Below are 54,711 nucleotides of genomic sequence, written 5' to 3'. Positions count from 1 at the left end.
CCTCGCGGCGCCGGGGGTCTGCGGCGGGCAGGTAGGCGGAGGGCTCGTAGGCGTCGAAGGGTTCCAGCCGGATGCCGAGTGCCAGCGCCACCTGCTGCACCTCGGCAGCCAGCGCATGCATCAACGGCCGGTGGCCGTCGATGAGTTCGGCCATCGGGGCGTCCGCCAGCGCGGTGGCGGTGAGCATCGCGCCGAAGGCCAGCTTGGCCCAGAGGAAACCCTCGACGTTCTCGCTCTGCCGGGCCGGGCCCCAGGCCTGGAGGTCCGCGACCAGCCTGCCGACCCGGTCGCTGGGCCGGCGGTCCAGCTCACCCAGGACGAGCGCGCCGCTGCCGCCGTCCCGGACCACGCCGGGCCGTTCGACGTCCGCGAACAGGTCGACGAAGGCCGCAACCGTGCGGTGGGCACCGATGCGTTCGGCGATGAGCGGTTCGTTGAGGCCGTTCTGCACGGAGACGACGAAGCCGTCCTCAGCCAGCCGGGGCGCGATCCAGTCCAGCGCTCCGCCGGTGGCCTGCGCCTTGACGCAGAGCAGAACGCGGTGCAGGGGGCCGGGCGCCTCCGGTGGGGTGAAGGCCGCTATCCGGGCGGTGTGCTCGCCGTCCGGGGTGATCAGGGTCAGGCCGTGCTCGCGAAGCGCCGTCACATGCTCGGCGTCGGCGTCCACGATCCGGACCGGAATACCGGCCGCGGCCAGGTGGTAGGCGAGGGTTCCGCCGATCGCCCCGCCGCCGACGACGGTGTAGGTCGATTCCTCGGTGCCGTGGTCACTCATCGCGCCGCTGTCCCCTCGCTCTGTTCGGTCGTCCGGCCCGCCTGGATCTCGGAGGGGCCGCGCCAATGGGTGGGCAGTGCGGTGGTGCCCGCCGAGGACCCGCCGTCCACCCGCAGCACCGCACCGGTGGTCCACAGCGACTCGGGTCCCGCCAGCCAGCGCACCGCGGCGGCGATCTCGCCCGGCTCCCCCGCCCGCCCCAGCGGGTTGACCGAGACGGCGGCGGCGTACTCCGGGGAGATCGGGTTGACCGCGCTGTCGACGGTGACGAACCCCGGTGAGACCGCGTTCACCCGGATTCCGTACGGGCCGTACTCGATCGCGCAGCCACGGGTGAGCATCTCCAGCGCCGCCTTGGACGCGCAGTAGTGCGCGGCACCCGGCCGGGCCCGCAGTGCGGCACCCGAGCTGATGTTGACCACGGCGCCCGGGCGGCCCGCGGCGATCCGCAGATCCGCGAAGGCGGTACTGGTCAGCATGGCGGCCCGGACGTTGATGTCCATCACCCGGTCCCACAGCGCCGCGGTCATCTCCGGCAGCGGGGTGGCCGGGTAGATGCCCGCCGCATTGACCAGCACATCGGGCTCGCCGGCCGACTCGGCCGCGCGCGCCACCAGCCCGGCCGCCGCCTCGGCGTCCGACAGGTCGGCGGCCAGCGGTCCGACCGGTACGCCGTGCCGTTGCCGCAACTCCTCGGCCAGGGCGCCGAGTTCCTCCTCGCGGAGGTCGGCCGCGGTGATCGTGCAGCCCTCGGCGGCGAAGGCCGCGCAGATCGCGGCGCCGATCCCGCCGGCCGCTCCGGTGACCAGGACGTGCCGCGGCCTCCCCAGTGGTTCGGTCCTGCTGGTCGTGCTCACTCGATCTCCTTGCCTTTGGTCTCGGGCATGGTGGCGTAGACGAGGACGCCGACCAGGGCCGCGGCGGAGAGGTAGATCCAGACCAGTCCGCGGGCGCCGTGGGCGCTCATCCAGGTGGTGATGTACGGGGCGGTGCCGCCGAACACGGCCACCGCCAGTGCGTAGGGCAGGGCGATGCCGGTGGTGCGCACCTCCGGGGGGAACTGCTCGGCCATGATCACCGCGCAGTTGGCCGAGTAGCCGACCAGCAGCACCACGCCGATCAGCTCCACCGCGAGCAGCGACCAGAAGCCGCCCTGGACCAGGTGGAACAGCGGCCAGGCGAGGACCAGGAACCCGCCGGCGAAGGCGAGCATGGTCGGCTTGCGGCCGATCCGGTCGGAGAGCATCCCGCCGAAGGGGAGCAGCACCAGGAAGACCACCAGCGAGATGCTGTTGGCCAGCAGTGCCCGGCTCAGTGGCATCCCCGTGGTGACGTGGACGTAGTTGGGCATGTAGCTGACCCACAGGTAGTAGATCAGGGTGCCCGCCACCGTCACTCCGGCCACCCGCAGGGCCGCCCGGGGGTGCTCGACGAGCATCGTGCGCAGCGGGTGGGGCCGTTCGGGCCGTCCGCCGCCGGCCCGCTGGAAGGACTCGGTCTCCTCCACCGAGGTCCGCAGCCACAGGCCGATCAGACCGAGCAGCCCGGCCAGGGCGAAGGCCAGCCGCCAGCCCCAGGTCTGCAGAGCGTGGTCGTCGAGGGTGCTGGTGAGGATGGTGCCGGTCACAGAGGCGATCAGGGTGCCCGCGCCGACCGAGACCTGCTGCCAGGAGCCGGCCAGGGCGCGCCGGGCCGGGGCCGCGGACTCCACCAGGAAGGCCGAGGAGGTGCCGAACTCGCCGCCCGCCGAGAAGCCCTGCACCAGCCGGGCCAGTACCAGCACGATCGGGGCCGCGACCCCGATGGTGGAGTAGCCGGGGCAGACCGCGATCACCAGGGCGGCGCCGGCCATCAGCGAGATGGTCAGCGTCATCCCCTTCTTGCGGCCGTGCCGGTCGCCGTAGACGCCGAGCACGGCTCCGCCGACCGGTCGCATCACGAAGCCGACGGCGAAGACCGCGAGGGTGGACAGCAGGGCCGCCTCGGGGGCGTGGGAGGGGAAGAACTGTCCGCCGAAGACCGAGGCGAAGGTGGAGTACACCGCCCAGTCCACCCACTCCACGGTGTTGCCGACAGCCCCGGCCCAGATCGCCCGGCGGCGGACCGCGGCGTCGGTCCGCGCGGTGCCTGCGGTGCCTTGCGCGCCTTCCGCCCCTGCCCTGCCTTCCACGCTTGCCGTTTCTGCCGTGGCGCCCGCGGGGTCGGCGGCACCGGGTACGGACGCCGGTCGCGGGGGGCCGGACTCGGCCGGGCGCTGTCTCATCGGTCTCTTCCTTCCGCTGTGCGGGCCGCCTCGGAGGCCGCCGCCGTGCCGAGCCGAGCCTCCTCGGCCACGTACGCGGCCAGTTGCGCGTGGGTGGCGTACCAGACGTCGGAGTGCCCGGCGATGTGGGAGAGCAGTTCCTCCAGGACCACCAGCCGGGAGCGGTGGCCGATGATGTGCGGATGCATGGTCAGCTGGAAGACGCCGCCCTCGCGATACGCCTGGTCGAACTCGTCGCGCCAGATGTCCAGTACGGCACGGGGCGGGGTGTAGGGGCGGAGGCCGGCGTAGCGCTCCATCATGAAGTAGGGCGCGTCGTCCCGGATCCACTCCACCGGGATCTCCACCAGGCCGGTGGGACGGCCGTCGGCGAGGAGTTCGTAGGGGTCGTCGTCGGCCATCAGCGACGAGTCGTAGAGGAGGCCCATCTCGGCCGAGATGGCCAGCGTGTGGTCGGAGAAGTCCCAGGAGGGGGTGCGGATGCCGACCGGCCGGACGCCGGTGACCCGCTCCAGGGTGTCCGCGCTGCGCAGCTGCAACTCGCGTTCGTCGGCCGGGCCGAGCAGCATGTTCCGCTCGTGGATCCAGCCGTGGATGCCCACCTCGTGGCCCTCCTCCACGTAGCCGCGGGCCTCTTCCGGGTGCAGCAGTGCCGACACCGCCGGCATGTAGAAACTGGCCGGGACGCCGAACCGGCGCAGCAGCCGCACGATCTTGGGCGCGGCGACCCGGGAGCCGTACTCGCCCTGCGAGAGCTTGCCCGGGCGGGTCTCACCGTCCCGCAGCGCGGGGGTCTCGTGGTCGGAGTCGAAGGACAGGGCGACCGCGACCCGTGCCCCGCCCGGCCAGCTCGAAGGCCGCAGTGGGCGGCCGGCGCGGACCCGTTCCACCTGGCCCCGCCAGGTGGCTTCGCTCCACTGCCAGGGTTCTTCGCCGTTCTCGTCTGCCATCAGTGCTCTTCCCTTCCTCTGCTGTTCTTCCGCTGTGGCGAGGGGACGCGGGATCGGTCTGGAGTCACCCCTCGCAGATCTCCATCTCCCCCACGAGTCGCTCGCCGGACTCCAGCCGGTCGGACCCCAGATGCCCGATGACGCCCAGGGTGAGCGCCAGGCCCAGACTGCAGGCCGCGGTGGTGGAGGGCAGGCCGCCGGGAGCAGTCCCGGGGATCCTGAGCACCAGCTCCGCGTCCTTGGCGAGGGAGGGCGTCCCGTCGTCGGTGATCAGAAGGATCGGCACCCCGCGGGCGGCCACCATCCGGCCGATCTCACCCGTGCTGCGGGTGTAGCGGCGGAAGGTCAGCGCCACCAGCAGGTCGTTCGGGCTCAGGTCGAGCAGCGGCTGGTAGTCGTGGAGCACCGTGGAGGTCAGCCTCCGCACGCCCGGCCGCGCCCGCGCCAGCGAGTACGCCATGTGCGCGGCCACCGGCTCGGAGGCCAGGCCGCCGAGCAGCCACACCGTCCCCGCCTCCGCGATCATCCGGGCGGCCGCGTCCAGCACGTCGTCCGGCAGCTCCCGCAGCTTCTCCAGGTTGCGCAGCTCACGGTCCCACACCCGGGCGTACCGGCCGCCGCCCTGAGCGCCGGCGCCGGCGGCGCCCGCCGGCGGAGCCAGCACCGCGCGCAGGTCGGCGCGGACGGCGTCCTGCAGGCGCGGGTAGCCGTCGAAGCCGAGCCGCTGGGCGAAGCGGGTCACGCTCGCCGCACTGACCCCCAGCCGCCCGGCGATCTCCGCGGCCCGCAGGAACGGCACCTCCTCCAGGCAGTCGAGCAGGTAGTTGGCGATGAGCCGATCGGTCCTGGACAGCTCGGACCCGCACGCCTCCACGCGCTCAGCGAGCATGGCCACTCCCGAAAGATGTGAAAGATCGCTTCCGAATGCGGTCACACTACAAGTCATCTTGCAGTCGGGGAAGGGTTGATTCCAGATACCGGCCACCGGGACGGCGCCGGCGCGTTCTGGGCGAGGCCGGCGAGCAGCAGGTCGATCATCTGGCGCGCCCGGTAGTCGGGGAAGGTCTCCACTCCGATGCACAGGTTGCCGATGGCGAGGATGAAGTCGTAGGCCCGTACGCCGGAGCGTGTGCATCCGGCGGAGGCGGAGTCTTCGAGGAGCCGGTCGAGCACCGGAAGGAGGCGTGCGACGAACTCGTTGTGCAGGGCCTCGAATCCGGCGTGGTCCGAGTGGAGCGCCTCGGCGAGGCCGTGCTTGGTGACCAGGAAGTCGGCGAACCGGTGCACCCACCGCCGCAGGACCTCGTAGGGCGTGTCGACCCCCGCGGGTTCGTCGGCGGCGGCGAGCTCGTCGACCTGGTGCCGGAAGACCGCGACCACCAGGTCCGCCCGGGTGGGGAAGTGACGGTAGACGGTGCCCATGCCGAGGCCCGCTTCGGCGGCGATCTCCCGCACCGGAGCGTCGACCCCGCTACGGACGAACACGGCCGCGGCCGCGTCCAGAAGCCTGCGCTCGTTTCGGCGGACGTCGGATCGCTTGCGGGCCGCGGCAGCCGGCGGCGTGTCGGCCGTGGACACCATGGGCACCTCCCGCTTGTAAATCGGAGCACGGTTCCGTATCGTGAATCGGAGCGGTGCTCCGTATTCCGATGATGCCAGACACCGCACGGCACGGCCCACTGGGCCTGCGAGAGAAAGGCACCCACTCATGAGCGACTTCACGTCCGCCGCCGGCGGCAACGACTCCCCCACCCCGGTCGTCTCCGTCAGGCCGGTCACCCTGGCAGCCCCCGACCGCAGCCAGGACCTGCAGGTACGGGTCACCGCGCCGACGACCGGCCAGGACCTGCCCGTCGTCCTCTTCTCCCACGGCATGACCCTGACCATGGACGACTACGCGCCGCTGGTCGACCACTGGGCCGCCCACGGGTTCGTCGTCGTCCAGCCCACCCATCTCGACTCGCTGGGCCTGCCCCCCGACGACCCGCGCACCCCTCTCGTCTGGCGTATCCGCACCGACGACCTGACCGGCATCCTGGACCAGCTCGACACCGTCGAGGCCGGCGTTCCCGGGCTGGCCGGTCGCGTCGACCACGACCGCATCGCGGTCGCCGGCCATTCCTGGGGCGCACAGACCGCCAGCACTCTCGCGGGCGCCCGAGTGGTCGACACTGACGGCACGCCCGGTGAGACCATGACCGACTCCCGGGTGAAGGCGGCGGTACTGCTCTGCCTGCCCGGTACCGGTGGCGCGGACCTGAGCCCGCTCGCCGCCCAGTACTTCCCGTTCATGAGCCCCGACTTCACCGAACTGAAGACGCCCAGCCTCATGGTCGCCGGCGACCATGACCAGTCTCCGCTGACGGTGCGGGGTCCGGACTGGTTCACCGACGGCTACCGCCTCAGCCCCGGTGCCACCGATCTCCTCACCCTCTTCGGCGCGGAACACGGGCTCGGCGGCATCCAGGGAGCCAACGACACCCGCACCACCGACGAAAGCCCCGAGCGAGTGGCGGCCGTCCAGCAGGCCACCCTGGCCTACCTCCGCACCGCCCTCGGCATCGACGAGGACGCGTGGCCTGCGACCCGCCGGGCTCTGGCCGCTTCCGCCGACCCGCTGGCACGCATCGACTCGAAGTGAGCGGACCCAGTGCGCCCTACCCGGCCGGGGGCGCACGCCGGATTGCCCGCTCCTCGGATTGCCCGCTCCTTCACCGCCCCCTCTCCGCCAAGTCCACCGCCGTCGTCCGAACCGAGGAACCACCGATGCCCAGGACCCACCCACCGATCGACCCCGAACTCGCCGAGGTGCTGACGGTCGTCCACCAACATCTGCCTCCGACCATCACCGCCGAGGACATCGAGGGGCTGCGGGCGAATCCCGTGTTCGCGGTCCCGGACGAGGCCCTGACGCGCGACGGGACCGTCCAGCTGGAGAACCTGTCCGCCCCCGGCCCCTCGGGTGCCCCGGAGATCTCGCTGCTCGTTCTCAGGCCGGTGGGCCTGGCGGTGGGCGCCCCCGTCTTCTACCACATCCACGGCGGCGGCATGATCATCGGCAACAGCCGCGGCGTCGGCAGCGTGCTGGACTGGGCCGTCGACAACGGCGCCATCGTGGTGTCGGTGGAGTACCGCCTGGCGCCCGAGCACCCCGACCCGGCGCCGATCGAGGACTGCTACGAGGGTCTGCTGTGGACCCACAGACTCGCCGCGGAGATCGGCGGCGACCCGGACCGCATCATCGTCACCGGGACGAGTGCCGGCGGCGGGCTCGCGGCCGGCGTGGCGCTCCTCGCCCGCGACCGCGGCGGCCCCCCGCTCCTGGGCCAGGTGCTCATGTGCCCGATGCTCGACGACCGACTGATCACGCCCAGCAGCCGGGAACTCGACGGCGAGGGCATCTGGGACGCCACCAGCAACATGACCGGCTGGAACGCGCTGCTGGGCGAGCGGAGAGGCGGCAGTGACGTCAGCGTCTACGCGGCGCCCGCGAGGGCGACCGACCTGAGCGGCCTGCCCCCCGCCTTCGTCGACGTCGGCTCGGTCGAGACCTTCCGCGACGAGGACATCGACTACGCCGCTCGGCTGCTGCAGGCCGGCGTGCAGACCGAGTTGCACGTCTGGCCGGGGGGCTTCCACGGTTTCGACGGCATGGCGCCCCAGGCGTCGCTTTCGCGGATCGCGTCGGAGACCCGGGCCGCCTGGGTCCGGCGGCTCCTGACCGCCGGCTGACGTCCAGCAGCGGAGCGGCGTCACACCAACGAGCGATCACCAGGCCGAGGGAACGTCAGCTCCCCTCTCCCGCCCCTAGGCGTCGGCGCCGAGTACGCCCTTCAGCTCGTCTACGGCCTCGTCGACGAGCTGGGGCAGTTCCCGGTCCGGGCACTCGCCCCAGTACTCGAACGCGACCCTGAACGCGGCGAGCATCGCCTCCGCGGTGACGCGCGCGACGCGTTCCTCGGTCCCGCGTGCGCTCAGCGCGCCGGCGACGGTCTCGGCGACCGAGGCGAACGCCATCAGTTCACGCTCGCGCAGCTCAGGGGTGGCGTTGAACAGTCTCCGTCGATCCTGTGCCTCCTCCCGGCGCATCTGCAGGGCGGCAGCCGCGATGTTCATCCCCGAGGCGGCGGCCTTGGCCGGGGGCCAGGCGGCCGGGGCCGCCGTGACGGCCTTCGCGACGCGTTCCTTGAGCTCGTCCATGCCGACGAACAGCACATCGCGCTTGTCCAGGAAGTGGCGGAAGAAGGTGCGGGTGGTCAGGCCGGCATGCCGGGTGATCTGCGCCACGGTGGTCTGGTCGAACCCCTGCTCAAGGTAGAGCTCGATGGCGGCCCGCTCCAGCCGACCGCGGGTGTCCGGCTCCCAACGTCCCATCTGCGACTCCTCACCTCCGCCGCCGTCCGCCGCCCCATCCCTCAGGGTGCGCCGACGCCGCTACGACACTCGATGTCACATTCTAGGGGCGGCCGGACCTTTTCCCTAACCGGTGGCCGGCCCGGCGAGGCCGGCGAGGAGGCTGGTCGCCCGACACCTCAGCGTTCAGGCGGCTTTCTCGCGGATGAGATGACATCAAGTGTCATCGCGGCTAGAGTGATGACATCAGATGTCGTCGCACCGGCTCGCCGGTGCCTGCGGCTGCCCACGGACTCGGTACGGCCATGGCCTGCCAGTCAGTCGGAAAGGGAGTCTCCCCATGCGTGTTTTCGTGACCGGCGCGACCGGATTCATCGGTACCCCCCTCGTGCAGGACCTGTTGGCCAACGGGCACGAGGTACTCGGCATGGCTCATACGGACGAGGGCGCCGCGAAGCTGGCGGCGGCGGGCGCCGCGGTGCACCGCGGCAGCCTGGCGGACCCCGACAGCCTGCGGAAGGGCGCGGCCCAGGCAGACGGCGTGATCCACCTGGCCTATCTCCACAGCATGGGGAACATGCCGTTCGGCACCAGGCTGGGGATCCTGCTGGGCGGCAGCCCGCGCGGGATCACCGGCCGGTTCGGCGCAGCGGGGGCGGGGGCGGACCGCAAGGCGATCGACACCTTCGGATCCGTCCTCGCGGCCACCGGCGGACCCCTGGTCGTGGCGTTCCCGACGTTGACCCTCGCCGCCGGCTCCCTCGTCACCGAGCGCGAGGCGCCGGACCCGACCTCACCCGGCGCGGCCCGCATCGGCTCGGAGACGGCGGCACTGGCCCTGGCCGCGCGGGGAGTGCGGGCGTCGGTCGTGCGGATTCCGCCGACGGTGCACGGCGACGGGGACAAGGCCATGGTTCCGCGGCTGATCACCGCGGCCCGCAAGAAGAACGTGGCCGGCTATGTGGGCCAGGGTGCGAACCGCTGGCCCGCCGCGCACAAGGAGGACGTGGCGCGACTGTTCCGGCTGGCGCTGGAGGAGGGCGCGGCCGGGTCGAGGTATCACGCGGTGGCGGAGGAGGGCGTGCCGATGCGCTCGATCGCGGAGGTCATCGCCAAGCGCCTGAACGTGCCGACCCGGTCGCTGACGAAGGAGGAATCGGCCGGCCACTTCGGCTGGCTCGCGGCCTTCGCGGCCCGGGACAACCACGTCTCGAGCGAGCTGACACGCAAGGAACTGGGCTGGCGCCCGGCCGGCCCCGACCTGCTCACCGACCTGGACCGGCCCGAGTACTTCACCGAGCGCTGAACCGCGATCGGCGGCCTGCGGCCCACGCCACCCCGCCGCCAGGAGCCTCGACAGGCGAAACCGAGAGGAAGCGTGCACCGAATGACAGAACCGGCGACCGCCACGAGCACGGACGGCCCGTTCCGTGTGGACGTGGTCGGAGACATCACCATCGAGTGGGACCTGGGAATCACGGCTGACGACGGAAACGTGCTGCGCGCCGATGTCTTCCGCCCCACCGAGCCCGGGAACCACCCCGTCGTGCTCACCTACGGCCCCTACGGGAAAGGCAGGCCGTTCCGGGAGTACCAGGCCGAGTCGTACCGGGCGATGGTCGCCATGCATCCGGAGATCACCGAGGGCACGGACGGCGAGTACCAGGTGTTCGAACTCGTCGATCCAGGCAAGTGGGTGCCCGACGGCTACGCCCTGGTCCGCGTCGACTCCCGGGGCGCGGGCCGCTCGCCCGGCCTGCTCGACCCGCTCTCCGAGCGCGAGATCCGCGACCTGTACGACTGCATCGAATGGGCGGGCGACCAGCCGTGGAGCAACGGCAAGGTGGGCCTCAACGGCATCTCGTACTTCTCGATGAACGCCTGGCGGGTCGCCGCCCTCCGACCGCCGCACCTGGCCGCGGTCGTCGTCTGGGAGGGCGCCGCCGACTGGTACCGCGACGTCACCCACCACGGCGGCATCCATTCGGTATTCGAGAACTCCTGGTACGGCGCGATCAGCGGGGGCGCACAGCACGGCCTGGGCGAGCGGGCGGGGCGCGACCCCTGGACCGGACGGCCGGTCTGCGGTGACGAGACCCTCGACGCGCGAGAGCTCGCCGCGAACCGGGTGGATCTGCCGGCCGTGGACAGGAGCCATCCCCTGATCGACGACCACCACCGTGGACGCACCGCCGATCTGTCGCAGATCCGCGTGCCGCTGCTCTCCGCGGGCAACTGGGGAGGCCTCGGCCTCCACCTGCGCGGCAACACGCGCGGCTTCGAGCTCGCCGGGTCCGAGGAGAAGTGGCTCACGATGCACGACGAGACGCATTTCTCGCTCTTCTACGCCGACTACGGCGTGGAGCTGCAGAAGCGCTTCCTCGGTCACTTCCTCAAGGGCGAGGACAACGGCTGGGAAGAGCAGCCCCGCGTGCACCTGCGGACCCGTCACGCCGACGGGCAGGTCGGCGAGCGCACGTCGAGCGGCTGGCCACTGCCCGAGACGCGCTGGACCCGGCTCCACCTCGACGCCGCCGACGGCACGATGGCCACCACCCCTGCCTCAAGCAGCTCCCACGTCTCCTACACCGGTACTGAGGGCCGCACAGGATTCAGCTATGTGCTCCCCCACGACATCGAGCTCGCCGGACCAGTGGGGGCGAAGCTGTTCGTCGAGCCCTCCACCACCGACACCGACCTGTTCCTCGTACTGCGGGCGTTCAGGCCGGACGGCACCGAGATCACGTACGCCGGTGCCAACGACCCGCACGTGCCGATCAGCCAGGGGTGGCTGCGTGCCTCGCACCGCGTGCTCGACCCGGAGCAGTCGCGGCCGTTCCTGCCTGTGCACCCGCACGACCGGGTCGAACCACTGGAACCGGGCGCGGTGTACGAGGTGGACGTCGAGATCCTGCCGACCAGCCTGAACCTGCCGGCCGGCTACCGGCTCACCCTCGACGTGCAGGCGCATGACTACGTCTCTCCCTCCGCCCTCGCACAGGCCCGGGAACACCCCGGCCCGCGGGCGGCGTTCACCGGCTCCGGCCCCTTCCTCCACAACGACCCGGCCGACAGGCCCGAGGAGATCTACGCCGGCACCGTCACCCTCCACACCGGACCGGAGTGCCCCTCCCACGTGATCCTCCCGGTCATCCCCGCCTGACCCGCGCAGACCGGCGCGGATCAGGCGACTTGGAAGGAACGCTTGGAGAGTCCGAACCGGTAGCCCTCGATCCGAGTCCGTACGGGTGCCTCGGCGTCGGTCGCGGCCCCGAGGGTGACGAACATCGGGGTGTAGTGCTCAACGGTGGGATGGGCGAAGTGCACTGCGGGGGCGAGAGCGCGGTAGTCGGCCAGGGTGTCGATGTCGCCTCGGGCGAGGGCGCCGGCCGCCCAGGCGTCGAACTCGGCCGACCAGGACGGCACGACGTTGTGCACGAACTGGTCCCGAGTGAGGAAGGGAACCCCGTGGGTCATATAACCCGACCCGATCACGAGCACGCCTTCCTCGCGCAGGGGCCGCAGGCGACGGCCGATGTCCATCAGCCGGGCCGGGTCGTGGGTGGGCGAGGACATCTGCAGGACCGGTACGTCGCCGTAGGGGTACATGGTCTTCAACGGCACCCAGGCGCCGTGGTCCAGGCCGCGGCTGGTGTGCTGGTGGACCGGTTCGCCGTCCGGCATCAGGGCCGCGACCCGGGCGGCCAGCGCGCCGGCGTCCGGCGTCTCGTAGGTCATCCGGAAGTACCGCTCGGCGAAGCCCCCGAAGTCGTAGACCAATGGCGTCCTCGGACCCGACGCCGACAGGGTGAGCGGAGCGGATTCCCAGTGGGCGCTGACGATCAGGATCGCCGTCGGCTTGGGCAGCGCCAGCGACCAGCCGATCAGCTCGCTCATCCATAGCGCGTCCTCGAACAGCGCCGGGGAGCCATGGCTGAGGTAGAGGGCGGGCATCGGGCCATCGGCCGGCGTCCAACGACGCTGATCGCGACTGGCGGGAGCCTCCTCGCTCATGAACCGGTGGTAGACGGCCGCGGAATCGGCAGCAGCATTCATTACGGGACCTCGATACGGGGTTCGGGGAGGTGGACTTCGGTGCCGAGGAGGCGTGGGCGAAGCGTTCACGGTGCGGGGGAAGCGGCGGGTCCGGCGGCGGGACGCAGGACGAAGTCGGAGGTGAGGGTGCGGTAGGGCCGGTCGAGGCCGCGGGCGTGGTGGTCGTCGTGACGGGTGGCCGCCTTGACCGCGCCGGCCGGGACGGGGCCTTCGATGGTGCTGGTGACCAGCGGGTCGCCGTCGAAGTAGATCTGGGTGGTCAGGGGCAGGCACCCGTCGGCGGAGACGATGGCGTGGATGTGCAGCGGGCGCAGGCCTTGCAGCCGGAGCGCCGGGTCAGCGTGGCCAGCGGGCGCCGCGAACCCCTGGAAGCGGTCGGGGTGGCGGCGCACGGCGGCGGCGATCGCGTCGTTCGTGGGCCCCTGCAGGGCGACCGCCTCCGCTGTGTCCAGGTTCTGCAGCCCCGGCGTGGTGAGTGAGGGACAGCACGGACACGTCGATCCCGGCGTCGTCCATCGCGGCTGTGCGTTCGCTGTCGAGGTCCAGCAGTGCCGGCGTGATCTCACTGGCGACGGCCCATTTCGTCATCGGCTCGGCGAGCCGGGGGTCGTGCCGCCTCCACGCGGCGATCACGTCGGCGGTGACGAAGTGCTCTTCGAGCCCGTAGAGCCGCATCAGGGCTCAGCTCCGGACGGACTTGAGCGCGCCGGCCCAGGACTCCAGCTGGCCGAACAGGACGGAAGCCTGGTCCTCGTAGACCGGGGAGGGCCTGAACACCGAGAAGTCCTCGAAGTCGGTGAGCAAGGAGAAGGAGAGCTGCTGGCGGACGTGGGCCAGTTGCAGCTCGCTCGAGATCGCCCGCAGGTGCTCGATCGCCCGCGTACCGCCGAGCGAGCCGTACGACACGAAGGCGGCGGCCTTGTTGTTCCACTCCGAGTAGAGGTAGTCGATGGCGTTCTTCAGCACCCCCGAGGTCGAGTGGTTGTACTCCGGGGTGACGAAGATGTACCCGTCGAACTCCTTGATCCGGGCGGACCAGGCCCTCGTGTGCTCGCCCTCGTAGGCGCCCCGGCTCGCCGGCACGGCCTCGTCCAGATGCGGCAGCGGGTGGTCGAGCAGGTCGACCAGCTCGTACTCGGCGTCGGCGCGCTCCTTGGCCCTGGTCAGCACCCAGTTCGCCACCGCTTCGCCGTTACGCCCGGGGCGGGTGCTGCCGAGGATGACGGCTATCTTCAGGCTGCTCATGGACGGTCCTTCCGATCGGGACGGAGCCTCGCTCGAATCCTCACTTGAATCTTCAAGTCCGAACGTAGTCGGCTTCACATGAAAGTTCAAGTGATGATGGACGGGTAGACTTCCCGCATGTCTGCCGCCGGAAAGTCCGAGGTGCGCGAGCCGCGCTGGCTCGACGGCGACCAGCTGGCGGCCTGGCGCGGGTTCATGAGACTCCTCCAACAGCTGCCGGCGGCGCTGGAATCGCAGCTCCAGCAGGACGCGAAGCTCAGCTTCATCGAGTACCACGTGCTGGCGCACCTGTCCGACCAGCCCGGGCGCCGCATGAGAATGAGCGAACTCGCGGTCCTGGCCAACACGGAGCTGTCCCGCCTGTCCCACATGGTCGGCCGGCTGGAGAAGCGCGGGTTCCTGCGCCGCGAGCCCGACCCGCACAACGGGCGCTATACGCAAGCCATCCTGACCGAAGCCGGCTACGCCTACCTGGCGGGCGCGGCACCAGGACATGTGGCCCGGGTGCGCGAGGTGTTCGTCGACGTCCTCACCCCGGACGAACTGCGGACGCTGCACCGGATCTCCGACAAGGTGCTCGCCCGCATCGAGGACCCGCAGGGTTGAACCACGGGCGGCTGCGCTCGCTCCGCTGCGGTACCGGTGGCCCCCTGCTCAGCCCCTCAGCTGCTCATCTGCTCAGCGGCGATACGCAGTCGTTGCGATATCTACGAACGAGCGGATCAACGGGTTGTCGTCGCCCTCGTTCCAGGCGGCCACCACCCGGCTCGGGGGCATGTCGGTCAGCGGCACCGCGACCAGTTGCGCGGGCAACCACGCGGGCAGCTCATGTCCGAGCGGGGCCAGCCCGACCGTGCCGTTCCACAGCACGGCCTGGAGGCATTCCTGGACGACGCGCACCATCGGCCCCTCGCGCGGCTCGCCGCCGTTCCAGTACGCCTGCCAGATCGGGTCGGTCCCGCGCGGGAACTGGAACCAGCGGCGGTCGGCCAGGTCTGCCAGCCGCAGCCGGTCGCGACCAGCGAGCGGATCGTCGCCGCGCAGGATCACGCCCACCGGATCGGTCCGCAGCTCACGCACCGTCAGGGCGGTCTCGTCGAAGGGCGCCCGAGTGAGCGCGACGTCGACCTCGCCGGCGCGCAGCCCGCAGGTCGGGTCGGTCAGATCCGTGTCGCGGACCCGGATCTCGATGCCGGGATGCCGGCGGCGATAGGCGGCGGCCAGCCTGCTCGCCCCCGCGTCGCCGCTGTCCCCCAGGACGCCGACCGTGAGCCCCGCGGCCCCGGCCGCCGCGGACACCCGCGCACGGAGCCGGTCCGCCCGGCCGAGGAGGGCCCTCGCCTCCTCGAGAAGCACCGCGCCCACCGGGGTGAGCGTGACGCCGACCGACGAGCGGACGAAGAGCAGGGCGCCGACCTCGGCCTCCAGCCGCTTGATCGCCCGGCTCAGCGGCGGCTGGCTGATATGCAGCCGGGTGGCGGCCCGGCCGAAGTGGAGTTCCTCGGCCACCGCCACGAAGTAGCGCAGGGTGCGCAATTCAGGCTCCACTCTGCAAGGATACCCACTGGGTATCGAACTCGCGGAAAGAGTCTTGGACACTCGCCGGCCCCTGGCGGTGCACTTGGGGCATGACCGACGAACCGAACCCCGATGAACCGAACAGCGACGCACCGCAGGCCGACCCCGCCGTATCGGTGGTCGGTCCCGACGGCGGCGAGTCGATCGTCCTGGGCAGCACCCGGATGCGCATCCTGGAAGACGGGACCCGTACCGGGCACCGCATCGGCATGGCCGAGTCCGTCCTGGCCCCGCACACCCCGGGACCGCCGCAGCACCGCCACGCCCGGCACGACGAGGGCTTCTACATCGTCTCCGGAACGGTGCGGTTCACCGTCGGGGAAGCGGACTACGACGCCACCCCCGGCACCCTCGTGATGGTTCCGCCCGGCGTCCCGCACACCTTCGCCAACCGGACCGACCGGCCCGCCGTGATGCTCAGTACCTTCACCCCGGACCTGTACGTCCAGTACTTCCGAGACCTGCGGGACGTGATGGCCGACGGCCGGCCGCCGACGCCTGAGCAGAGCCTCGCGGTGATGAGGCGCTACGCGACCGAGCCCGCGGGATCGCCGAAAGCAGCGGAGTCATGAGCCTCGCCTACGGGACCATCGCCGCACTGCTCGCCCTCTTCTACCTCTACGCGGGCGCGATGAAGGCGGTCCGCAGCCGAGACCGGCTCCGCCCGATGATGGCCTGGGTCGACCGGGTACCGCTGCCCGCCGTCAGAGCGCTGGGCGCGGTCGAGATGCTCGGCGCGGCCGGACTCGTCCTGCCGCCCCTGACCGGCATCGTCCCCCGCCTCGCCACGGCCGCGGCGATCGGGCTCCTGCTGCTGCAGGTCGGCGCGATCGCCGTGCACCTCACCGGCGCGGACCGCCGGATCGCACTCAACCTCGGGCTGCTGGCCGCTGCCGCCCTCCTCGTCTGGCCGGCCACCCCTTGGCCGTGAGCGGGCACCGCGCCCGGACCCGTCCGCGAGGGCGGGCAGAGCGGCTTCGGCCGCTTGGGCGTCCCGGCGGGAGGCGGACACGTAGGTGACCAGCAGCACGAGCAGCAGCGCCGAAGCGGCGCTGGTCGCGGCGGTCCCGAAGCCCAGTCCGCCGTTCGCGTGCGACCTGCTGAGATAGTCGGCGAAGGTGGCCCCGAGGGGGCGGGTGACGATATAGGCGGACCAGAACCCGGTGATCGCGTTCAGCCCGAGGTACCGCCAGGCGACCGCGGGGATCAGGATGAGGACGCCGAAGAGGACGCCCGAGGGCAGGTATCCCAGATGCAGCACCGCGGGCATGAAGTCGCCCAGCGCGGTGCCCAGGGCGAAGGTCGCGAAGACGGTCCCCCAGTAGTACCGCTCACGACGCCGGGTGGTGATGCTGTGGATCGACAGCGTTCCCTCGCTGCGCTGCCATCGCCACAGGACCAGCGCGAGCACGGCCGCCCACAGTGCGACCGTCCCGGTGTACGGGATCCCGAGCAGGACGTGCAGCGCGTCGGCGGCGCCGGTGCCGAATACCGCGATCGCCATGGCCAGAAACCAGTAGGCCGCGGCCACATAGCGGCGGGCGCGGAACTGGACGGCCAGGGCGGCGAGGATCAGGAGCACCTCGACCACCGCTCCGAGGGCCATGTCGACTCCGGTCAGCAGGTAGTCCGAGGTCACCTCGCCCATGAAGGTCGTGACGAGCTTGAGCACCCAGAACAGGGCGGTGATCTCCGGAACCTTGGCCGCGATCGGTGGATACGCGGTCCGCTCACGTACGGGCAGAGCCATTCGGCCTCCTTCGAAGTCGGGTCCCGGCCAGGATGCCGGGACCCGACTTACCAGGTACTTTCAGCGCTCTGTGGCCGCCTGCCCGTCAGATGTCTTCCAGGCGGCGCGAGTTCGTCCGCGGGCCGAGGGCCGCGACAGCGATCGCCAGGACCACCAGCAGTGCAGCGCAGGTGGCATAGAGCGCGGTGGCACCGAGCGCACCGAGGAGGCTGAGCGCCGCGAACGGCAGGACGGCGGAGACCAGGCGGGAGACGGCGTAGCCGTTGCCCAGGGCCGTGTTGCGCACGGCGGTCGGGAACAGTTCCGCCTCGTAGGCCCGGGACACCGTGGAGTGCAGCACACTGAACACCGACATCAGCCCGCCCGCGGCGAGGACCAGTGGCGTCGCCGTGGCCATCCCGAAGGCGCAGCCGGCCGCGGCCGTCAGCAGGGTGGAGAGGATGGTCAGGGTGCGGCGCTGGATGAGCTCGCTCAGCGGAAGGAGCAGCAGGGTGCCCAGCGGGTAGCCGAGGGCGGTCAGCGCCGTGTAGCCGAGGGAGTGGACCACACCGAACCCCTTGGCCATGAGCACGAGTGGGGCGATGGACGCGAATCCGTAGAACCCGATCGGGTCGAGCAGCTGCATGATGAAGAGGAGCAGGGTCCGGCGGATCAGCGGCGGGGACAGCAGACGCGGGATCTCGGGCCGCTCTGTGGGCTGCTCTGCGGACTGCCGTCCGCCGGGGTGGTCCCCCGAGCCCGGACGGGCCGCCGCCGCCTCGGCGCTCGCGGGCGCCGGCCGTTCTCCGGCCTGGATCGCGTACTGCTCCTCGATCCGCGCCACCCCGTCCAACGCCTCGGCGGTTCGGCCGCGTTCGGCGAGCCAGCGTGGGGACTCCGGGAGCCGGCGGCAGAGCCTCCAGACGAGAACCGCGCCCAACGCGTTCAGCAGCGTGATCCACCGCCAGCTGGACAGGCCCGCGAGGCTGTGCGGCAGGAGCGCGGCCAGGACGCCAGCGATCGGCACCGCCAGCATGCCGAGGGCGTAGCTGCGCACCATCAGCCGGCCGCGCCGGGCGGCCGGCATGAGTTCGGCCAGATAGGTGTCCACCAAGGTGAGTTCGGCCCCCAGGCCGGCCCCGACCAGGAGCCGTAGCACGATCAACGCCGTGGCGGACGGCGCCGCCGCGCAGGCCAGGGCCGGTACGGCGTAGCCGATCAGGTTGACCCGGAACATCCAGCGCCTGCCGAACCGGTCCGCGTAGCGGGACAGCAGCAGGGCGCCGAGCATCTCTCCGGCGAAGGGCGCGCCGATGATCAGCGACTTGTCCAGGGTGGTGGCCGTCCAGGGCGCCGGCAGCAGCGGCATCAGCACCGTGCCCAGCGCCACCTCGAAGAAGTTGAAGAAGGATGCCAGCCCGACCACCCCGATGACGCGGCGGTGCCAGCGCCCCACCGGAAGGGCGTCCAGTCGGAGGGACACCAGCCGCACCGCGGCGGACGGGATCGGCCCGGAACCCGGTGCGGGCAGGGCTGCGGAAGCTTCCTCGGTCACGCGAGCCACCTCGTGGCCTTCCTGTGCGGTTGCGGGTCGGTCGGGGCCCGGTCAGTGCCCGGTCGGGGCCGGGCCGAGGCCCGGTCAGTGCCAGGTCAGAGCCCGGTCAGTGCCGGACGCGGCGCAGCGCGAGCAGTGCGTCGACACTGAACTCGGCCGAGCGCGACCAGGCGACGAGTTCCTCCTCGTCCGCGCGGATCAGCTCGGCCTTGTCGAGGATGCCGGGCAAGGCCGCATCGGGGATGTGGAGGACCCCGTGCTCGTCGCCGTGGACGAGGTCGCCCGGCCGGACGGTGAGCCCCGCCACCGTGGCCTCGCCTCCCACCTCGATGAGGCGCATATGGGCGCGGGCCACACACAGCCCCCGGGCGTACACCGGATAGGGCAGGCCGCGCAGTTCGCCGATGTCGCGGACCCGGCCGTCGGTGACCACTCCGCCGACCCCCAGCGCCGCCAGCAGACTGCCGTTGACCTCGCCCAGGAACGCCCCGGCGCCCGGCGGCTCGTCGCAGTCCTGCAGGACCACGACCACCGGCCCCTCGCTCTCCGTGATCGCCCGGTGCAGCCGGGAGACCGGCACGCCGTCCTCCCCCGCCTCCCTGGCCGCCATCCGGGCCGTGACCACCCGGCCCACCATCGGGGGCGCCGCAGCCGCACCGGGCGCCGGGGCCGACGGGCCCCCGGGCCCGGTGATCCGGTGTATCGAGCCATCGGTGTGTCCGGTGCCGGGGTCGCGCAGGCGCAGGCTGTCCAGGGCGTTGCTGAGCGCCGGGGTGTCCCAGGCGGCCAGTGCCCCGATCCGGTCGGTGCTCACACTCGTCACGGTGACGTCTCCCTCCGATGGTTCCGATACTTCCGGTCCTTCCGGTCCCTCTGGTCCTTCCGGGCTCGGGGTCATGCGGGCCCCCGATCGATGTCGACCACCAGGTTGAGGTGGTCGTCGACGGTGACGGTGCAGTCCGGCCCGACGTTGCAGGCCGAGTCGCGCTCCTCGAAGACGGCCGGGCCGCGGAGCACCGTCCCCGGGGTGAGCGCATAGCGGTCGTAGACCTCCGCCCGGACCTCGCCATGCCCGGGGCAGTGGATGCTCCGCCAACGGCGTCGGGGCTCCGCGGCCGGCGGCCGGTGGGCGAGCCGCGGGGCCGCCCCGGGCAGCCGGGCGGACAGCCGCCAGTTGACGACCTCGGGCACCGCATCGCGCACGGTTCGGCCGAACGTCCGCCGGTAGACGTCGCCGAAGGCCTCGGCCGTGCGGTCGGCCCGATCGGTTCCCGCTCCCCACACCCCTGCGGACAGCGGCACCTCGATCTCGAAGCCCTGCCCCGCGTACCGCATGTCGGCCGACCTGGAGAAGACGATCCCGTGCCCGCACTCCGCCTCTTGGCCCTCGCGCCCCAGCAGCCTGCGGGCCCGAGCCTCCATCTCCGCGTACAGCGCGGCCACCCGCCCCCAGTCGGCCCGGTCCAGGGAGGTCGGATACCCCCGCACCTCGTCGACGGTCGGGGCGGCCACCAAGAATCCGAAGGCCGAGATCACTCCGGCGCCCATCGGCACGATGACCCGGTTCACTTTGAGCAGCCGCGCCAGCGCGTAGGCGTGCACCGGCCCGGCGCCGCCGAAGGCCATCAGGGCGTATCCGCGCGGGTCCTGACCCTTCTCCGCGAGGTGCATCCGGGTCGCCGCCGCCATGTTCTCGGCCACCAGTTCCTGGATGCCGAGCGCCGCCGTGTGGGAGTCGACGCCGAGGGCCTCCGCGAGTTCCCCCACGGCCCGCCGCACAGCGGGCAGCGAGAGTTCGAGCTCACCGCCGAGGAAGTAGTCCGGGTTCAGGTAGCCGAGGAGGAGGTCGGAGTCGGTGACGGTGGGCTGCCGGCCGCCTCGGCCGTAGGCCACCGGCCCAGGCACCGAACCGGCACTGCGCGGGCCGACCCGGAGCAGGCCGAGGTCGTCGACGGCGGCGATCGACCCGCCGCCCGAACCGATCTCGATCATGTCGACCACGGTCAGCTTGAGCGGGAGCCCGGACCCCGGCTTGAACCTGTCCAGCCGGCCGGCCTCGAACTCGCGCTTGACATCCGGGCGGCCGTCCTCGATCAGGCACATCTTGGCCGTGGTGCCGCCCATGTCGAAGGAGATCACCTTCGGCTCGCCGGCGGCGCGGGCCAGAAAGCCCGCGGCGATGGCGCCCGCGGCAGGACCGGATTCCAGCAGCCGGACCGGGAAGGCCTTCGCCTCGTCCACCGTGGTGACCCCGCCGCCGGAGAGGATGACGGAGAGCCGCCCGGTGAAGCCGATGCCGGCCAGTTCACCCTCCAGACCGTCGAGGTACGCGTACACGCCGGGCTGGACATAGGCGTTGGCGCAGGCGGTGCTGGTGCGCTGGTACTCCCGGATCTCCGGCGCGACCTCGCAGGACAGGGTGATGAGCAGCTCGGGGAACGCCTCCTGGACCAACTCCCGCGCCCGCAGCTCGTGCGCGGGGTCGGCGTAGGAGTGGAGGAAGGCGATGGCGAGCGACTCGATGCCGTGGTCCAGCACCAGCGCCCGGGCGGCCTTGACGACGGCCTCCTCGTCCAGGGGCGCGTGCTCGGTCCCGTCCGCGGTCATCCGCCCGCCCACGCCGTACCGCAGATGCCGGGGCACCAGCACGGGGGCGGGCCGCGCGTGGAGGTCCTCGACGTCGTAGCGGATCTCGCGGCCCATCTCCAGGGTGTCCCGGAACCCCTCGGTGGTGAGCAGTCCGACCCTGGCGCCGGTGCGCTCCAGCAGGGTGTTGGTGATCAACGTGGTCCCGTGTACGAGGGAGCCGACCCGGCCGATCGGGGTGCCGGTCTCCTCCAGGATGCGCCGCAGGCCCTCGATGACGGCCCGGCTCGGCTGCTCGGGGGTGGTGAGCCGCTTGCCCGTCCAGGTCAGCGCCCGGGTCTCGTCGTGGAGGACGAGGTCGGTGAACGTACCGCCGATGTCCACGCCGACCCTGGTCGGCTTGGCCGTCTCGGCCGTCTCCATCATGTCTTCCATCTCTCAGGCACCGGCCCTTACCCGCGTGACGGTCTCCGCCCCGTAGTCCTCGACGGCGGCGGAGCGGGACACGAGGCCGGCGCGGAGGTCGGCGGCGATGGCCGCCGGTTCGCGTCCTGCCGGGGGGCCGTATCCGCCGCCTCCGGCGAAGCGGATGACCATCGTGCCGCCGGGCGGCAGCACGGTGGCGGACTTGAGGGGGACGGCGGCGCTCCCCTCGCCTCCCGCGCCCGGGCGGATCTCGACGGCTGCCGGCAGACCCGGGCGTCCGCCCCGCATGCCCTGGGCGGGATGTTCTTCCCGATCCCCCAGCAGCACCGCGCGTACGGGCCAGGATGTCGGGTTGTGGACCTCGATGACCTGGCCCAGCCCTCCGCGCATGGTGCCCGCGCCCCCGGAGTCCGGGCGGTACTCCTTCCGTGTGAAGAGCAGCGGCGAGCCAGCCTCCAGCGCCTCGATGCCGCCACCGCCGGAGTTGGTGGGGAAGGCGGTCGCGGACAGGCCGTCCGCGTGCGCCGAGGCCCCCATTCCGGCGCTGGCGAACAGCACAAGCCCGAACTCCTCGCCGCGTTCGTCGCGGCCGGAGAGCTGGACGCGCAGAGCGGGCGCGCCCCCGCTGTCCGCGATCACCCGCTCCGGCAGCACTCCGGCGAGCGCCTGGTAGACGGCACAGCAGAGCAGATGGCCCGTCAGATGGCGGGCGAGTACGGGAGCGGGGAAGACCGGGTTGAGGATCGACCCCTCGGGAGCGGTCACCCGGACGCACCGGTACGAGCCGGAGTTGCTTCGGGTGAAGGGGTCCAGGACGATCTTCAGCGGATGGACGGTGTAGGCGGTGGTGTAGTTCAGCGTGGAGTTGACGGCATGTCGGACCTGCGGAGAGCTGCCGCCGTAGTCCACGGTGATCTCCTCGCCTCGGACGGTGACGGCGCACTCGATGCGCGTCGGCCGGCCCGGCACCCCGTCCGCCTCCACCCTCGACCGGTAGACGCCGTCGGGAACCGCCGCCACGGCCCGCCGCATGGCCACCTCGGCCCGCCGGTGGACGGCTCGCGACAGCGCCGACAGGTCGTCCTGCCCGGTGTCCCGGAGGAACTCGACGGTGCGCCGCCGGCAGACCTCGTTGGCCGCGATCTGCGCCTCCAGATCGCCCCACACCTGGCCGGCCAGCCGTACGTTGCCCAGCAGCAGCCGCACGACCTCCTCATTGCGGACGCCCGCGCGGAACAGGTGGAGCGGTGGGATCAGCAGGCCCTCGGCCATCAGATCGGTGGCGCCCATGGTGTGGCTGCCGCCGATGTCGGGCAGGTGGGCGGCGGTTCCGGTGAAGCCGACCAGCCGGTTCCGGTGGAAGACCGGAGACACCATCGCGACATCGGGCAGATGGCCGGTGGCCAGCCAGGGGTCGTTGGTGATCACCCGGTCCCCCTCCCGCCAGGTGTCGGCCGGGAAGCGTTCGAGCAGCCGCCGGGTGAGGGTGCCCATCAGTGCCGCGAACGCGGGGATGCCGGCGCGGCATTCGGCGATCGTCTCGCCGGAGGCGTTCATCACCACCACCGTGTAGTCGTTGGACTCCCGGATGATGGTGGAGAAGGCGGTGCGCAGAAGCGTGGTCGCGGCCTCGTCGGCGATCGCGGCGAGGCGGCTCCACCAGATCTCCAACCTGATGGGGTCCATCGCGCCGGTCTGTTCGGCCTGGTCGGTCTGTTCGGTCTGTTCCGTCGGTTCGGTCGGATCGGTCGTCATTGATCGTTCCCGTTCGTTCGCGGGCGGTGTGCCTCGGGGTGGGCCTCAGGCCCGTCCCACGGGCGGCACGGGCATTCCGGCGAGCGGCACATGGTGCTGGCCGGCGTGGATGTCCCGGTCGTGGAGGCTGCCCTGGGCCAGTCTGCGCGGGAAGGACACCTTCACCACCCGTAGCTCCGGGATGCGGAACACCCGGACCGACTCCCGCGGCACCCGGTAGAGCCCGGCGATCAGGTCCTCGTCGATCAGCCGGTCGGCGGCCCGGTAGGCCTCGGCGTCGGGCAAGAACGCCTCCACGGTCATCCAGAAGGGGCCGGCGTTCTTCGAGCGCACCTCCAGCGCCAGCTCGTCCAGCGTCGGCTTCGCCGTCTGCGTGGTCTCAGCGGCCCCAGTGGTCTCAGCCACGGCTCGGCTCCTCGATCTCGATTCGGAACAGTGCGGTCGGTGAGTCCGTCTCGACGACATGGTTGAGGACGAACTCGTACACGGCGCCGCGGTCCACATGGGCGGGCGAGGTGGCGAAGGCGAAACTCGGCAGGTAGCCCATCCCCGGCAGCGGGAGATGCAGCAGAAGCGGGTTGGCGAGCTGGGAGATCGCCGTGGCGGTCTCCTGGTCGAAGGCGTTGACCAGGAGCATCGCGCCGACTTCGGTGGGGGGCCCGGAGCTCGGTTCCAGGTCGCCGAGGACCGCGTTGTGGCCGTACAGCCGCAGATCCATGGCCCACGAGCCCGGGGCCGGCTCCAGCACGCTCTCGACCCGGTCGGCCAGGGTCTTCTCCAGGCACTGGGCCCACTCGTCGATGGAGGCCAGGATGCGGGGGTCGCGGATGCCGACGAAGGAGAGGGTCTGATAGCCGGCGACCGCCGCGCCCTCCAACTTGACCGTGTACTGGTTTGCGGGTTCGAAGCGCGAGCCCTCCACCCGTACGGCCCGGCCGTCGAGGGCGGTGTAGTGCGCGTCCGCCACCGCGATGGTCCCGGCGGGCTCCCGCATCAGGTAGGGGTCCGCGGTCTCGTACAGCATGTGCGCAGCCACCGAGGTCGGTGTGCAGGCCGTATCGGGGTCCAGCGGCTCGATGGTGAACCCGGTCGCGTCGATGCGCGCGAACACCCCGCCGGAGCGCGGATCGGTGGTGCACTGCCCACCGCACTCGACGATCTTCGCGGCGTGCCAGACGGGCCCCGGCGGCATGCCCTTCATCAGCGGGACCACCGCGGAGGCCGCGGTGTCGGTGGCCCGGCCGGCCAGCACCACCTGCGCACCTGCCCGCAGGGCCTGCTCGATGGGCTCGTGGCCCATCATCCCCACAATGCGGGCGCAGTCGGTGAGCGTCGCCGGATCCAGCGCACCACTGGGCGGCAGCGGGCGGATGCGGCCGGCCGCCAGCGCCGGCAGCAGTCGCTCCGCCCGCTGTTCACTGAAGATCTTCGCCACGGTCAGCCGCAGGCCGTCCTCGGCGCAGACCGACTCGACGAGGTCCGCTACCCACCGCACCCCGGAGTCGCTGCCGCTCGTCCCGCAGGAGCCGATGATCAGCGGGATACCGGCCTCCGCGGCCGCCGCCAACAGGATCCGCAGGTCCCTGCGGACAGCGCGCGCCGAGGTCTTGGCGGTCCCCGTGCCGAGGTAGTGGGGCCCGGAGTCGGTCGACCCCCCGTCGACGGCGATCACATCGGCGCCGAGCGCGATGCCGCGGGCGATGGTCTCGGGCGGGAATCCGGCGCCCAGCATCCCACTGGGCACCAGGACCCCGACTCCGGCGGCCGGATCTACTGTGTCGGCTGTGTCGGCTGTGTCGGGCATGAACTCTCCTAGCTCGTGCGCAACTCGGATTGGTGCGCGCGGCGCACCCTCCGGTTTCCCGCAGGCTATTCGCTATAGCAAAACTGGTCAAGGCATCTGGGCAGTGCTCTCTTCAGGCCGCGACTTCGGGGTCTGTTGGTCATGGACGGTCCAGATCGAACGGCCCGATGTAACATGCCATAGCGGATTGCATCCGATGCTCCCCAGACGCCGCCTTCCGCCCCACCGCACGCCCACCGAGGAGTCCGACCCCGATGACCGCACCGGATCTGACGCCGGCCCAGCGCTCGCGATCACTCGCCGAACAGGCCTACCGGACCATCCGGGAGGGCATCGCGACCGGCAAGTTCAAGCCCGGCCAGCGGGTCACCGAGCGGGATCTGGCGGCCCGGCTGGACGTGAGCCCGACCCCCGTCCGCGAGGCCCTCCGGCGGCTCGAGCAGGAGAGCCTGATCGAACGGGTCTCCATCCGCACGCTCCGGGTCGTCGACCACTCCCCCGAGACACTCCGCGAACTCATGCTGACCGGCGCGGCGCTCCGCGCGCTGGAGGCCAGGTTCGCCACCGAGAAGATCAGCGACGCGGCGCTGGACCGGATGGAAGCGCTGGTCGACCGGCTCGGCGACGAGCGCGACGACAGCACGGAGCAGCTCCGTATCGCCCGCGAGTTCGACGCCGAGATCGAACAGGCCGCCGACAACCGCACCCTTCGCAACCTCGTCCAGACCCTCGCGATCATCGGCACCGAGCGGCGGACCCGATCGGTGGAGACCATGCGGCAGCACCCGGACCTCGCCCGGCGCCGCCTGCAGGGCCACCGCGCCATCCTGGTGGCTCTCCGCAGTCGCGACCCCGATCTGGTCGAGGAGGTGTTCCGTCGGCACGCCACGGCAGGCGTCGACCTGGTCCTCGGCGAACTCGACTGATCCGGTTCGGCCGTAGCCGAGTCACGGACCCCGACGCGGCGCCCCGGGCCCGGCCCCGGGGGTCCCGCCGTCGACACCCGCGCGGGGCAGGACCACCACCACCCGGGCTCCGCCGGCGGGGCTGGTGGTGATCGCGATCCGACCGTGGTGGGCGATCGCGATCTCGCGAGCGATCGCCAGGCCCAGGCCGGTGGTTCCGCTGCCCCGCTCCCGGCTGCCCTCCAGGCGCACGAACCGGTCGAAGACCCGCTCCCGCTCGGCGACCGGGATCCCGGCGCCGTCGTCGTCGACCTCCACCCGGACGGTCCGCTCCAGAACCGCGGCGCCCACCGCCACGCGGTGCCGGGCGTGGCGCAGCGCGTTGTCGACGAGGTTGCGGAACAGCCGTTCCAGGTGATCGCCGTTCCCCGGCACGACCGCCTCCGCCGGGACGTCCACCCGGACCTCGCACCGCGCGGCCGGAGCGCCGGCCAGGATTTCGTCGATCACCTCGGCCAGGCTCACCGGGTGCCGCCGCTCGGCGAGCAGCCGCTCGTCGGCCTTCGCCAGCAGCAGCAGATCCCGGATCAGCTCCTCCAGCCGGGCCGACTGCCGTACCGCGCTGCCCGCCAGGTCCGGCCACGGGGCCCGCTCCGGATGGGCCAGCCCGACCTCCAGCGTGGTGCGGACCGCGGCCAGCGGGCTGCGCAGCTCGTGCGAGGCGTCGGCGACGAAGCGGCGCTGCCGGCGGGCCGATTCGTCCAGGCGGGCGAGCATTCCGTTCATGGTCTGGGCGAGGTGCCCGACCTCGTCGGCGGTCCCGGGCTCCGGCACCCGCTGGGAGAGGTCCGCCGAGGTGATGTCGGTGACCGCCTGCCGGATCTCCTCGACCGGCCGCAGGGCGCGCCCGACCACCAGCCACACCGTCCCGGCCGCCAGCGCGAGGATCAGCGGCAGCCCGATCAGCAGGTAGTGGGCGAACTCCTCGTCGACCTCGTGCAGGAGGCCGGTCGGAGTGCCGGCGACGATGGTGACCTTCCGGCCGCCCACGACGGTCCGCTCCGCCACCACCCGCACATCGCGGGGGATCGCGCGGTCGGCCGCCGGCTGCCGGACCGGGACCTCCGCACCCGGGGGCAGAACGTAGACGGCGGGCAGGCCGGTCAGCGTACGGGTGGCGGCGAGCACCTCGCCGTCCGCGCCGAGCACCTGGGCCTCGGCGTTGGGATCGAGACTCGACTGCGGCAGCGGGCCGGACCAGGTGCCGTTCCCCGCGCCCGCGGCCTGCGCGATCTGGACCGCGTAGGTGCGCAGTTCGCCGTCGAGCGTCCGCTTCACCCCGGTCATCTGCAGCTGGTACAGCAGCAGGACCCCGAGGACCACGGCCGCCGTCAGGGCCAGGCTCGCCAGCACGGTGACCCGGGTACGCAGGGTGCGCGGGCGCCGGCCGAAGCGGGGGCGGAGGCGGGGGCGGAGGCGACCGCGAGGGCGAGTCGGCGCCTCGGATCGGCGCGGTTCGACGGCGGTCACGGGGCTGCCTCCCCGGAATCCTCGATCAGGTAGCCGGCGCCCCGGACGGTGGCGATGACAGACGGCCCACCGGCTCGGTCGATCTTGCGGCGGAGCCGGTGGATGCTCACCTCGACCACCGTGTATCCCCCCTCGTAGGCCGGATCCCAGCAGTGGTCGAGCAGCTCGGCCTTGGACACCACCCGCCCCTTGCGGCGCATCAGATACTCCAGGACGGCGATCTCACGGCTGGTCAGGTCCAGTACCGCGCCCTCCCGGAGGACGGTGCGGGCAGCAGGATCCAGGCGCAGCCCGCCGGCCGTCAGCGCGGCCGGCCGCTCCCCCAGTCCGCGCCGGGTGAGCGCCCGGAGGTGGGCGAGGAGGACCGGGTAGGAGAACGGCTTCGTCAGATAGTCGTCGGCGCCGACGTCCAGCCCCTCGGCGTGGTCGAGGTCCTCGTCCATCGCGGTCAGCATCAGGATCGGCGTCCAGACCAGCTGTTCACGCAGCCGCCGGCACACCTGGTAGCCGTCGAGGCCGGGCAGCATCACGTCCAGAACGATCACGTCGTACTCGAGCTCCCTCGCCTTCCAGAAGCCCTCCGCTCCGTCCCGGGCCACGTCCACGACGTAACCCTCGGCTTCCAGGCCCCAGGTCAGCGCGGCGACCATGGCCTCTTCGTCCTCCACCACCAACACGCGCATGACTCAAGCATCCTCTATTTGCTATGGCATCCGCTGCCGTCCTCGATGGTAGCGGCCCCCGGCTTACGGCCGGCTTTCACCCGCGGCCGAAAGCGCGGCGTAAGGAACCGACCCGCAGGCTGCGGTCCTGAGGCGGAAAGTCGTCGATCAAGGGGTAGAGCCATGCGATGCGGAGAATCCGAGGCACCGCCGACAGCCGGAGGCCGCAGCCGCCCCGACCGTCTCCGGAGCGGGCACGCCCATTCGGGGGTCGCCGGAAACGCCCGGTTGACGGCCGTCGGCGGACTGGCACTCCTCCTGCTCTTCGGCGCCCAACTGGTCACCGTGGTGCTCGGGGTCACGCAGGTGCTCACCGCGCATGTGGTGATCGGCCTCCTCCTCACCCCGGTCGTGGCCCTGAAGATGGGCAGCACCGGCTGGCGCGCCGTCAAGTACTACCGGGGGGACCGCGCCTACCGGGAACGCGGCGCACCGCGGATGTACTACCGGATCCTCGGCCCGGTGCTCACCGCCCTGACGGCACTGCTGCTCATCAGCGGCCTGCTGGCCTTCCTCGGCCCGCCCGCCGTGGCGGGGGCGGCACTGCTGACGCACAAGGCGTCCTTCTACCTCTGGCTGGCCGCGCTGCTGCTCCATGTGGTGCCGCACTATCTGGAGGCCGTACGGCTGGCGGCCGCGGACCTGCTGGCCAGGCGGGGAAGCCGCGTCCTGGGAACCTCCGCCCGGCGCTATGCGCTGCTCTCGGTCCTGGCGGCCGGAGCCGTGCTCGCCCTGCTCCTCTCGGGGCACGCAGCCGAGTACGTCAGGAGCTGAGCTCCGGAGCCGTGGGCGCCGAGCCGTGGACGACCGAGGCACCGGGCGAGCAACGCTGACGCCACATACCTCTCGGACCAGTTGTGGTCTAGGGGGTGTTCCGGCGCAGGTCGCCCTGGTCGTCGAGGTCGTTCAGCACTGCGGGCAGGCCCTTGGTGAGCATCTTGGCGCGGACGGCCCCGAGGAACCTGGCCATGAAGTAGCCGCCGGCCCCGGTGAAGCCGGTGTGGTCGTAGGTGAAGCGCGTTCCGCTCCCGTGCGCCGCGAGTCGGTAGGCGACCTCGGTCACCTCGCCACCGCTTTCGTCCTGCCACGAGTAGCGCAGCAGTGCGGGCTCGGATACCTCCAACACCTCGCACAGCACGACGCCGCTCCAGCCGGGCTTGGGTTTCGCGATGAACTTGAAGGTGGTTCCGACCGTGGTGGCGAAGCCCTCCGGCCGGGCGCCGGCACCGGTGGCGGTCCACAGCGGGATCAGCTCCGGATCGGTGACCGCTCGCCAGACCTTCTGCGGGGGATGCGGATAGTCGCGGACGATGTGGATGGCGCTCATGGAAGGCTCCCTTCGCCTGCGCAGGCATCGAGGCCTGCCCGGATTTTCTGCGACTGTAAATTTATAGTAGCAGAAATTATCGGCGAGCTGTCCTATGCTTCGGTGATGACCATCCGCACCGTGGATTGGACGGCCCTGCGGCCGCGCGACGAGGAACCCGCCGCCGAAGGGCTGCGGGAGCGCAAGAAGCGGCTCCTTCGGCGCCGGCTGTCCGACACGGCCACCGAGATGTTCATGGAACGGGGCTTCGACGCCGTACGGGTCGCCGAGATCGCGGAGGCCTGCGGGGTGTCGGAGAAGACGGTGTTCAACTACTTCCCGACCAAGGAGTCGCTCATCCTCGATCTGGGCGAGGCCACGGTGGACTCCCTGCGCACCACCCTGGCCGACCCGGACCTGTCCCCCGTCGACGCCGCGTTGAGGATCCTCTCCAGCGAGCTGGACAACCTCACGTCATGGCTGAGCTCTCAGAACGACCCTGCCGAGGCCAAGGCCATGCTGCTGCGCTTCGGCAGGCTGATCCGATCCACCCCGTCCCTACGGGCGTATCACCACGACACGGCCGACAGGCAAGTCGCCGCAGCCGCCGAAGTCCTGGCCCAGCGCACCGGGTTGAGCCCGGACGACCCGGAAGTGCAGATCGCCGCGACCTCCCTGCTCGCACTATGGCCCATCCAGTTCCGGGCGCTGAGCAAGCATGTGAACCTCACCCGGACCTTCGAGGAGCTGCGCGACGCGGTCAGGGCCGACGTCCGACGTGCCGCCCGACTCATCGACGTCGGACTCAACTCACTGCCCACCCGGCCGAAGCAGCCCGAGCGGCCCGAGCAACCCGAGCAAACGGAGCAGGCAGAGCAGCAGCAGCCGCCCGGCCCCGGAGCGCGCTAAGCGCCGATCCCCCTAGCTCGCGGCAGGGCGTCGGCGGAACCCCTCACCCGGGCCCGTCGCCGGCGGCCGCCAGCAGGGGCACCACCACGTCGCTGATGGGGGTCGGGATGCCGTGGGCCCGGCCGCGTCGTGCGACGACTCCGTTGCGGATGTCCCATTCGAGCGGCCGGCCGGCCTCCCGGTCGGCGAGGATGGAGGTGCCCATGTCGGCCGGGTAGGCGCGGAAGTCGTCCAGGATCTCCTGCGGCACCTCGTCGCCCAGCTCCGCTCCTTCGGCTCGGGCGACCGCGAGGCACTCCCGCAGGTAGGCCTGGGACAACCGGCCGATGTCGGCGCGGCCGAACATCCCGGCTCGACGGCCGCTGAGGACCATCAACCCGGCCACCGCGTTCCGCAGCAGCTTCCGCCACGCCAAGGTCGCGAAGTCCGCGGCCAACTCGACCGAGCACCGGGTGTCGCGCAGCGCCCCGTGCACCACCTGGGCCGCGGGCACGTCGGGCAGCGTCAGTCGGGCCTTCTCGCGCAGCCACACGGAGCCTCCGGGCTGCACCTGCGCCGGGAACCACACGACGGAGGGCAGCACGGGGCAGCCGGGGACGTGGGGCGCGACGGTCGCCTCCTGTTCGACGCCGTTCTGCAGCACGCAGACGACGGTCCCCGGGTGGCACAACGCCGTCAACCAGAGTGCCGCCGCGTCCAGTTGGGTGGACTTGACGGCGAGGAAGACGAGGTCGACCGCCCCTTCTCCGATCCGGCCCGGATCGGTCCGCACCGGTCCCGGCACCACGACCAGGCCGTCGGCATCGCGCAACTCCAGGCGCTCGCGAGGCGTGCGGCCGCACAGCAACGGGGTGCGGCCGGCCTCATGCAGCGCCGCCGCGACGGTGGTGCCGATCGCCCCCGGGCCCACGACTGCGACGGTGGGGTTCATGGACGTCGTCATCCCCTCTCTATCCCCTCTCCGGACAAGTCGGTCTGCAGGCGAAGGACACGTTACTCTGTTACTCATGACTCGCGGCAGAGGTAACGCCGTTTCGCACGGTGACGACGGTGACGGCCCGCTCACGAGGTGGCTCGGGACCATCCAGGCTCGCAGCGGCGGCCTCGCGGCGAGCGAGGCGAAGGTGGTGCAGCTCCTCCTTTCGGATCCCCTGTTCGTCGGCACCAGCACCACCGCCCAGGTAGCCGCACGCGCCGGGGTGTCCGCCCCGAGCGTGGTCCGCGCCGCCCGGGCGATCGGGTTCAACGGCTTCACCGAGCTCAAGCTCGAGATCGCCCGGGCCCGGGGGACCACCGAGTTCTTCGCTCCCTCCGAAGTACTCACCGAGAACGCTCCGACGGCCGCAGTGCTCGAGACGTCCGTGCGCACCGGGATCGACGCACTGGCCGCACTCGGCGGCGCCCTGGACCTCGCCGCCCTGGACGAGGCGGTGAGTACGGTGCAGAGCGCGGATCAGGTGCTCCTCGTCGGCGCGGGGACGTCCGCATCGGTCGCCGCCGACGCCGTGTTCCGCCTCCGCGCCCTGGGCGCCAGAGCTTCCGCGATCCCGGACCACGAGTCGGCGATGATCGCGATGCGGCTCCTGGGACCGCGCGATGTGGTCATCGCCGTCAGCTCGACCGGACGCACCTCGTCGACGCTCGGTGTCGCCGACGCCGCCTCCTCGGCCGGCGCGACGCTGATCGCGATCACCAATCAGTACGACACGCCGCTCGCGGTCCTCGCCGACATCGCCCTCGTCGTCGGTGGCGCGCCGTTGCCGACGCAGATGGCCGCAGCGGGAAGCCGGCTCGCCCACCTCGTCGTCATCGACGCGCTGGCGGCCGCCCTCGCCCTCCGGGACCCGGAACGCAGCCGCCGGGCCGAGCAGGCCGGCATCGACCTCCCCGACATCTCCTGATGCCGCCGCACACGATCGCCCTCGTCCTCGTCGCCGCGGGCGCCCACGCGGTCTGGAACACGGCGTCGAAGTACAAAGGGGGCGACACCGTCGTCTTCGTGTGGGCCTACACATGCGCGGCGACACTGCTGTGCCTCCCGGTCGGCATCCTCCCCGTGGTGACCGGCACCCAGCCGATCGGCTGGCGGCTCGCGGCCGCCTCGGCCGTCTCAGCCGTGCTGCACATCGTGTACTCCCTGACCTTGCAGACCGGCTACGACCGCTTCGACCTCGGCGTCGTCTACCCCGTCGCCCGCGGGACCGGGCCGGTGGTGACGATGCTGTGCGCGGTCCTCCTCCCCGGAGAACGGCCGACCGGGACGGCCGTCCTCGGCGCCCTGGTCGTGGTCGCCGGCATCGTCGTCGTCGCCGGCAACCCCTTCCGAAACGGTCAGCGCCGCCCCCTTCGCGGCGTGCTCTGGGGCGCCGCGACCGGCGCCACCATCGCCGCGTACACCCTCTGGGACAGCCACTCGGTCACCTCACTGCGCCTGGCCCCGGCGACCTACTTCACCGGCACATACCTGCTGCAGAGCCTGATGCTGACCCCGCGGGCTCTGCATCGGCGGGATCACGTCCGGAGCGTCACGCGGACGAACGCGGGGCCGATCCTGACCATCGCCGTGTTCTCCCCGCTGGCCTACGTCCTCGTCCTCACCGCCATGCAGACGGCATCCGTCGCCCTCGTCGCGCCTCTGCGCGAGTCGTCCATCGTCGTCGGATCCCTCCTCGCCTGGTGGCTCTTCGACGAAGCCCACCTGGCGCGCCGCATCGTGGGCGCCGCGATCGTCCTCGCCGGCATAGCCGCGATCAGCCTCTGACTCGTCCGGCGGGCCCGGGCCGCGCCATGCGGCCCACCCGCGTCCCCAGCCGGTAGCAGACGACCGGCGGCTCCTCCACTCCGCGAAGAGCCCGGCTCAGCCGTCCGAGCGCGGATTCACCCGATGAGTCAGGCCGCCCTGCTCCGGGGTGCGGAGTCGACCGCACCCCCCTTAGCTGGCGAGCGTATGGGGAGTCCCCCGTGGCGCCGAGGCCCTCCCGGATGCCCGTCCCCGCTTTCCCTCGCAAAGGAGCACTTGGACATGCCGTACTGCACCACGCGTGACGGGGTCGAGATCTTCTACAAGGACTGGGGCCAGGGCCGCCCGGTCGTCTTCATCCACGGCTGGCCGCTCAACGGCGACGCCTGGCAGGACCAACTCAAGGCGGTCGCCGACGCCGGCTACCGCGGCATCGCCCACGACCGCCGCGGCCACGGCCGGTCCACCCCGGTCTACGACGGCTACGACTGGGACACCTTCGCCGACGACCTTAACGACCTGATCACCGGCCTCGACCTGCGCGAGGTCACCCTCGTCGCGCACTCCATGGGCGGCGGCGAACTCTCCCGGTACATCGGCCGGCACGGGACCGAGCGGATCCGCTCCGCCGTGCTCCTCTCCGCCATCCCGCCGCTGATGCTCCAGGGCCCGAACAACCCCGAGGGGGTGCCGCAGAGCGTCTTCGACGACATCAAGGCGGGGATCCTCAAGGAGCGCTCGCAGTTCTGGAAGGACACCTCGGTCGGCTTCTTCAGCGCCAACCGGGACGGCAGCAAGGTCACCGAGGGCAACAAGGACGCCTTCTGGTACATGGCCATGCAGGAGACCATCCAGGGCGGCGTCGCCTGCGTGGACGCCTTCGCGGCCACCGACTTCACCGAGGACCTCAAGAAGTTCGACGTCCCGACGCTGATCGTGCACGGCGACGACGACCAGGTGGTGCCGATCGACGCGACCGGCCGCAAGTCCGCCCAGATCATCCCCGACGCCACCCTCAAGGTCTACGAGGGCGGCTCGCACGGCATCGCCCTGGTGCCGGGCGACAAGGAGAAGTTCAACAAGGACCTGCTGGAGTTCCTCTCCCGGTGACGCTCGCGTAGCGACCGCTTCGACGGCGGCCGGGGGGTGGAGAACCGTCTCCACCCCCCGCCCCCGCATCCCCACCCGGTACCGGCCCGGGGGCCGATGGCAGGCTTCGGCGTCCCGGCGAGGGTGGGGGCATGACAGCGAACATCGTGATCATGCAGTTGGCGATCCTGGCCGTGGTCCTGGAGTCGGACCTGGGCCGCCGCAAGATCGGCTGGTTCCGGGTGGGGCGGCCGGTCCTCGGCGTCGTCCTGATCGTGCCGTTCTTCTTCACCTCGCTGCCCACCGGCGGCGACGACCTCCTCCTCCAGGGCGCCGGCGCGGTGGCCGGGGCGGCCCTCGGTCTGTTCTCGGTCTGCCCGCTGCTGGTGGCCGTCGACTACCAGCCGGACTGGCGACGCCGCTGGCCGCGCACCTCGGCCGGCGCCGGCAGGCCTGCGGCTGTCAGCCGCTCGGGGGCCGGTTACGCGGCGGTATGGATCCTGGTGACCGGTGCCCGGCTCGGCTTCGCCTACGGCGCCCAGCACGTCTTCCCGGTGGGCCTGGGCCTGTTCCTGACCAGTCACCATCTGAGCGGCACCGCTCTGACGAACGGATTCATCTTCCTTTCCGTGGCCATGAGCCTCTTCCGCAGTCTGGGGCTGTGGGTGCGCGGCCGGGCGCGTCTGGCGCAGGCCGGGCCGGCCGTTGGCGCGGTGCAGCGCGCGGCAGGGGTGGCACGGTGATCCTGGTAACGCTGCTCGGCCTGATCGCCCGCGCCATTCGCGCCGGCCGCGCCGGCCGCCCCGACCGCGCAGCTCGCGCCGACCGCGCGCCTCGCGCCGGCCGCGCGTCGAGGTTGCCCGCTTCGGGTCGGCCGTCCTGGGATAATCGGCGCCGATGAGCATCAGCACACGGTTCAGCCCGGCGGCGGACCACCCCGGCATCGGCCTCAGCGGCATGATCCCCGACCCGCGGGCGCGCGCCGCCGCCATGCTCCTGGGCCTGGGCGTCTCGCTCTGGGTCAACGTCGCCGCGCTGCCCGCCGACCCCGGACTGGCGGCACCCGTCGCTCTGGCCGTCGCCACGCTGGCCTGGCTCGCCCTGATCGCCGGGGCCCGAGGGGCGGGCGCGGCCGCGGTCGTCGCGGCGATGTGCGCGGCCGGGGCGGTGGTCGCCGTCACCGACACCAACGGGCTGATCTTCACCGGGGTCGCGGCGAGCACCGCCGCCGTCGCATTCGAACCCGTCGCCGCCCTGGTGCTGGCCACCGCAGGGCCCGTCGCCTACTGCCTCGCCGCCGTCCCCCACGGGCCCTTTCCCGGGCGCCTCCTGGCCACCGCCGCCGTCGCCCTCGCCGGACTGGTAGCCGGTGCCAGCCGACGCGAGATCGACCAGCGGGCCCGGCACAGCACACTGGTCGCCACCGAACGTCGCCGCACCGCCCTCGCCCGGGCCGAGGCGGAGCTCGCCGACGAGCGGAACCGCCTCGGCCGCGAACTCCACGACGTACTCGCCCACACCCTCGGCGCCCTGTCGATCCAGCTCACCGCGATCGACACCCTCGCACGCACCGACGCACCACGCGAGAAGCTCCTCACCCAGATCGAGCTCGGCCACGAACTGGTCGGCACGGGCCTGGACGAGGCCCGCCAGGCGGTCCGGGCCCTGCGCGGCGAGGACCGGCCACTGACCGCACGGCTTGAGCGGCTCTGCGCACTCCATCAGGCAGAACTCAGCCTGGACGGCGACCGGCGGGATCTCGACGCCGACTCCGCCCTCGCGCTCTACCGCCTCGTCCAGGAAGGACTGACCAACGCCGCCAGGCACGCGCCGGGCGCGCCGACGGGGGTGCGCATCCACTTCGGTGCCGGGGACGTGACCGCAACGGTCGACAACGCCCGGCCCTCCCGGGGGCCGAGTCCGCTATCGAGCCCGAGCCCGAGCCCGGTTCCGGACCCGCCCGAGACGCCGGGTGCGAGCGGAGGCGGGTACGGGCTCCAGGGCATGCGGGAACGCATCGAGCAGGCGGGCGGCGAACTCCGGGCCGGGCCGGGGCTCGACGGCGGCTGGCAGATCACCGCGCGCATCCCTTACCGAGGCGACAGGCTGGCCGCCCACCGCGGCGAGGGGAGCAACGGGCGCAACGCGAGCGACGGGAGCGACGGATGAGCCGCACACCGATCTCGGTGATCATCGCCGACGACCACCGCGTGGTCCGCGAGGGCCTGGCCACCATCCTCAGCGCGGTCGACACCGTGGAGGTCGCCGGGCTCGCCGCGGACGGCGCGCAGGCCGTCGGCCTCGCCGTGGAGCATGGGGCGGACGTGGTCCTGATGGACCTTCACATGCCAGGCACCGACGGCGTCGAGGCCACCCGCCGGCTGAAGGAGGAGCGTCCGGCCACCGCCGTCGTGGTGCTCACCACCTACACCGACGACGACTCCATCCTCGCCGCGCTCGAGGCCGGCGCCACCGGATACCTGACCAAGAACGCCTCGGCCGCGGACATCCGCCGCGCCATCGAGGCCGCCGTCTCCGGCCACACCATGCTCGACCCGCTCGCCGCCGCCCGCCTGATCCACGCCGGCCGCCGCAACGATCCGGGCCGTTCCGGGAAGGACGCCCACCTCCCCGACGGCCTCACCGAACGCGAGGCCCAGGTACTCGGCCTGATCGCGCAGGGCCTGTCCAACGCCGAGATCGCCGCCAGGCTCTACCTGAGCCGCTCCACCGTGAAGACCCACATCAACCAGATCTTCGCCAAAACCGGCAGCCGCGACCGCCCGCAGGCCATCGTCTACGCCCACCGGCACGGGATCCCCGCCGAGGAGGACCCGCCCGGCCACGACCGGTGAGTCGGTGGCGACGACGGGCGGTCCCGGCCTCCGTCGGCCGGCGACCCGATCGGTGGGGAGCAGGTCGCCGGCCGGCGGGTCTCGATCGCGGTCGAGTGCGCAGTCCGTACGCGGTCGGTACGCGGTCGGCACGCGGTCAGTACGCGAGTTCCCCGATGCCGCCGTCCACCCGCAGGACGGTGCCGGCCGTGTAGGCGGATTCGTCGGAGGCGAGGTAGACGGCCGCCTTGGCCAGTTCGGTGGGCGTGCCGATGCGGTGGAGGGGGACGGTCCGTCGCAGTTCCTCGTAGACGGCGGCCTGCCGTTCCGGGCCGAGCGGGGCGAAGACGTCCGTACGGGTCGGGCCCGGGCTCAGCCCGTTGACCCGCACGCCCCGGTCCTTGAGCTCGTAGGTCAGCCCCCGGGAGAAGGACAGCAGCCCCGCCTTCGCCGCTCCGTAGACGGCCGCGTTCTGATGCCCCACGAAGGCCGAGACCGAGCCGACGAGGATGACCGAGGCCTGCTGCGAGAACAGTCCCAGCAGCGCCTTGACCAGGAAGAACGGGGCCTTGAGGTTGGTGGCGACCAGCCGGTCGAAGGCCTCCTCGGTCCATTCCTCGATGGGGAGATGGGTGACGTCGGCGGCATTGGTCATCAGGACGTCCAGCCGCGGCCACTCCTTCTCCAGTCGCGCCGCCAGTGCGGCCTGTGCGGGCACGTCGGCGGCATCGCTGACGAGGGTCAGCACCTGGCCGCCGAGACGGCGGGCGGCCTCCTCCAGCCGCTCCGGCGAGCGCCCGGTGATGGCCACGGTGGCTCCCTCGGAGAGGAACTCGCGGGCGGTCTGGAAACCGATCCCGCTCGTCCCCCCAGTGATCAGTGCGTGCTTTCCTGCAAGGCGTCCCATCGGACTCGCCCTCCTCTTTCCTCGTGTTCTCCGGCCCTGATCTCAGATCGCGGTCCGGCCCCCGTCCGCGGCCACCACCGCACCGGTCATATAGCTCGCCGCATCGCCGGCGAGGAAGGCGATCACCCGGGCCACCTCTCCCGGGTCGCCGGCCCGCTTGAGCGCCGTCGTCAGGCCCATGCCGCCGACGTCCGGGCCCATGGCCGCAACCACCTTGGCCGTGGTCATCGGGCCGGGCGCCACCGCGTTGACCCGCACCCCCGCCGCGGCGAACTCGGCCGCCCAGGTCCGGGTCAGGGACTCCACGGCGGCCTTGGTCGCGCCGTACACGGCCATCGCCGGCATCCCCAGTGCGGCGGCGGTCGAGCTGACGTTGACGATGCTGCCGCCACCGTTCGCGGCCATCCTCGGCGCCAGCCGACCAGTGAGGACGAACGGCGCGCGCACATTGACCGCGAAGGCCGCTTCGTAGTCGTCCGTGCCCTGGTCGGCCGTCGCACTGAACGGAACCACGCCCGCGTTGTTGACCAGGATGTCCACCGTGCCGGCCTCCTCGGCCAGGTGCTCCACCGCCCGCACCTCGGCCAGGTCGGCGGCGACGAAGCGCACGCCGCCCGCCGGGCCCGCCGCCTCGGCCGCGCTCCGCACGTCCTCCACGACCCCGGCGCCGCGGTGCGGGTCGGTGCCGGTGAGGATCACCTCGGCGCCGCCGGCGGCGAGCAGCCTGGCCGTCGCATGCCCCAGCCCGCCCTTCGCGCCCGACCCGGTGACCAGCGCGGTCTTCCCCTTGAAGTCCATAGCGTTCTGCCTCTCCTCCGCAGGCGCACTGTCGTGCGCCCGGGCCTGCCCGCCACTTCTGTGCGAGCGTTCAAGAAGTACCTCGGTCGTCACCGTACGGTCTTTTGTGCGGGCAGTCAAAAAGTCGTACCGTGGCGCCATGGCACGTACCGGGCGCCCCCGCGAATTCGACAAGGCACAGGCCCTGGAGCGCGCGCTCCTCCTCTTCTGGTCCCGGGGCTACGGCGCGACCTCCGTCCAGGACCTGGTCGAGTCGCTGCACCTGGAACGGGGCAGCCTCTACGGCGCCTTCGGCGACAAACGGGCCTTCTACCTGGCCGCGGTCCGGCTGTACTGGGAGACCTACGAGAGCCGGCTCGTGGCCGCGCTGGAGACCGGGCCGGTGCTCCCGGCGCTCCGCGAGGTGCTCGCCACCCCGACCCGGGCCGAGGAGCACGCCTCCGACCTGGGCATTCCGCAGGGGTGCATGATCGGGAACACCACCGCGGAGCTCGTCCCGCAGGACGCCGACGCCGCCGAGGTCGTCGCCCACGCCCACGCCCGCTTCACGGAGATCATCGCCGATGCCCTTCGGCGTGCGCAGGAGAGCGGCGAGGTCACCACGACCGCCACCCCCGAGGCCCAGGCCCAACTGCTCCTCTTCACCGTCCAGGGCCTCTCCCTGGTCTCCCGGGCGGGCCTCGACACGACCGCCGCGCTGGCCGCCATCGACGCCCTCCTCACCGGGCTGCGCGCCTGAGCTGCGACCGGCCGACCACGGCGGCGGCCGGCTGACGACCCCGGCGTCCCCTCACCGGCAGGCGAAGTGAAGGCGGAGCACCAGACCGGTTTCCGAGGCTCGCGTCTCGACCAGGTCGCACAACTGGTGGATGAGCCAGAGCCCACGGCTCGCGCACACACTGCCGGGCTGCGGACGCCGCCGTCCGGCGAGGGGACCGGCCGGCCGGCTGGTGTCCCGGGTCTCGGCGATCACGGCGTCGGGGGTGGCCCACAGTCGGAGGGTGCCATGGCCCCCCGGCTGGATCAGGGAGTTGGCGGCGGCCTCGTTCACAGCCAGCAGCACGTCCTCCCGTCGCCGCCCGGAGAGGACGGTGCCGCGCAGGAACGCCTCGGTCAGGCCGCGGACCTGCCCCAGGTCGCCCGAACGATAGGCCAGGGTGAGGAGATCGGCCGAGGACGGTACCGGCTCCGGTTCCGGGAGCGGCAGATCGCAGTCGGCACACACCCGCGCGGGCAGGGCGTACTCCGCGCACGGTTCCAGCCGACCACCGCTCCGAAGGGTCGGGTGAGTGCGGCGGGCGTCGGCCAGTACCGCAGCCGGCAGGCCCTGGGCGTCGTAGGGACACAGGATGGTCGCGGAGCGCCCGGCGAAGGCGAGGTTGATCAGCGCCTCGTGTTTGGTGGCCTCCAGCAGCTCGGCCGAGGTGCGCTCGCGCCAGATCGGCTCTCCGACGATGCGGGCCGGTCCCTCGGGGCGGCGGTCGGCGAAGTCCTGGAGCGCGGCGAGGATGCGGCCCGGATTGCGGCCCACCCGGGTCATGTCATGCCACTCGACCTCGTCGGCCAGCTCACCCAGGTCCGCGCGCAGCACCTCGCCGTTGCCCGGCGGCACGGCCACCATCACCGGCTCGTCGGCCAGTACGGCTTCCCGGACGAAGCCGCCCACCTCCGCGAGGTAGTCCTCCGTGGTCGAGTAGAAGACGCCGGGGTGGACGAACTCGGGTTCCGTCGTCCTCGAGGTGGCGGGGGCGCTCACGGCCTCTCTCCTTCGGTCACCGGTCACGCGGCCCGGGGGCAGGGGGCCGCCTCTACACAGCGCCCCACGCGCGCGGACGGCCATCGCCGGCGGAGCGGAACGGAGTCATCCGACGCCCGCGCGGGGCGTCGGCCCTCCCCCGCTCCGATACCCGTTCGAGCTGAATCGCCGTCACCACGCGTCACGGAGCCACTCTTCGCCGCCTCCCCCGGAAACGGCCTCCCCATGCGCCTGAGGACCCATCCGATGTCTCTCCCCCACCACAAGGCGGGCGAGAAGCCGCCTGGGCGTCCGGGGCAGGTCGCATGGCATCATGCGTCCATGAGCGGCGATCCGGAGGTGAGTGCCCTGGCGATCAACGTCACGATCCCGGAGGCGCTCCGCTGGACGGACACCCGGCGCGGTGAAGAGTTCGCGCTGACCACACTCAACGTCAGGCTGCTCCCGGACGGCCGCCTCGCCGCGAAGGCCTACGGTCGGCCCGTGGGCGGTGGACGGGGCGCGTACGTCTCGTTCCCCGTTCCCGACCGGCCCGAACTGGCCGCCCTGGTCGCCGAGGCCGCCGGCCGCGCCGGGGCGCTGTGGTCCGCCCACCGCGGCCTCGGCTGAGCCCGGCCGGGCGGCGGGCGGGCACCCGCGGGTGACCACCCCCGTGGAGCGGACGGGCCGTCAGCGGCCGAAGCGGTCCGGGTCCGCCCTGGACCAGTCCTCGGCCCAGCCGGACGGCATTCCGTCCTCGTCCGCCTTCAGGAGTTGACCGGGCGTCAGCCAGGGGTGGAGCTCCTCGTAGGTGCGCACGGTGTGGGGGTCCACCCGGTGAAGGAGCATGTGCGGCCGCAGCTCGGCGGGCTCGCTCACCCCCATCGAGGCCATGATCTGGAGGGCGCTCTTGACCGTCGCCTCCTGGAAGCGCCGGACGCGCTCGGACTTGTCGGCGACGTCCAGCGCCGCGGCCCGGCGCGGGTCCTGGGTGGCCACGCCCACCGGGCAGCGGTTGGTGTGGCATGACTGCGCCTGGATGCACCCCACCGCGAACATCATCGCGCGGGCGGCGTTGGTGTAGTCCGCGCCCATCAGCAGCCGCTTGACCAGGTCGCTGCCGGTGGCCACCTTGCCGCTGGCCCCGACCCGGATCCGGTCCCGCAGGCCGGTGCCCACCAGCGCGTTGTGGACCGTCATCAGGCCCTCGGTGAGCGGCAGCCCGAGGTTGTCGGCGAACTCCAGGGGCGCGGCGCCGGTGCCGCCCTCGGCGCCGTCCACGATGACGAAGTCCGGGGTCACGTCTTCCGCGAGCATCGCCTTGCACACCGCCAGGAACTCGCGCCGCGAGCCCACGCACAGCTTGAAGCCGACCGGCTTGCCGCCGGCCAGTTCGCGCATCCGGGCCAGGAACCGCACCAGCTCGCGCGGGTTCGAGTAGACGCGGTGGTACGGGGGCGAGACGACCGTCTGCCCCTGCGGCACGCCGCGCACCCGCGCGATCTCTTCGTTGACCTTGGTCCCGGGCAGCACCCCGCCGATACCCGGCTTCGCGCCCTGACTGATCTTCAGGGACACGCACTTGACCTGGTCGTGGGCGGCCTTGCGGGCGAACTCCTCGGCGTCGAAACCGCCGTCCGGCGTGCGGCAGCCGAAGTACCCGGTGCCGATCTCCCACACCAGGTCTCCACCGGGACGCAGGTGGTACTCGGACAGGCCCCCCTCGCCGGTGTCGTGCGCGAAGCCGCCGCGGGCCGCCCCGGTGTTCAGCGCCAGGACGGCGTTGCCCGAGAGCGAGCCGAAGCTCATCGCCGAGACGTTCAGCAGCGCCATGTCGTAGGGGCGGGTGCAGTCCGGGCCGCCGATCCGCACCCGCGGCGGGTCCTCGGGCACCGGGCGGGGCGCCATCGAGGGCACCAGGTACTCGCTGCCCGGCTGCACCAGGTCCCGCTCGGTGCCGAACGGCTCCTCGGCGTCGGTCCCCTTGGCCCGCTCGTAGACGATGCTGCGGGTGTCGCGGTCGAACGGGCGGCCGTCGTAGTTCCGCTCGATGAAGTACTGCTGAAGTTCCGGCCGGATCGCCTCCAGCAGGAACCGCAGGTGCCCGAGTACGGGGTAGTTCCGCAGCACCGAGTGCCGCCGCTGGGCCACGTCCCAGCACACGAGGAGCAGGAGCAGCAGCGCGGGCCCGGCGCCGAACCACCACCACGGGGACACCAGCACCGCGCACACGATCCCCGCCGCCGCGAGCACCGCCGTCAGCGTGATCATCGACAATCTCAACACGAGACGATTCTGACCGGAGATCCCGCATCCATGCCTGGCGAACCGGCCGGAATTCGCCGCGCATACGTGCAGACGTTCGGGGCAGCAGACCGCCGAGGAGGTTATGACGACATGGGACCTTTGCTTCTGGTACTCCTGCTGGCTCTGATTCTGGGGGGAGTGGGATTCGCCGTTCATCTTCTGTGGTGGGTGGCCCTGATCGTGCTGGTGGTCTGGGTCGTGGGCTTTTTCGCCCGCGGCTCCGGCGGCGGACGATGGTACAGGTGGTAGCCGGGCAGAAAGCACAGGAAGAACGAGAGTGAAATGCCTCCGCGGAGGCCGGGGAATTTCCCGGCCTCCGCGGAGGCATTTGCGTTTCCGGCCGCGCTCGCCCAAGCCGTGGAGCGCCCGGCCGGCGGGTCACTCCCGCGTGAGCCAGCGGTCGAACCAGGCGCGGGTGCGGTGGAGGGCGTCCAGTTGGTGGGCGCGTTCACGCAGGCCGTGCCCCTCGCGGGGATAGACCACGAGTTCGTGCTCGGCGCCGTGGTGGCGCAGGGCGCGGTGGAGGTGGAGGGCCTGGCTGAGGGGGACGTTGGTGTCCTCCTCGCCGTGGAGGATCAGCAGCGGAGTGCGGAAGTGGGAGGCATAGGAGATGGGGCTGTGGTGGTCGTGGAGGTGGGGGCCGGGGCCGTTCCAGCCGGTGCTCCCGCCCAGGGCCGCGTCGAGCAGGCCCCACTCGCCGGTGCCGGCCTGCATCCCCCAGTCGCTGATGCCGGCGCCCATGATCGCGGCCCGGAAGCGGTCGGTGCGGCAGGCCGCCCAGGCGGCCAGGAACCCGCCGTGGCTCCAGCCGGAGATGCCGAGCCGCGCGGGGTCGGCGATGCCCTGCCCGATCAGCAGGTCGATCCCGGTGAGGATGTCGCTCCACTCCTCCCCGCCCACGGCGCCGGCCGCCGCGGCGGCGAAGGCTTGGCCGTGTCCGCAGCCGCCACGGGGGTTGGGCAGGAAGACGGCGTAGCCGGCACTGGCCAGCCACTGGCCGCAGTCGACCACGGTGAGCGCGAAGTCGTCGGCGGAGCGGTAGTAGGGGCCGCCGTGCGCCAGGGTGATCAGCGGGAAGGGGCCCTGGTCGCGGGTGCGATCGACCGGGAGGATGAGCAGGCCGTCCAGGGAGAGGCCGTCGCGGGCTCGGTAGGCGAGGCGCTCCTGGGTGCCCCAGGGGATGGCGCGCAGATGGGGGTTGACGTCGCTGAGACGGCGCCAGGGCCCCTCGACCGGACCGACGTGGACGTTCTTCGGCTCCCGCGCGCTGCCGGCCAGCACCGCCAGCGTCCTGCCGCAGGAGGTCGCGGACAACGCGGCGAGGCTGCCGGGGGCGCGGGAGAGCCGCTGGAAGCGCAGCGTGCCCGGATCGAGCCGGTGGACGGCGGTGTCCAGGCCGTCGGCGAACAGGGCCAGCGGCGGGCCGTCGGCGACCCCCACCAGCTCGGTGGGGGTCGCGGCCATGCCCGCGGTCAGATTGCAGGGAGCGGAGGCGGGGACGGGGGCGGAAGCGGGCGCGGCGCCGTCGGGCGGCGGAACGGTGTCGAGGACGGCGAGGGCGCCGATCAGGTGTCCTGGGGTCACCGCCAGATGGGCCAGATGCCACTGCCCCTCGTGCCGCCACCAGGTGGGGTTCTGGGCCTCCACGCCGACGGGGCCCAGGTCCTCCACGGCCCCGGTGCCGGGGGTGAGCAGGTGGAGGCGGGCGTTCAGCACACCCGGGTCCACCTCGGGGGTGGACCAGCTCAGCACGGCCAGCGGGCCGCCGTCCGGGCGCTGGGCCACCTCGACCACGTGGCGCTCCCCCAGGCCCTCGACGGTCCGGATCCGGCCGGTGGGCAGGTCGAGGAGACGGAGCCGGGTGGGAGGGAGATGACGGCCCCACACCCTCGCGTCCTCCCCCGCCGCCGCTCGGCGCTCCTCCTCGGCGGTGGGCTCGTCGGCGGCCAGCAGTGCGAGGGTGCGGCCGTCGGTCAGGGGGTGGTGGCCGGCGATGCCGCCGCGCCACCGGGTGAGGGTCTGCACCGGGAGAGGGGCGGCGTCACCGTCCAGTGGGAGGCGCTGGAGCTGGGGCCCTCCCGACTCCTGGGTCTCACAGGTGAAGTAGAGGGAGGCCGAGTCCTGCGCCCACTTCGGGGCGGCGGCGTGGGCGGTGACGTCGGTCAGCCGGCGCGGGTCTGTGCTGCCGTCCGCAGCCGCCAGCCACAGGGCCGCGCGCGGGCCCTCCTTGCTCTCGCTGTTCCCCGCGACCAGGTAGGCGACCAGACGCCCGTCCGGCGAGAGCACCGGCTCCGCCGGCACCGCCAGGTCCGCCACCACTTCCGCCGTCAGCACACCGAGAGGGCCCGAAGGAGCCGGTTCGACGGTCGGCCCGGGAGGCCTGGGTTCGGGCCCGGAATCGGAATCGGAATCGGCTGCGGATGGGGGCATGCAGGCGGCCCTTTCGCTGTCACTCGTCGATACGGCATCGGCATCCTCCCCCACCGACACCCGCCTGTCAGCCCGATTTCCCGCGGCCACGCCGACCGATACGCCCGGCTAGACCGACGGATTCCGCGACGTCCGGTTGGCGTTGATCTCCTCGTGGTGCGCCATGGCCCACTTGGCGAGGGAGATCACCAGCGGTAGCAGAGTCCGCCCCAGACCGCTCAGCTCGTACTCCACCCGGGGCGGTACCTCCTGATAAGCGCTACGGACGACCAGGCCGTCCTCGACCAGATGCTTGAGCGTCAGCGTGAGCATCCGCTGCGAGATGCCCTCCACCGCCTCCCGCAGCTCACCGAACCGCAGGGGCCCCTCGCGGAGGGTGCCGATCACCAGAAGGCTCCACTTGTCGCCGACCCGGTCGAGCACCTCCCGGACCGCGCCGCCCTGGGGTATCCGCGCCGTCGCCTTACCTGTGACGTGCGTCACGCCGTTGCCGCCTTCCTGGATACATACATCGCTGTGCCTTTTGTCGCCGCCCTCGCGCTCATCCACGCTATGGCCACGGACGGACGTCAGGATTGGGGATTCCGGTGAGCATCATCCTTTGGATCGGGCAGGGGCTGCTCGCATTCGTCTATCTCGTCGCGGGCGGACTCAAGGTGGTCCGGCCGCGCGAGCGGCTCGCGGCATCGGGTCGGCTCGATTGGATGAAGGACCACTCGGACGCGGCCGTGAAGGCGGTCGGCGCGGTCGAGCTCCTCGGCGCGGCCGGCCTGATCCTGCCGGGGGCGACCGGCATCGCCCGCGTCCTGACGCCGATCGCGGCGGTCGGCCTGGTCGTCGTGCAGCTCGGGGCCCTCCGGGTCCACCTGGCCCGGGGCGAGCGGCAGCCTGTGCCCGCCAACGTGTTCCTCCTCCTGCTCGCGGCCTTCGTCGCCGTCGGCCGCTGGGGATGAGCAGGATCAGGGCTGGTCGTCCACCAGAGCGACGGCACGTGGCTCGGGGACTCCCAGCATCAGCAGGCTGGTGATCGTCGCCGCCCGCGCGCCGAGGGCCACGTCCGGCAGGTCGCTGTCCGCGATCGCGAACACCGCGCCGTAGGCGAGCTGGCTCAGCAGGCCCGGCGGCAGGTGACTGGCGAACACGCCGCTCTCCTGGCCCCGTCGCACGAGGTCGGCGAGGAGTTCGTCGAGCGGCCCGAGGAGGCCGTGGATCGCCTCGCCGTACTCCCCACGGCGCAGCGCCAGCAGCACCCGGTACCGGTGCGTCACGGGCCAGAGGCGGGCGACGAATTCGGCCCATGTCTCGTCCGCTCGGGCCTCGGCGGCGTCGACCTCGGTGAGCACGGCCGTCATCTCGGCGACGGCCCGTTCCGTGAGCCGCAGCACCAGGTCGAGGCGCGAGGGGAAGTGGCCGTAGACGGTGCGACGGACGACGCCCGCCGCGGAGGCGATGTCGCCCATACCGGCGTCGGGGTTCTCTCCCAGCACGTCGAGGGCCACGTCGAGGATGCGGTCGCGCGTCTCGTTCATGGAGCGCGCGCGGGAGGAGTCGGTGGGCACCGGATCATTGTTGCACACCACTGTGCAGTGAAGTACATTGCACATGGGTGTGCAACAGAGGCTCGGTTGCACTGCGCTTCAAGCTCAGGAGAAGAAGACAATGACCGCACCGACATCGCCGGCCGAGGCCGCCGTCCGCCCGTTCACCGTCTCGATCCCGGAGGCGGAGATCGAGGACCTGAGGCGGCGACTGGCCGGGACACGGTGGCCGGATCCGGAAACGGTGGGCGACTGGTCTCAGGGCGTTCGGATGGAGAACGCCAAAGCACTGGTCGAGCACTGGCAGCACCGCTACGACTGGCCGCGCCTCGAGTCCGCGCTCAATCGCCTCCCGCAGTTCCTGACCGAGATCGATGGGCTGGACATCCACTTCCTCCACGTCAGGTCCAGGAATCCGCACGCGATGCCGCTGCTCCTCACCCATGGATGGCCGGGCTCGATCGTCGACTTTCTGAAGCTGATCGGCCCACTGACCGATCCGGTCGCCTTCGGAGGAGACGCCGCCGATTCGTTCGACGTGGTCATCCCGTCCCTCCCCGGATTCGGGTTCTCCCAGAAGCCCGCGGAGCCCGGATGGAATGTCGCGCGCATCGCGAAGGCCTGGGCGCAGCTGATGGAGCGGCTCGGCTATACGCGTTGGGCCGCGCAGGGCGGCGACTGGGGCGCCGTGGTCACCACCGCTCTGGGGGCCCTGCGACCGGAGGGACTGCTCGGCATCCATCTGAACACCCAGTACGCCTTTCCGGCACGGACGCCCGACACCCTCTCGCCCGAAGAGCGGTACGCCGTGGAGACCCTCGCCCTCTACACCGGCGATCTCGGCGGGTCGAACCACCTTCAGGGCACGAAGCCGGAGACCGTCGGATTCGCCCTGGCGGACTCCCCCGCCGGACAAGCGGCATGGATCTACGAGAAGTTCCAGTCCAAGACCGACAACCAAGGGCTCGCCGAAGATGCCCTCAGCAGGGACGACATCCTCGACGCGGTATCCCTCTACTGGTTCACCAACAGCGCGGCGTCCTCCGCCCGCATCTACTGGGAGAACAGGTCGGCCACCTTCGCCGGCCCCAAGCTGGCACTCCCCGTCGCGGTCACCGTCTTCCCCAAGGACATCCCGCGCCTGCCGCGCAACTGGATCGAGGACGCCTACAGCGATCTCATCCACTACGGCGAGGCCGAGCGGGGCGGCCACTTCGCCGCCCTGGAACAGCCGGAGATCCTGGTCCGCGAAATCCGCACCGGCCTGCGCACTCTTCGATCCTGACGCCGAAGCGGGAGTAACCGAGGACGACGACCCACACCTGTGCCCACCTCCCCTCCCGCCGGGCACTGCCTGCTTCAGCGGACGGCGCGGCGACGGGCGGCGGGGACCGGGGCGGCCAGGTCGCGGGGCCAGGCCAGCGCGAGCTCCGCTCCTACGGCGAGGGTGCTCCACCGGTCGGCCAGCGCCCGCAAGGTCTCGGCGGCCGCCGCCACGGCGGCAGGGGCGTAGGGGAAGGGACCCTCCTCCACGATCCCCCAGCCCTCGCGCGCCCGCTGGAACAGGGAGTGGGCCGCTGGGTCCTCCACGGCCTCGTGGACCACGCCGCTGAGTACCTCGGCGAGGGCGATCGAGCGGGCATGCGCCTTGATCACCCGGGAGCTGCGGGCTGCCGCGTCATGCCGCGGCACACCGGCCAGTACCCGCATCGAGGAGAAGACGGCGCCGGCCGCGACGCAGCCGAAGACGCCGGCGCACAGCCGCAGCTCGCGCTCCACGGCGGCGTGGGCCAGGTCGTGCGGCACCCGGTGCTTGCGGGAGTAGGAGCGCATCTCCAGGACCACGCCGTCGTCGCGCAGAACGCGGGTGCGGCAACGGCCGTCACCGGCCGGCGAGAAGAGCAGTTGCACGCCTCCATCCTCCCTCCGTGGCGCTCGCGGGGGCCACGGCATTTTCGATCTGAAGGCGTTCAGCGGCGCCCGGTTGGGCGAGGATGCCGGCGGATTCCGGGCCGGCCGCCCGGCGGATACCGGTGGCTACTCGCTTGCGTGGGGAGTCGCTAGGCTGGGTTCAGGTCGGGGTCTGACGTCCGGCGCGGAGTGCGACGAAGGTGGCGCGGGTGGTGGATGCCACGGTGCGGGAGCTTCTGGAGAGCCTGCCTTCGCTGACCTCCGGGCAGGAGAGCCGGGCGTGGCAGAAGGCTTGCGCGCGTGCCCTGGGCCTGGGCGGGCTGGCGATCTCCCTCGGTAAGGAGCTGGTCTGGTTCACCGATTCCACCAGTGCCGGCCTGGAGGATCTGCAGTTCGTCCTCGGCGAGGGGCCCGGCCGGCATCTGCGGACCGGCGCAGTGGTGCGCGAGGTGCCTGACGTGAGCCGGGTTCTGGCCCGGCAGTGGCCCCAGTTCCCGGTGGAGGCGGAGGAGTTGGGGATCGCTGCCATGTTCGTGTGGCCTATCCGTATCGGTGCGGTCCAGATGGGCACGATGACCGGCTATCGGCGGACCGTGGGCCCGTTGACCGCGCAGCAGGCGGCGCAGGGCTGGTTGGTCGCGGACGCGTTGGCTCAGCATGTGCTCAGCCACTGGCCGACCTCTCCCGGCGGCGGCAATGGGCCCGGCAGCGCGGGCGTGGTGGATCTCCACCGGGCCGAGGTGCACCAGGCCACCGGAATCCTCAGCGAGCGGCTGGGGATTCCACTGGGCGAGGCCCTCTCCCGGCTGCGCGCCGAGGCGTACTCGGGTGGGCGGTCGCTTGTCGAGGTCGCCCATGCCGTCATCGTGCGGGAGCTGCCGCAGGACGACGCCGGGTGAGTCGGCCCCCGCATCAGGCTCTGCCTCTGCCCCTGCCTCTGCTCCTGCATCGAGGAGGACCCCTATGAGCAGACAGGAACACATCGCCCGCACGTTCGTGGAGCTGGCCGACACGCTGATCGAGGACTTCGACGTGATCGATTTCCTCCACCAGATGACCATCCGCTGCCAGGAGCTGCTGGAGGTCACCCAGGCCGCGGTCTTCCTGACGCACCTCGACTCCCATCTCTACAGCCCGGCGCCGTGCGACCCCACGCCTGCTCTCCAATACCTCCTGGACTCCGCCTGCGATCAGGGCCCGGCCCTGGAGGCCTACTTCGGTGCCCGGACCGTCGCCTCAACGGGTCCGGCCGACGCGGCTGAGCGCTGGCCGCAGTTCTCCTCTCAACTCGAACGCTGCGGGTACAGCCAGGCCACCGCCATTCCGATGCGATTGCGCAGGGAGAGGCTCGGTTCTCTCCTCCTGCTGTCCACCGAAGGGCATCCGCTGGGGCCGGACGATCTGATCCTGGCCCAGGCGCTCGCCGACGTCGCCACCATCGGACTGATCCAGGCCCGCACCATCCGGGATCAGCACACCGTCCAGGAACAGCTGCACACCGCCCTGCAAGAGCGCATCATCCTCGAACAGGCGAAGGGCGTCCTCGCCGCCCGCAGCAACACCACCCTCAGCAGCGCCTTCGGTGCCATCCGCAGCCATGCCGGCAGTCATCGGCTCCGGCTCAGCGAAGTCGCCCACGACATCATCAACACCGACCTCACCCCCGAGTTCCTGCCCACCCGCCCTCCAGACACCAGGCCAGACGCCGGCTGACCTCCCGTCACCAGGTGCCCGGCCCGCGTCGAGCGGGTGATCAGCGGATCGGACGGTAGGTCGCGATGATCACGCCGCTGCTGGTCGGCTCGGCGCTGACCAGCTCCAGCTTCTTCAGGGTGGCGTCGTCGGCGAACAGCTTCTTGCGGTTCTCGCCGGCCACCACCGGGTGGATCAGCAGGACCAGTTCGTCCAGCAGGTCCTGCTCCAGCAGCGAACGCACCAGGGTGGGGCTGCCCGCGACGGTGATGTCCTTCCCCTCTCCCGCCTTGAGCTCTTCGAGCGCGGCCGCCAGGTCACCGCGGATCAGCGTGCTGTTCGCCCAGTCGTCCACGCTGTCCAGCGTGGAGGAGACGACGTACTTGGGCGAGTCGTTGATCCACTTGGCGAAGCCGGCGTCCTCGCCGTCGGTCACCGTGGGCCAGTACCCGGCCCACTCGGTGAAGGTCACCCGGCCGAGCAGGATCGTGTCGGCGCTCTCCAGCGTCTTCCCCAGTGCCGCGCCCATCTCCTCGTCGAAGGCGAACTGCCACTCGTTCGGCGACTGGGCGACACCGTCGAGCGAGACGAACAGACCCGAAACGACCTTGCGCATGATTCCTCCGTGATGGGTTCGGGGCCGTCTGCCCGGTCGGTCCCGACCGGACAGCGCTCCAGCCGGACAGCGCTCCGGCCTGGGCGGGCCGACCCCGTCGGCTACGTCAGGAAGACTATGCGGACATCGGGGAGGAGGGCTTGTACAGAAGCGACAGCGGCTCCGCCCCGTTCGGAGCAGTCAGCTGGGTGGCGGTCCGGCCGATGAACCGGGTCAGGGACCGCGCCAGGTGCGGCTGGTCGAAGTAGCCCAACCGGTGGACGACGTCCTGTGCCGGCGTGCCCTCCTGGATGAGGACCGCCGCCTCGCGGGCGCGGTCGATCTGCCGGATGGCTCCCCGGGTGAGTCCCGTCGCCGCGACGAAACGCCGCTGGAGGGTCCGCTCGGAGACGTCGGGGGCCGCGCCGCCGAGCACCGCCGGCACGATCGGGTCGCAGTCCACGATGCCCTCGCGGACCATGCGCCGTACGAACGCCTCCGCGTTGTCGTAGTCCGGCACGTGCCAGGCGGAGCCCTTCAGCCATACGGAGTGCCGGGTCACGTCGGGGATCTCCGCGCTGCCGCCCACCAGCCGGCCGATCGGCACGTGGGGCATCGAGGTGCCGAGAGCGAAGCTGATTCCGAAGAACGTGGCGTCCTCGGGTACGGGAGCCGGGCAGGCTCTGGGCTCCGGGCCCAGCACGGCGGCCTGCACCCGGCCCTCGCGCTGCCAGAAGACGAGTTCCCAGTGCGAGGCCGCGACCGACGTCATCCGGCCGACCTCGACGCTGCGGCTGCGCCACACCCTCTCGACGTACGGCGAGTCCGACGGCCGGCTCTCGATGTCCAGACCCAACCGGATCACCCCGATCTCCGCCCCCTGAGCTGCCCAGTGTGCCACGGGGGGCGGACGGTCGGGGTGTCGCAGGCTCAGGTCAGCGAGACGCGGGCGAAGTCCAGCAGCTCCTGGCGGGTCATCTCCCGGCGGTCCTCCTCCCCCTCCCGCGTCAGGACGAAGGTGTCCTCCCAGCCGGCCCGCCACACCTGTCCGCGGAAGTTCTCGTACTCGACGTAGCTGTCGGGTGCGGACTCCAGCAGGGCCAGTTCGCGCAGCAGCGTGTCGGCCTTGGCCAGGGCGCGCTTCTTGGAGCGGCTGCGGGACTGGGTGATGGTGTTGCGGTAGCTCATCCTGACGAACGGGCAGGGCTCCCGGTCCAGGTTGGTCACGTCCAGGCCCTGCGGGTGGGCGACCTGGAAGGCCACCTCCTTCTCGGACTCGTCGCCGGAGAACTCGTAGTGCCAGGCGGGGAAGACCGCGTAGGTCGCCTCGTGGAGGCCCGGTTCCTCCTCCTTGAAGTAGGGGTGCGCGCCCGGCGCGATCACCGCCGCCGTGTCGAACTCCCGTCCCACCGCCGAGAACTCGGGCAGCGGGACGAGAGCCCGGGAGTCCTCGGCCACCTCCGCGAAGCGCTCCCGGGCGAACGACAGCAGGGCGCGGACCAAGGCCTCGTCGAACGAGTCCAGGGCGTTGACCAGCACGACGTGCTCGCGGTCGGCGGTCAGCGCGCCCGCGAGGTGGAAGCGCGGGTTGGGTGACCACTGCCAGGCCTCGGCCAGCCCGGGGAACTCCCGGGCGTCGGGCATGTCGGCCAAGGCCGCGGCTGGTTCCATCAGGGCTCTCCCGGTCGTCCTAGGTGCAGCTGTAGTTGGCACCGACGTCCTGGCGGTAGGTGGCCTGCATCTTCCCGCCGCCGCTGGAGTTCAGCGACCTGGTCATCGGCTCCATCTTGCTGGCGTTGTTGAAGAACTTGTTGCGTGTGGTGCGGTCCGAGTTGTACCCGACGCTGTTCCAGTGGTCGACCACGGCGTGGGTGTGCTCGTAGGTGAGCTCGCCCTGGGGGATCTTCGTGCCGGTCTTGTCGAACCAGTTCAGGCTGTTGCGGTAGGTCGAGTCATCGATCTTGTTGTAGTCGACCTTGTTGTTGAGCCCTTCGGTGGTCCACTTCCTCGCCATCTCCTCATGGGTCCCCTTCCAGTATCCGGAGGGGTACTCGCTGCTCCGGTCGTGCCGGGGCGGCGTGCCGCCGGCCGGCGCGGCGGCGGGCGGGTTGAAGTTGAGGACGCCGGTGCCGGGGAGCCCGCCGTTGAGCGGCTGCCAGGTGGGCGAGAGACCGAGCGGGTCGCAGGCCTGCAGGGGGTTGTCGACGTAGCCGTGGGCGTCGGGGGCCGGTTCCAGGCCCAGCGGGTCGGGGGTGAGGTAGCGGCCCGCGGCCGGGTCGTAGTAGCGGTAGACGTTGTAGTGGAGGCGGGACTCGGAGTCGTAGTACTGGCCGGGGAAGCGCAGCGGGGTGTCGGTGGCGTGCCGGCCCGTGTCGACCGGCACTCCCCACAGGGTGCTGTGCTGCTCCCACGCCGTGGAGCCGTCCTCGGTGAGGAGGCGCGTGGGGGTGCCGACCAGGTCGGTGACGATGGCGAAGAACTGGCGGTCGACGTCGTCCTCGCCGCCGGCGCCGGCGCCGGGGGTCGCCCCCGCCCGCACCACCTGCTCGTTCTGCGCGACCGGGTGGAGGCCCCGGTGGTCCCAGCTGAGGGTGTAGGGGCCGGGCAGTCCTGGGGCCTGGGAGGTCTGCTCGGCCAGCGACATCCCGTCCCAGGTGAAGTCGGTCCGCTCCAGGCCGCGCTCCTCCCCCGGGCCTTCCTCCAGCCGCTGCTTGGAGATCCGCCGGCCCAGCGGGTCGTAGCGGTAGCACCAGTGGGCGCCCTGCGGGGTGCGGAGCTCGATGAGGCGGTCCTCGGCGTCCCAGGTGTAGCTCCAGGTCCGCTGCTTGCCGGAGAGGGTGCGCTCGCGGCGGGCGACGACCCGCCCCTGGGCGTCGCGCTCATAGCTGATCCGCCCGGCCGAGCGCAGCAGCGACCCGTCGTAGTCGCGCGGGCCCTGGGCCGACGAGCCGCGGGTGCCGGACCAGGAGGCGTCCAGGAGATGCCCGGCGGGGTCGTAGGAGTACGCCTCCGTCCAGTCCGGGCCGGGGCCCTGGACGGAGGTGACCCGGCCGAGGCGGTCGGCGTGGAAGGCGGTGGTGGCGGCGGGCCGTTCGGGGGTTCGGTCGACGATCGAGGCGAGGTGGCCGTCCGGGCCGTAGGAGTAGGTGCGCTCCAGCCGGGCGGCGGGGCCGGTGGCGGTCTCCTGCCCCACCGCGCGGGCCTGGCCGGCGGCGGCGCCCGCGCCCGCGCCCGCGCCCGCGCCCGCGCCCGGCATGATCGACTGTGCGATCAGCCGGTCGCCGCTGTCCCAGTCGAAGGTCAGCGACAGCTGCGAGGCGAGGCCGCGGGCGGTCTCCCGCCCGGCCGGGTCGTGGGCGAAGATGATCCGGTGCCCGGCCGAGGTGAGGGACTCCGGTCGGCCCGCCGCGTCGTAGGTCCAACGGCTGACGGCTCCGGACGGCGTCTGCCGCCTGGTCAGCCGGCCGGCCGCGTCGAAGGCGTAGTCGATGCTGCGCCCGTCGACGGTCTCCCGCAGCAGCCGGCCCACCGCGTCGTAGCCGCGCAGCAGGGTGGTGTCCTCGTTGCGGGCGCGCTGCAGCCGGCCGGCCCGGTCGTAGGTGTACTCGGTGGTACGGCCGTCCGCGGACTTCTCGGTGACCCGCCCGACCGGGTCGTAGCGGTAGGAGACGGTCTGCCCGGCGCCGTT

The 54,711-nt window shown here is 71.9% G+C and carries 56 protein-coding genes and 1 pseudogene (2 of these 57 cut by a window edge); 23 read left to right on the top strand and 34 right to left on the bottom strand.

Features of this window, described 5'->3' with window-relative positions; genetic code table 11:
• The 6 genes from BS73_RS39135 to BS73_RS03750 form a co-directional block, all read right to left on the bottom strand.
• Positions 1-775: the 5' portion of a ketopantoate reductase family protein gene (locus BS73_RS39135; protein ID WP_051939272.1), read on the bottom strand. Its footprint begins 269 nt before the window's first position; 775 of the gene's 1,044 nt are visible here — the first part of the coding sequence; its start codon is at positions 773-775; its stop codon lies off the left edge, out of view.
• Positions 772-1,632, bottom strand: coding sequence for an SDR family NAD(P)-dependent oxidoreductase (locus BS73_RS03770; protein ID WP_235215271.1), 861 nt, complete (start codon positions 1,630-1,632; stop codon positions 772-774). Before BS73_RS03770 ends, BS73_RS39135 begins: the two co-directional genes overlap by 4 nt.
• On the bottom strand, positions 1,629-2,945 hold the full coding sequence (locus tag BS73_RS03765) for an MFS transporter (protein ID WP_037569159.1): 1,317 nt from the start codon (positions 2,943-2,945) through the stop codon (positions 1,629-1,631). The genes BS73_RS03770 and BS73_RS03765 overlap by 4 nt, the downstream gene beginning before the upstream one ends.
• 89 nt (positions 2,946-3,034) lie before the next feature.
• The gene (locus tag BS73_RS03760) at positions 3,035-3,988 is read right to left on the bottom strand and encodes a polysaccharide deacetylase family protein (RefSeq protein WP_037569150.1); all 954 of its coding nucleotides are present in this window, start codon (positions 3,986-3,988) and stop codon (positions 3,035-3,037) included.
• Between the two features lie 64 nt (positions 3,989-4,052).
• Positions 4,053-4,877, bottom strand: a complete 825-nt coding sequence (locus tag BS73_RS03755; RefSeq protein ID WP_051939270.1) for a MurR/RpiR family transcriptional regulator — start codon at positions 4,875-4,877, stop codon at positions 4,053-4,055.
• A 53-nt stretch (positions 4,878-4,930) separates the two neighbouring features.
• The gene (locus BS73_RS03750) at positions 4,931-5,569 is read right to left on the bottom strand and encodes a TetR/AcrR family transcriptional regulator (RefSeq protein WP_051939267.1); all 639 of its coding nucleotides are present in this window, start codon (positions 5,567-5,569) and stop codon (positions 4,931-4,933) included.
• A gap of 127 nt (positions 5,570-5,696) precedes the next feature.
• Here BS73_RS03750 and BS73_RS03745 point away from each other — a divergent pair, with 127 nt between their 5' ends.
• Positions 5,697-6,629 (top strand): alpha/beta hydrolase family protein, encoded by a 933-nt coding sequence (locus BS73_RS03745; RefSeq protein ID WP_037569148.1) that lies wholly within the window; start codon positions 5,697-5,699, stop codon positions 6,627-6,629.
• Positions 6,630-6,754: 125 nt separating this feature from the next.
• Positions 6,755-7,720, top strand: coding sequence for an alpha/beta hydrolase (locus tag BS73_RS03740; protein ID WP_037569147.1), 966 nt, complete (start codon positions 6,755-6,757; stop codon positions 7,718-7,720).
• A gap of 75 nt (positions 7,721-7,795) precedes the next feature.
• Here BS73_RS03740 and BS73_RS03735 read toward each other — a convergent pair whose 3' ends face one another.
• Entirely contained in the window at positions 7,796-8,362 is a 567-nt protein-coding gene (locus tag BS73_RS03735; protein ID WP_037569144.1) for a TetR family transcriptional regulator, read from the bottom strand.
• 319 nt (positions 8,363-8,681) lie between these two features.
• On the opposite strand from BS73_RS03735, the gene BS73_RS03730 reads away from it, so the two are divergent.
• Together BS73_RS03730 and BS73_RS03725 are read left to right on the top strand one after the other, a co-directional pair.
• A complete protein-coding gene (locus BS73_RS03730; protein WP_037569143.1) occupies positions 8,682-9,647 on the top strand; it encodes an SDR family oxidoreductase in 966 nt (321 codons plus the stop codon).
• Between the two features lie 81 nt (positions 9,648-9,728).
• Complete coding sequence (locus tag BS73_RS03725; protein ID WP_200886622.1) at positions 9,729-11,504, top strand: CocE/NonD family hydrolase; 1,776 nt, start codon at positions 9,729-9,731, stop codon at positions 11,502-11,504.
• 20 nt (positions 11,505-11,524) lie between these two features.
• Here the strand turns inward: BS73_RS03725 and BS73_RS03720 are convergent, their stop codons facing one another.
• The 3 genes from BS73_RS03720 to BS73_RS03705 form a co-directional block, all read right to left on the bottom strand.
• The gene (locus tag BS73_RS03720; protein WP_152617494.1) at positions 11,525-12,295 is read right to left on the bottom strand and encodes a dioxygenase family protein; all 771 of its coding nucleotides are present in this window, start codon (positions 12,293-12,295) and stop codon (positions 11,525-11,527) included.
• A gap of 167 nt (positions 12,296-12,462) precedes the next feature.
• A complete protein-coding gene (locus tag BS73_RS38625; RefSeq protein WP_037569125.1) occupies positions 12,463-12,789 on the bottom strand; it encodes a dioxygenase family protein in 327 nt (108 codons plus the stop codon).
• Between the two features lie 289 nt (positions 12,790-13,078).
• Positions 13,079-13,642, bottom strand: coding sequence for an NADPH-dependent FMN reductase (locus BS73_RS03705; RefSeq protein WP_037569120.1), 564 nt, complete (start codon positions 13,640-13,642; stop codon positions 13,079-13,081).
• Between the two features lie 117 nt (positions 13,643-13,759).
• Here BS73_RS03705 and BS73_RS03700 point away from each other — a divergent pair, with 117 nt between their 5' ends.
• A complete protein-coding gene (locus BS73_RS03700) occupies positions 13,760-14,248 on the top strand; it encodes a MarR family winged helix-turn-helix transcriptional regulator (protein ID WP_037569118.1) in 489 nt (162 codons plus the stop codon).
• Positions 14,249-14,320: 72 nt separating this feature from the next.
• Here BS73_RS03700 and BS73_RS03695 read toward each other — a convergent pair whose 3' ends face one another.
• On the bottom strand, positions 14,321-15,169 hold the full coding sequence (locus BS73_RS03695; RefSeq protein ID WP_037569734.1) for a LysR family transcriptional regulator: 849 nt from the start codon (positions 15,167-15,169) through the stop codon (positions 14,321-14,323).
• A gap of 101 nt (positions 15,170-15,270) precedes the next feature.
• Between BS73_RS03695 and BS73_RS03690 the strand changes: the two genes are divergently transcribed.
• Both BS73_RS03690 and BS73_RS35785 read left to right on the top strand, forming a co-directional pair.
• Positions 15,271-15,792, top strand: coding sequence for a cupin domain-containing protein (locus BS73_RS03690; protein ID WP_037569116.1), 522 nt, complete (start codon positions 15,271-15,273; stop codon positions 15,790-15,792).
• A complete protein-coding gene (locus BS73_RS35785; RefSeq protein WP_084703783.1) occupies positions 15,789-16,151 on the top strand; it encodes a DoxX family protein in 363 nt (120 codons plus the stop codon). Before BS73_RS03690 ends, BS73_RS35785 begins: the two co-directional genes overlap by 4 nt.
• A 75-nt stretch (positions 16,152-16,226) precedes the next feature.
• Here the strand turns inward: BS73_RS35785 and BS73_RS35780 are convergent.
• From BS73_RS35780 to BS73_RS03655, 7 genes and pseudogenes are all read right to left on the bottom strand, one after another.
• A pseudogene (locus tag BS73_RS35780) lies at positions 16,227-16,970 on the bottom strand (COG4705 family protein); the annotation flags it as partial.
• Between the two features lie 85 nt (positions 16,971-17,055).
• The gene (locus BS73_RS03680; protein ID WP_235215269.1) at positions 17,056-18,504 is read right to left on the bottom strand and encodes an MFS transporter; all 1,449 of its coding nucleotides are present in this window, start codon (positions 18,502-18,504) and stop codon (positions 17,056-17,058) included.
• A 106-nt stretch (positions 18,505-18,610) separates the two neighbouring features.
• Entirely contained in the window at positions 18,611-19,327 is a 717-nt protein-coding gene (locus BS73_RS34385) for an RraA family protein (protein ID WP_161789632.1), read from the bottom strand.
• A 71-nt stretch (positions 19,328-19,398) separates the two neighbouring features.
• Complete coding sequence (locus BS73_RS03670; RefSeq protein WP_235215268.1) at positions 19,399-21,525, bottom strand: hydantoinase/oxoprolinase family protein; 2,127 nt, start codon at positions 21,523-21,525, stop codon at positions 19,399-19,401.
• A gap of 3 nt (positions 21,526-21,528) precedes the next feature.
• Positions 21,529-23,271, bottom strand: coding sequence for a hydantoinase B/oxoprolinase family protein (locus tag BS73_RS03665; RefSeq protein WP_200886620.1), 1,743 nt, complete (start codon positions 23,269-23,271; stop codon positions 21,529-21,531).
• A 45-nt stretch (positions 23,272-23,316) separates the two neighbouring features.
• The gene (locus BS73_RS03660) at positions 23,317-23,676 is read right to left on the bottom strand and encodes a DUF4387 family protein (RefSeq protein WP_051939264.1); all 360 of its coding nucleotides are present in this window, start codon (positions 23,674-23,676) and stop codon (positions 23,317-23,319) included.
• Positions 23,669-25,075: an acyclic terpene utilization AtuA family protein gene (locus BS73_RS03655; protein WP_051939262.1), complete on the bottom strand. Its 1,407-nt coding sequence runs from the start codon at positions 25,073-25,075 to the stop codon at positions 23,669-23,671. Before BS73_RS03655 ends, BS73_RS03660 begins: the two co-directional genes overlap by 8 nt.
• Before the next feature lie 254 nt (positions 25,076-25,329).
• Here BS73_RS03655 and BS73_RS03650 point away from each other — a divergent pair, with 254 nt between their 5' ends.
• Positions 25,330-26,001, top strand: coding sequence for a GntR family transcriptional regulator (locus BS73_RS03650; RefSeq protein ID WP_051939260.1), 672 nt, complete (start codon positions 25,330-25,332; stop codon positions 25,999-26,001).
• Between the two features lie 21 nt (positions 26,002-26,022).
• Here the strand turns inward: BS73_RS03650 and BS73_RS03645 are convergent, their stop codons facing one another.
• Positions 26,023-27,393 (bottom strand): sensor histidine kinase, encoded by a 1,371-nt coding sequence (locus BS73_RS03645; RefSeq protein ID WP_152617493.1) that lies wholly within the window; start codon positions 27,391-27,393, stop codon positions 26,023-26,025.
• Between the two features lie 113 nt (positions 27,394-27,506).
• Positions 27,507-28,193, bottom strand: a complete 687-nt coding sequence (locus BS73_RS03640) for a response regulator transcription factor (protein ID WP_037569112.1) — start codon at positions 28,191-28,193, stop codon at positions 27,507-27,509.
• Positions 28,194-28,460: 267 nt separating this feature from the next.
• On the opposite strand from BS73_RS03640, the gene BS73_RS03635 reads away from it, so the two are divergent.
• The gene (locus BS73_RS03635; protein WP_037569109.1) at positions 28,461-29,006 is read left to right on the top strand and encodes a hypothetical protein; all 546 of its coding nucleotides are present in this window, start codon (positions 28,461-28,463) and stop codon (positions 29,004-29,006) included.
• 88 nt (positions 29,007-29,094) lie between these two features.
• On the opposite strand, the gene BS73_RS03630 is transcribed toward BS73_RS03635, so the two are convergent.
• Positions 29,095-29,559, bottom strand: coding sequence for an SRPBCC family protein (locus BS73_RS03630; RefSeq protein ID WP_037569108.1), 465 nt, complete (start codon positions 29,557-29,559; stop codon positions 29,095-29,097).
• Between the two features lie 105 nt (positions 29,560-29,664).
• On the opposite strand from BS73_RS03630, the gene BS73_RS03625 reads away from it, so the two are divergent.
• Entirely contained in the window at positions 29,665-30,447 is a 783-nt protein-coding gene (locus BS73_RS03625; RefSeq protein WP_084703732.1) for a TetR family transcriptional regulator, read from the top strand.
• Positions 30,448-30,490: 43 nt separating this feature from the next.
• Here the strand turns inward: BS73_RS03625 and BS73_RS03620 are convergent, their stop codons facing one another.
• Positions 30,491-31,390, bottom strand: a complete 900-nt coding sequence (locus BS73_RS03620; RefSeq protein WP_037569107.1) for an oxidoreductase — start codon at positions 31,388-31,390, stop codon at positions 30,491-30,493.
• On the opposite strand from BS73_RS03620, the gene BS73_RS03615 reads away from it, so the two are divergent.
• The 6 genes from BS73_RS03615 to BS73_RS03590 all read left to right on the top strand — a co-directional run bounded on the left by BS73_RS03615 (position 31,377) and on the right by BS73_RS03590 (position 37,131).
• Entirely contained in the window at positions 31,377-32,348 is a 972-nt protein-coding gene (locus BS73_RS03615; RefSeq protein ID WP_200886619.1) for a MurR/RpiR family transcriptional regulator, read from the top strand. The genes BS73_RS03620 and BS73_RS03615 overlap by 14 nt on opposite strands.
• Positions 32,348-33,208, top strand: coding sequence for a DMT family transporter (locus tag BS73_RS03610; RefSeq protein WP_037569105.1), 861 nt, complete (start codon positions 32,348-32,350; stop codon positions 33,206-33,208). The genes BS73_RS03615 and BS73_RS03610 overlap by 1 nt, the downstream gene beginning before the upstream one ends.
• Positions 33,209-33,469: 261 nt before the next feature.
• Complete coding sequence (locus BS73_RS03605) at positions 33,470-34,297, top strand: alpha/beta fold hydrolase (RefSeq protein WP_037569103.1); 828 nt, start codon at positions 33,470-33,472, stop codon at positions 34,295-34,297.
• A gap of 131 nt (positions 34,298-34,428) precedes the next feature.
• On the top strand, positions 34,429-35,019 hold the full coding sequence (locus BS73_RS03600; RefSeq protein WP_037569101.1) for a hypothetical protein: 591 nt from the start codon (positions 34,429-34,431) through the stop codon (positions 35,017-35,019).
• Between the two features lie 154 nt (positions 35,020-35,173).
• Positions 35,174-36,445: a sensor histidine kinase gene (locus BS73_RS34380; RefSeq protein WP_051939256.1), complete on the top strand. Its 1,272-nt coding sequence runs from the start codon at positions 35,174-35,176 to the stop codon at positions 36,443-36,445.
• Positions 36,442-37,131 carry a response regulator gene (locus BS73_RS03590; RefSeq protein WP_037569099.1) on the top strand — a complete coding sequence of 230 codons (690 nt, stop codon included), beginning with the start codon at positions 36,442-36,444 and terminating at the stop codon, positions 37,129-37,131. Before BS73_RS34380 ends, BS73_RS03590 begins: the two co-directional genes overlap by 4 nt.
• 136 nt (positions 37,132-37,267) lie before the next feature.
• Here BS73_RS03590 and BS73_RS03585 read toward each other — a convergent pair whose 3' ends face one another.
• Both BS73_RS03585 and BS73_RS03580 read right to left on the bottom strand, forming a co-directional pair.
• Positions 37,268-38,017, bottom strand: a complete 750-nt coding sequence (locus BS73_RS03585) for an SDR family oxidoreductase (RefSeq protein ID WP_037569096.1) — start codon at positions 38,015-38,017, stop codon at positions 37,268-37,270.
• A 42-nt stretch (positions 38,018-38,059) separates the two neighbouring features.
• Positions 38,060-38,815, bottom strand: coding sequence for an SDR family NAD(P)-dependent oxidoreductase (locus BS73_RS03580; RefSeq protein WP_037569094.1), 756 nt, complete (start codon positions 38,813-38,815; stop codon positions 38,060-38,062).
• A gap of 139 nt (positions 38,816-38,954) precedes the next feature.
• On the opposite strand from BS73_RS03580, the gene BS73_RS03575 reads away from it, so the two are divergent.
• On the top strand, positions 38,955-39,554 hold the full coding sequence (locus tag BS73_RS03575) for a TetR/AcrR family transcriptional regulator (protein WP_037569093.1): 600 nt from the start codon (positions 38,955-38,957) through the stop codon (positions 39,552-39,554).
• A 51-nt stretch (positions 39,555-39,605) separates the two neighbouring features.
• On the opposite strand, the gene BS73_RS03570 is transcribed toward BS73_RS03575, so the two are convergent.
• Complete coding sequence (locus tag BS73_RS03570; protein WP_037569091.1) at positions 39,606-40,571, bottom strand: sensor histidine kinase; 966 nt, start codon at positions 40,569-40,571, stop codon at positions 39,606-39,608.
• Positions 40,572-40,892: 321 nt separating this feature from the next.
• Here BS73_RS03570 and BS73_RS03565 point away from each other — a divergent pair, with 321 nt between their 5' ends.
• Positions 40,893-41,180: a hypothetical protein gene (locus BS73_RS03565; protein WP_037569090.1), complete on the top strand. Its 288-nt coding sequence runs from the start codon at positions 40,893-40,895 to the stop codon at positions 41,178-41,180.
• A gap of 60 nt (positions 41,181-41,240) precedes the next feature.
• Here BS73_RS03565 and BS73_RS03560 read toward each other — a convergent pair whose 3' ends face one another.
• On the bottom strand, positions 41,241-42,821 hold the full coding sequence (locus BS73_RS03560; RefSeq protein ID WP_152617492.1) for an FMN-binding glutamate synthase family protein: 1,581 nt from the start codon (positions 42,819-42,821) through the stop codon (positions 41,241-41,243).
• A 126-nt stretch (positions 42,822-42,947) separates the two neighbouring features.
• Here BS73_RS03560 and BS73_RS39130 point away from each other — a divergent pair, with 126 nt between their 5' ends.
• Positions 42,948-43,106, top strand: coding sequence for a hypothetical protein (locus BS73_RS39130; protein WP_037569088.1), 159 nt, complete (start codon positions 42,948-42,950; stop codon positions 43,104-43,106).
• 129 nt (positions 43,107-43,235) lie between these two features.
• Here BS73_RS39130 and BS73_RS40265 read toward each other — a convergent pair whose 3' ends face one another.
• Both BS73_RS40265 and BS73_RS03545 read right to left on the bottom strand, forming a co-directional pair.
• Positions 43,236-45,191: a S9 family peptidase gene (locus tag BS73_RS40265; protein ID WP_037569086.1), complete on the bottom strand. Its 1,956-nt coding sequence runs from the start codon at positions 45,189-45,191 to the stop codon at positions 43,236-43,238.
• 204 nt (positions 45,192-45,395) lie between these two features.
• Positions 45,396-45,770, bottom strand: a complete 375-nt coding sequence (locus tag BS73_RS03545) for a winged helix-turn-helix transcriptional regulator (protein ID WP_037569084.1) — start codon at positions 45,768-45,770, stop codon at positions 45,396-45,398.
• 104 nt (positions 45,771-45,874) lie between these two features.
• Here BS73_RS03545 and BS73_RS03540 point away from each other — a divergent pair, with 104 nt between their 5' ends.
• Positions 45,875-46,240 carry a DoxX family protein gene (locus tag BS73_RS03540; RefSeq protein ID WP_037569081.1) on the top strand — a complete coding sequence of 122 codons (366 nt, stop codon included), beginning with the start codon at positions 45,875-45,877 and terminating at the stop codon, positions 46,238-46,240.
• 6 nt (positions 46,241-46,246) lie between these two features.
• On the opposite strand, the gene BS73_RS03535 is transcribed toward BS73_RS03540, so the two are convergent.
• Positions 46,247-46,846: a TetR/AcrR family transcriptional regulator gene (locus tag BS73_RS03535; RefSeq protein ID WP_152617491.1), complete on the bottom strand. Its 600-nt coding sequence runs from the start codon at positions 46,844-46,846 to the stop codon at positions 46,247-46,249.
• A gap of 100 nt (positions 46,847-46,946) precedes the next feature.
• On the opposite strand from BS73_RS03535, the gene BS73_RS03530 reads away from it, so the two are divergent.
• On the top strand, positions 46,947-48,110 hold the full coding sequence (locus BS73_RS03530; RefSeq protein ID WP_037569077.1) for an epoxide hydrolase family protein: 1,164 nt from the start codon (positions 46,947-46,949) through the stop codon (positions 48,108-48,110).
• A 74-nt stretch (positions 48,111-48,184) separates the two neighbouring features.
• Here the strand turns inward: BS73_RS03530 and BS73_RS03525 are convergent, their stop codons facing one another.
• Positions 48,185-48,736, bottom strand: coding sequence for a hypothetical protein (locus tag BS73_RS03525; RefSeq protein ID WP_037569074.1), 552 nt, complete (start codon positions 48,734-48,736; stop codon positions 48,185-48,187).
• A gap of 209 nt (positions 48,737-48,945) precedes the next feature.
• On the opposite strand from BS73_RS03525, the gene BS73_RS39120 reads away from it, so the two are divergent.
• Together BS73_RS39120 and BS73_RS03515 are read left to right on the top strand one after the other, a co-directional pair.
• Positions 48,946-49,635, top strand: coding sequence for an ANTAR domain-containing protein (locus BS73_RS39120; RefSeq protein WP_152617490.1), 690 nt, complete (start codon positions 48,946-48,948; stop codon positions 49,633-49,635).
• Between the two features lie 64 nt (positions 49,636-49,699).
• The gene (locus tag BS73_RS03515) at positions 49,700-50,449 is read left to right on the top strand and encodes a GAF and ANTAR domain-containing protein (RefSeq protein WP_037569070.1); all 750 of its coding nucleotides are present in this window, start codon (positions 49,700-49,702) and stop codon (positions 50,447-50,449) included.
• Positions 50,450-50,489: 40 nt separating this feature from the next.
• Here BS73_RS03515 and BS73_RS03510 read toward each other — a convergent pair whose 3' ends face one another.
• From BS73_RS03510 to BS73_RS03495, 4 genes are all read right to left on the bottom strand, one after another.
• Positions 50,490-51,044: a dihydrofolate reductase family protein gene (locus tag BS73_RS03510; protein ID WP_037569068.1), complete on the bottom strand. Its 555-nt coding sequence runs from the start codon at positions 51,042-51,044 to the stop codon at positions 50,490-50,492.
• A 115-nt stretch (positions 51,045-51,159) separates the two neighbouring features.
• Positions 51,160-51,879 (bottom strand): helix-turn-helix domain-containing protein, encoded by a 720-nt coding sequence (locus tag BS73_RS03505; protein ID WP_037569711.1) that lies wholly within the window; start codon positions 51,877-51,879, stop codon positions 51,160-51,162.
• Positions 51,880-51,953: 74 nt separating this feature from the next.
• A complete protein-coding gene (locus BS73_RS38065) occupies positions 51,954-52,694 on the bottom strand; it encodes a hypothetical protein (RefSeq protein ID WP_037569067.1) in 741 nt (246 codons plus the stop codon).
• Between the two features lie 19 nt (positions 52,695-52,713).
• Positions 52,714-54,711, bottom strand: partial view of a DUF6531 domain-containing protein gene (locus BS73_RS03495; protein ID WP_051939252.1) — the final stretch only. 2,166 nt of this gene lie beyond the right edge of the window; the window shows 1,998 of its 4,164 coding nt (coding positions 2,167-4,164); its start codon lies off the right edge, out of view; the stop codon is at positions 52,714-52,716.

The sequence above is a fragment of the Phaeacidiphilus oryzae TH49 genome, assembly GCF_000744815.1.
Lineage (GTDB): Bacteria > Actinomycetota > Actinomycetes > Streptomycetales > Streptomycetaceae > Phaeacidiphilus > Phaeacidiphilus oryzae.
Note: the sequence above shows the minus strand (reverse complement) of the source record. Positions and strands in the feature narration are given on the sequence as shown.

What these genes read in the sequence shown, in the direction of transcription:
- BS73_RS03760 (WP_037569150.1), bottom strand. Translation starts at nt 3,988, where the DNA reads ATGGCAGACGAGAACGGCGAAGAACCCTGGCAGTGGAGCGAAGCCACC.
- BS73_RS03755 (WP_051939270.1), bottom strand. Translation starts at nt 4,877, where the DNA reads ATGCTCGCTGAGCGCGTGGAGGCGTGCGGGTCCGAGCTGTCCAGGACC.
- BS73_RS03750 (WP_051939267.1), bottom strand. Translation starts at nt 5,569, where the DNA reads ATGGTGTCCACGGCCGACACGCCGCCGGCTGCCGCGGCCCGCAAGCGA.
- BS73_RS03745 (WP_037569148.1), top strand. Translation starts at nt 5,697, where the DNA reads ATGAGCGACTTCACGTCCGCCGCCGGCGGCAACGACTCCCCCACCCCG.
- BS73_RS03740 (WP_037569147.1), top strand. Translation starts at nt 6,755, where the DNA reads ATGCCCAGGACCCACCCACCGATCGACCCCGAACTCGCCGAGGTGCTG.
- BS73_RS03735 (WP_037569144.1), bottom strand. Translation starts at nt 8,362, where the DNA reads ATGGGACGTTGGGAGCCGGACACCCGCGGTCGGCTGGAGCGGGCCGCC.
- BS73_RS03730 (WP_037569143.1), top strand. Translation starts at nt 8,682, where the DNA reads ATGCGTGTTTTCGTGACCGGCGCGACCGGATTCATCGGTACCCCCCTC.
- BS73_RS03725 (WP_200886622.1), top strand. Translation starts at nt 9,729, where the DNA reads ATGACAGAACCGGCGACCGCCACGAGCACGGACGGCCCGTTCCGTGTG.
- BS73_RS03720 (WP_152617494.1), bottom strand. Translation starts at nt 12,295, where the DNA reads ATGCCCGCCCTCTACCTCAGCCATGGCTCCCCGGCGCTGTTCGAGGAC.
- BS73_RS03705 (WP_037569120.1), bottom strand. Translation starts at nt 13,642, where the DNA reads ATGAGCAGCCTGAAGATAGCCGTCATCCTCGGCAGCACCCGCCCCGGG.
- BS73_RS03700 (WP_037569118.1), top strand. Translation starts at nt 13,760, where the DNA reads ATGTCTGCCGCCGGAAAGTCCGAGGTGCGCGAGCCGCGCTGGCTCGAC.
- BS73_RS03690 (WP_037569116.1), top strand. Translation starts at nt 15,271, where the DNA reads ATGACCGACGAACCGAACCCCGATGAACCGAACAGCGACGCACCGCAG.
- BS73_RS35785 (WP_084703783.1), top strand. Translation starts at nt 15,789, where the DNA reads ATGAGCCTCGCCTACGGGACCATCGCCGCACTGCTCGCCCTCTTCTAC.
- BS73_RS03670 (WP_235215268.1), bottom strand. Translation starts at nt 21,525, where the DNA reads ATGGAAGACATGATGGAGACGGCCGAGACGGCCAAGCCGACCAGGGTC.
- BS73_RS03665 (WP_200886620.1), bottom strand. Translation starts at nt 23,271, where the DNA reads ATGACGACCGATCCGACCGAACCGACGGAACAGACCGAACAGACCGAC.
- BS73_RS03655 (WP_051939262.1), bottom strand. Translation starts at nt 25,075, where the DNA reads ATGCCCGACACAGCCGACACAGCCGACACAGTAGATCCGGCCGCCGGA.
- BS73_RS03650 (WP_051939260.1), top strand. Translation starts at nt 25,330, where the DNA reads ATGACCGCACCGGATCTGACGCCGGCCCAGCGCTCGCGATCACTCGCC.
- BS73_RS03640 (WP_037569112.1), bottom strand. Translation starts at nt 28,193, where the DNA reads ATGCGCGTGTTGGTGGTGGAGGACGAAGAGGCCATGGTCGCCGCGCTG.
- BS73_RS03630 (WP_037569108.1), bottom strand. Translation starts at nt 29,559, where the DNA reads ATGAGCGCCATCCACATCGTCCGCGACTATCCGCATCCCCCGCAGAAG.
- BS73_RS03625 (WP_084703732.1), top strand. Translation starts at nt 29,665, where the DNA reads ATGACCATCCGCACCGTGGATTGGACGGCCCTGCGGCCGCGCGACGAG.
- BS73_RS03615 (WP_200886619.1), top strand. Translation starts at nt 31,377, where the DNA reads ATGGACGTCGTCATCCCCTCTCTATCCCCTCTCCGGACAAGTCGGTCT.
- BS73_RS03620 (WP_037569107.1), bottom strand. Translation starts at nt 31,390, where the DNA reads ATGACGACGTCCATGAACCCCACCGTCGCAGTCGTGGGCCCGGGGGCG.
- BS73_RS03610 (WP_037569105.1), top strand. Translation starts at nt 32,348, where the DNA reads ATGCCGCCGCACACGATCGCCCTCGTCCTCGTCGCCGCGGGCGCCCAC.
- BS73_RS03605 (WP_037569103.1), top strand. Translation starts at nt 33,470, where the DNA reads ATGCCGTACTGCACCACGCGTGACGGGGTCGAGATCTTCTACAAGGAC.
- BS73_RS03600 (WP_037569101.1), top strand. Translation starts at nt 34,429, where the DNA reads ATGACAGCGAACATCGTGATCATGCAGTTGGCGATCCTGGCCGTGGTC.
- BS73_RS34380 (WP_051939256.1), top strand. Translation starts at nt 35,174, where the DNA reads ATGAGCATCAGCACACGGTTCAGCCCGGCGGCGGACCACCCCGGCATC.
- BS73_RS03590 (WP_037569099.1), top strand. Translation starts at nt 36,442, where the DNA reads ATGAGCCGCACACCGATCTCGGTGATCATCGCCGACGACCACCGCGTG.
- BS73_RS03585 (WP_037569096.1), bottom strand. Translation starts at nt 38,017, where the DNA reads ATGGGACGCCTTGCAGGAAAGCACGCACTGATCACTGGGGGGACGAGC.
- BS73_RS03580 (WP_037569094.1), bottom strand. Translation starts at nt 38,815, where the DNA reads ATGGACTTCAAGGGGAAGACCGCGCTGGTCACCGGGTCGGGCGCGAAG.
- BS73_RS03575 (WP_037569093.1), top strand. Translation starts at nt 38,955, where the DNA reads ATGGCACGTACCGGGCGCCCCCGCGAATTCGACAAGGCACAGGCCCTG.
- BS73_RS03565 (WP_037569090.1), top strand. Translation starts at nt 40,893, where the DNA reads ATGAGCGGCGATCCGGAGGTGAGTGCCCTGGCGATCAACGTCACGATC.
- BS73_RS03560 (WP_152617492.1), bottom strand. Translation starts at nt 42,821, where the DNA reads ATGATCACGCTGACGGCGGTGCTCGCGGCGGCGGGGATCGTGTGCGCG.
- BS73_RS39130 (WP_037569088.1), top strand. Translation starts at nt 42,948, where the DNA reads ATGGGACCTTTGCTTCTGGTACTCCTGCTGGCTCTGATTCTGGGGGGA.
- BS73_RS03530 (WP_037569077.1), top strand. Translation starts at nt 46,947, where the DNA reads ATGACCGCACCGACATCGCCGGCCGAGGCCGCCGTCCGCCCGTTCACC.
- BS73_RS03515 (WP_037569070.1), top strand. Translation starts at nt 49,700, where the DNA reads ATGAGCAGACAGGAACACATCGCCCGCACGTTCGTGGAGCTGGCCGAC.
- BS73_RS03510 (WP_037569068.1), bottom strand. Translation starts at nt 51,044, where the DNA reads ATGCGCAAGGTCGTTTCGGGTCTGTTCGTCTCGCTCGACGGTGTCGCC.
- BS73_RS38065 (WP_037569067.1), bottom strand. Translation starts at nt 52,694, where the DNA reads ATGGAACCAGCCGCGGCCTTGGCCGACATGCCCGACGCCCGGGAGTTC.